Raw genomic sequence first — 57,671 nt, forward strand, 5'->3', positions numbered from 1 at the left:
CCCCGCATTTCAGAATGACACAGGAAAAAAACTCTGATTTTTCAGAGTACAAAGAGAGCGGGTATGCTATTCACGGGATGAATTACCACTGCCAGGATGAGAAAAAGCTGCGCCAATATAAGAGTGCATACTATGGCATGGTATCCATGATGGATAAATATATTGGAAAAATTTTGAATAAAGTCAGGGAACTCGATCTGGAAGAAGATACATTGGTTGTATTTACATCTGATCACGGACACTTTATCGGAGAACATGGCTTGTGTGCCAAAGGGCCTTTTATGTATGAAGAGCTGCTCCGTGTTCCCTTTTTGATAAAAGGAAAAGGAATTAAGAAGGGCCTTTGTGAATCCATGCAGACACTTGTAGATTTCGCTCCCTCTATTCTGGAAGCAATGGGGATAGCTGTTCCTCGTGTCATGACAGGAATAAGCCAGTATCCGGTTTGGTGCGGACAAAAGAAATTGGTGAGAAATCATATTATTTGTGAGCATCATCATGAGCCAAATAGTATCAACTTGCGTACGTATGTGGATGAGAGATATAAAATTACAATATACCAAGGAAAAGACTATGGAGAGATATATGATTTGAAGAATGATCCGTTAGAGGAACATAATCTCTGGGAAAATGACAGCTTACGCGCAGAGTTGCTGCTGAAATATGCATCTGCTGAACTGGAAAAGGAAGTCAGGTGGATGCCTAGAATAGCACATGCATAATTGTATATCTAGTGGATAAGCAGCGGAAGGGAAACATAAATGATAACGCAAAAAGAAAAAGAGAGACTGAGGCAATTGGCTCATAAACAGTTGGAGTATGCTAATACGGAACAAAATAACCGATTAAAAAAAGAATGGTATCGTCATAGACGTTTTGAAAAAGGAAAACCAATGGTTTTATTGGAGATCGGCGGTTTTCGGGATGAGGTATACCTTCCGAGAATGCAGTGTGAATCCCTTCAGGCCCGTCAAATTGAAAATCGTTTGTTATCCCTTTTTCTCAGACAGGAAATTTATCAGGATGATTCCGTGGTACCAGATTATTTTCCGGTGTACTATGATACCTGGTTTCACTTGTTTGGACATGAAATTAAGAAGGTGAATGCAGAAGACAGTATAGGACATCGTTTTGAGCATGTTATCCGGGATCTGGAAGAAGATTACGGCAAACTTGGAGCATCAACTTATGGTATAGACAGGGAGGGCAGTCAGAAGTTAAAGGATATGGCTGAGGATATTTTAGGGGACATACTGCCGGTCAAATGGACTATGAACTGCCTGCAGGCAGTTCCAACCCAGAAAATTATTCATTTGATGGGACTGGAAAATTTTATATATGCCATGTGTGATTATCCCGATCTGGTAAAAAAAATGATGATGAGGGCCGCTGATGATTATATCTCTTATTTTAATTGGATGAAGGAAGAAAAAATTCTGCTTCCTACTACAGGGGATGAATTATTGAATCAGGGAACTTATTGCTATACGCAGGAGCTTCCTGACAGAATGGAGCGGATTGGTCTGAGTGATGTGTGGGGGTACTTGGATTCCCAGGAATCTTCGTCCATTTCACCTGATATGTACGGAGAGTTTATATTTCCGTCGTATAAGAAAATAGCGGAGGTATTTGGCCTGCTGTCTTATGGTTGTTGTGAACCGGTGCATCCTATTTGGGAAAAGTATGTATCCCGTCTTGATAATCTCAGAAATATATCGATAAGCGCCTGGTGTGATGTAGAGTATATGGGAGAACATCTGCGTGGAAAGAAGATTATCTTCCAGAGAAAGCCCACTGCTAATTTTTTGGCTGTAGATGTGGAACTTCAGGAAGAGGAAGTGCGGAAATATATGAGTCAGACAATTCGGGCTGCCAGAGGCTGCCAACTGGAAATCACACAGAGAGATGTGCTTACAATTCATAAGAATGAGAAAAAGGCGGCCAGGTATATAGAGATTATAAGAGAAGAAATCGAGAAAAACTGGAAAGGATAACTTCTCATTGTATGGAGTCTTTCTGCAGATTTTGACGGCGGAACTCCTGGAGGCTTGTGAAACAACCCTGTGCGGTGGCTATTTCTACATTGAAAGACCAGTATGTCTGTGCTACAATTCAAGTAAGGCAATGAATTCAACACTTCTGAGTATTTTTATCTTTAATGCCGTGCCCTTTCAATGGCCGGTATCTGATGCATAGTATCTTTCTGTGGATACGGGAACATATCTTGGATAGGTATGTGGATGCATGAACTCCTTGCTGACAAAAAATAAGCGGGGAGTAGAAAAGGCGATATCTTTTCCCGTGACCTGGCAATGTACACTTTTACGGAACAATGTGAAGAAATCGCAGGGCTGCATCTGGAATTAGATACTGCCTATGTAAGAAAAGTGGTTGCCCTTATGGACGAGGATTCATCAAGAACTGATCTGCAGGTTGCCAGGATTCTGGTAAGACAGGAATAAGTGCCTTGTTTACACATAAAAAGTAAACGTCAGTACAGCGGCTGCCGGTACGGTTCAGGAGAGCCTTCCATGCGGCGGAACGTGTTATCCTGTAAAAAAATCCTGCCGGGTTTCCGGCAGGATTTTTGTTATATAGTTCCGGCTGATGGGGATTTCCCCATTTCCCCAGGCCGGCTTTTCATACCGCCCGGAGTGCAGTTACAGAAGATGGATACCGTGGCTCTCCGCCTCTGCGGCTATGGCATCCGGCCAGATAGAACACTGTACTTCACCGATATGCGCTTTGCGCAGGAAGAACATACAGATACGGGACTGGCCGATTCCTCCGCCGATGGTGAAAGGAAGTTTCTCTTCTATAATAGCTTTTTGGAAAGGAAGTCCGGCCCTGCCGGAACATCCCGCTTTTTCCAGCTGGGAGAGAAGGGCGTCTTTGTCCACGCGGATCCCCATGGAGGAAAGCTCCAGGGCGATATCCAGAACCGGATAATATACAACGATATCCGCATTCAGCGACCAGTCATCATAGTCCGGCGCGCGGCCGTCATGACGTTCGCCGGATTCCAGGATATCCCCGATCTGCATAATACAGACGGCACCCTTGGCTTTCGCAATATAGTATTCCCTTTCCTTGGGCGTATTGTCCGGGAACATATCCTCCAGCTCCTGGGTAGTTACGAAGAAAATGTCATGAGGAAGGATTTCCTCTATGTAATCGTACTCGATGGACATAAATTTTTCTGTTTTCCGGAGTACCTTGTATACGATGCGTACCACATCCTTCAGCGTATCCAGGGTTCGTTCTTCTTTTGTTATAATTTTTTCCCAATCCCACTGATCCACATAAATGGAATGGATGTTATCCGTAACCTCATCCCTGCGGATAGCGCTCATATCGGTATACAGGCCTTCGCCGGGAACGAAGCCGTATTTCTTCAGTGCATAGCGTTTCCACTTCGCAAGGGACTGCACGATTTCCGCTTCATAATCATTTTGCTCCTTGATGCCGAAAGCAACAGGGCGCTCAATGCCGTTTAAGTTATCATTCAGGCCGGAGGCCGGATCCACAAAAAGAGGTGCGGATACACGCAGCAGATTAAGCCGTTCCGCCAGAAGCTTCTGAAAGAAATCCTTCACTGTCTTGATTCCGATCTGGGTATCGTGAAGGGATAAGGCAGATTGGTAGTTTTTGGGAATAGTTAAGTTTTCCATGTTTTATTCTCCGGTTATACAGACCGGATATACCTCCCGATTTTTATGGCACTAGAATCCTTTCCTATCATAATCCAGCCGGATAGGGATGTCAATTATATCTGTAATGAAAATCTTACGTTTCGTAACCGTTCAGACGGCCCTTTGTGCCCTGCGGCATCCCGTCCAATGCATATCCCGGTTTTCCCCGGGACGGCGGCGCTGCATGGTTCCTTCCAGGAATCAGTCTGTTCGAAGGCCGCAGGTTTCCTGCCGTCCGTCTGTTATTTCCTGCCGTCCGTAAACAGACTGTAGGATGAGATAGCCGGACAAACAATAGCATTTGATGTCAGGAAAATTAAATTATATGAAGCTATAATGATAGTGATTGGTTTGCCTTCGCGGTGAGAGTGGTAGAAATACCCCGATTCCGTGAAGTCTCATCCAGAGCACAAGTACTTGGTGAAATTTTGATGGAGAAGGCTGCTTTCTGTCATGGGTAAAAGATAATTACTAATTATATGCTCTTTAAAGGAGGATAAGTAAAATGGTCTATACGAGCTTAGAACAACGCGCTGCACAGGGGTATCTGGATTTATTCCCACCATTTATTCCGGACGGGCAGGCGCCGGTGAGTGTTTCGGAACAGAAAGAATTTTATGATCGGATGGAAAAATTATACCGGTTGGCATATGGTGAACCGCAGCTTTTCGTACCAACGCTCCATGAGGATGATACGCCCCCGCCGCTTTACAGCGGGGTGTCAGACCCGAAGCGGGAAATACAAAACCACATGAAGAAATTCTGTAAATCGGTGGATTCCATGGTGATGCAAATGTACCTTATGGGAGCAAATAAGGAGTTTAAGTTAGACCGCAGGCAAAAGGTAATTCTCTCAAGGCTGGAGATTGCGGACTTTACGAAGCTTCCCCCCGCGTGGGTGTGGATGGCGGAAAAGGAACACTTAGAACGTTTCCAAACCCCATCACGCTTTGCACATTGCTGCTTTCGGGACGACTATATTTACACGGCTGCTATTTACGAAAAAGCCTTTGGGAACGAAGCTTTTCATAGGCTGATAAGCTGGATGAACGACCGTGGCTACAAGTCATTTGATATTTATGACGCTACCGCCAGCGACTGTAAGTTTTCCCTGACTTATGCAAACCCGGTGTGGAGCAATGAATTTCCCAAAGGCGGATGTGAATACAAAATTAAGCATACAGGCATATCGATGCGATATGAACCATACAGCAGTGAGTCCTGGATTCTCGGCGTATGTATACCGGGCGGCATGAAAGTGTATTTGGAGCATTTTGATGAAATGCCTGCCGGGCTTCAAGGCTTTGTGATATCACGTGTTAAACGCTGTGACGGCTGCCGCTACTGCGTACAGACCGACAAAACCGGGAACCGTCCGTTGGCTAAAATCTCAGTGCAATATGAGGGGAACGCGTACAGTCTGTGCCCCTATTACCCCGGCTACCGTTTTTGGTGGACAAGCATGGACGATACTCTTGCAGATCATATCATCGGACTGCTCGGCTTTATGGACAGGTTTGCGGATAACAAAAAGTAACGTGAAGAGTTAACAATCGGAGGGGTGTATATGCAAGCAATTCGTATTATTGAAATTCCTGATGGCAGAATGGGCAGCATCATTACGCCGCCCGAAGCGGCAAGATCATGGGGTACCATCAAATGGACTATTATATGCCGATAAAAGTGCGTTGCACAAAATAAGGGGTAAGTTAATTGTCAAGCGCTGAAAAATACGATAAACCATACGGTACCTGCCCGCGCCTTGGGGGTGGGATCGTCGGTATCATGAATGCATACGCCGGTATTCATTCCATCTGTTACAAAGCTGCCGTCTATAAAATCAGACGGCAGCTTCTTTCATTGTGGTTCTTATATGTTTAAAACGCAAACTTCTCAGGAGCAAAATGGCCTTCCGCCCTCCGGCAGAGCGGTATCCGTAATAAACGGATAACATAATCCAGCCGGACAGGGCTGTCAATGATATCCATAATGAAAAGCTTGTACTTTTCCCATACTGCCTTATATAATAATGATGTAATTATCGGGTAACATAGCAGTTACATAATAATATTATTTATACTGCGGGCAACGAGCCGGATATATGCGTTTGCAGCGGGATATTTGACTGCGCGGAAAGGGATTGAGATAATAGTCAGGAAAGAGAGGATATTACGGATGGGACAAGGCAGAATATTATTGGTGGAAGATGACGGGAGCCTGATAGACGGTTTGGAGTATTCTCTGAAAAAAGAGGGATTTATGGTGGATATTGCCCGGAGTGTGCAGGATTTCATGCAGATATATGAAAAGGGGGTATATACGCTGCTTATACTGGATGTGACGCTTCCGGATGGAAACGGGTTTGAGATATGCGAAAAGGTGCGGGCGGAATCGGAGGTACCGATATTATTCCTTACCGCTGCGGATGAGGAATTCAATGTGGTGAGGGGGCTGGATATAGGAGGGGATGATTATGTGTCCAAGCCCTTCCGGCTGAATGAGCTTCTTTCCCGGATTCATTCTCTTTTGCGCAGGGCGGGGAAGAGAGGGGCAAAAGAAGAGAAGGAGGAGGGAAAGCTTATATCCGGGAAGGTATCGGTGGATCTGCATGCGAACAGAGCCTGGCTGGAAGAACAGCCTCTTGAGCTTACGGCACAGGAGTACAGGCTGCTTTGTCTGTTTCTTTTGAATCAGGGCGTTATCCTCACAAGAGAACAGATTCTTGACCGGCTGTGGGACGGAAACGGGGATTTTGTGGATGATAATACACTGTCTGTGTATATCAGGAGGCTGCGCAGTAAAATAGAAGCGGATCCTTCTTCCCCTGTCCATCTGGTTACGGTGCGGGGGCTGGGATATCAATGGAAGGAAACCAGGTGAGGCCGGGGAGGGATTCAGGGATGGAAAGCCTGTATAAGGATAAGGATGTTCGTAGGTTTTTAGGCGGAAGCGGCATATTGATGCTCGGTATGATAATAGCCGGAGGGCTTCTTTATTATTTGCATATGGAGGATGTTAAAAAACTGTATCTGCAGCAGCAGGCGGAGGCCGCAGGGGCATTGCTTCAGGCCGGGATGGAGCCTGTACAGGTCGCACGGGTGCTGGGCGGCGATATCCGGGCGGAAATGGCGGAGGAAGGAAGGCAGCTGATGCGCAGTGCCGGTTATGAAGAACCTATATCCATACGGCTGGTGCCTCCTTTGAAGCGGCTGGGGTTATGGTGGGGAATCTGGTTTTTCCTTTTTGCAGCCGTTATAAGTCTGGGGGCGGCGGGGATTGCCGGACGGTTTCTGGCAGAAGCGCACAGGAAGCTGCACCGGATGGAACAAAGCGTAAGGCGTTTCATGGAAGGGGATTTTGAGCAGCGTATCCCTGCGGAGGAGGAAGGTGATTTTGCCCTCCTTTCGGCGGCCGTGAATGAGATGGCCTCTTCCCTGAATTCCCATAAGGAAGCGCAGAAAAAGGCAAAAGAATTTATGAAGGACACCATAACCAATATATCCCACCAGCTGAAAACACCGCTTGCCGCGCTGTTTATGTATCAGGAAATTATACAGCAGGAAACAGGAGAAGAGGAGACGGTGAAGAAATTTGCCGCAAAATCCGTGACGGCCCTGGAACGGATGCAGACCCTGGTGCTCAATCTGTTAAAAATAGCCCGTCTGGATGCGGATATGATCGTTTTCCGCAGACAGGAAGTGAAGGTGGGGGAGCTGGTGGAGGATATCCGCGCCGAGCTGGAAACGAGAGCGGAGAAGGAAAGAAAGGAAATCATACTGACAGGCGATGCGGACAGTCATATGGTATGTGACCGGGACTGGATGCAGGAGGCCGTATCCAATCTGGTGAAGAATGCATTGGATCATACGAAGGAGGGACAACGGGTGGAAATCGCCTGGGAGAATACCGCCGTTGGCGTGCGGATACAGGTAACGGACAATGGGAGCGGCATCCATCCCGAGGATCTGTATTCCATATTCCGGCGTTTTTACCGAAGCCGTTTTTCCAATGACCGGGAGGGCGCCGGGCTGGGGCTGCCGCTGACAAAGGCAATTGTGGAAGGACATGGCGGTACCATCGGCGTGGACAGTATTTTGGGGCAGGGAGCTGCTTTCACGATTTTTCTGCCATAGGCTCCGGCGTCGTATGGGATGTAAGGAACCGGCCCGGTAGCTTACAGAACTGTAAGGTGGCAGACATGTGAGAGTAAGCTTTTTCCGATATACTTACTTTCGTAGAAGAAACGCAGGCCTGTGTTTCCCGGCCTCAGAAATTTAATGGGATAAAGGGGAGGGAAACGGGCGGCCAAAGCAAGGGGAAAGAAAGGAAGTATACCATGGAAATATTAAAGGTGGATAATCTGAGCAAGACATATGGAGCCGGAGATGCCAGGGTGGAGGCGCTTAAGACGGTTTCCTTCGCAATGGAAAAAGGAGAATTTGCGGCAGTGGTGGGGGAATCCGGTTCGGGAAAAAGTACCCTGCTGAATCTGGTGGGGGGCCTGGATACACCGGGGGCGGGCAGAGTGCTGCTGGATGGTAAAGATCTGTTTGCAATGAAGGAGAAGGAACGGACGGTATTCCGGAGGAGAAATATAGGGTTTATTTTCCAGGGATTCCACCTGATTCCGGAACTGACGGTGGAGCAGAATCTGGTTTTTCCTGTTTTGCTGGATTATAAGAAACCGGATATGGCATATGTGGAGGAGCTGCTGGGAAGCCTGGGGCTGAAGGAGCGCAGAACACATCTGCCCAGCCAGCTGTCCGGCGGGCAGCAGCAGAGAGTGGCTATCGGCCGGGCGCTGATGAATCATCCGGCCCTGATACTGGCGGATGAGCCTACGGGAAACCTGGATTCCAAAACGAGCAGTGAGGTCATTTCCCTGCTTCACGGGATGTCCCGGAAATACCGGCAAAGTGTATTGATGATTACCCATAATATGAATATTGCGGCGGATGCGGATCGGGTATTCCGGGTGACGGACGGCTGCCTGACGGAAGTGAATTCCGGAAGGGAGGGCAGTGATGAATAGTTATCTGGATTTGGTAAAGGCGTATGCCAAAAGGCATAAGAGCAAAAACCGGATGAGCCTGGTAGTAATTCTTCTGGCAGTGGCCCTGGTTGCCACTATTTTCGGTATGGCGGATATGGAACTGCAGACCCAGCAGATCAGTATGAAAAAGCAATACGGCAACTGGCATATATCCATCCGGGATATTACCGGGGAACAGGCGGAGCTGCTGGCTCTGCGCCCCCAGGCCGCGGTGAGCGGTTATGTGGGCAGCACCGGCGGATCCACGGGCTATCTTTTGGATGGAAAAGCCGCCAATATTATGGGGGCGCAGGAAGACATTGCCGGGGCGCTTGGGATCCGGCTGACGGAAGGAAGCTACCCGCAGGGAGACGGGGAAGCGCTGCTTACCGCCACGATGGCCCGTACATTGGGAATTGGGGTGGGTGACGGCATAGAAGTATCAGGGCCGGACGGACGGGTGATCCCTTTGACAATTACAGCCATAGCGGAGGATACCGCCGCCGTACTGAAATCGGATCAGGCAGGCATTGTTATGACAACCCATGGATTTTACAATACCTTTCCGCCGGAGGATTATGCGGATCGTTTTTATATGCAGTTTAAACCTTTTACCGATATTCAGGGGGAAAAAGAGAAAATAGAGGAAAATCTTGGGATTTCCCCGGAGCAAATCCAGGATAACAGCTATCTGCTGGCAGCCATGGGGCAAAGCGGGGATCCATACTTTATGGCAATGTATGGAACGGCCGCCATACTTTTTCTGTTCGTGCTTATTGCCGCGATTCTTATGATCAGCAGCAGCTTCCAGACCGGTGTGTCGGAAAGGATCCGCTTTTTTGGGATGCTTCGATGCCTGGGAGCTTCCCGTAAGCAAATAAGACGGTTTGTCATCCGGGAAGGGCTGACCTATTGCAGAAAAGCAATACCCGCCGGCCTCGCCGCCGGTATCCTGGTCATATGGGGACTTTGCGGTCTGCTGCGCAGCCTGAATCCGGAATATTTTGCAGATATGCCCGTATTTGGAATAAGCATTCCCGGCATTGCGGCCGGTGCGGCAGTAGGGCTTGTATCCTGCCTTCTGGCTTCTTTGTCACCAGCCAAAAAGGCGGCGGCTGTTTCCCCGCTCACGGCGGTAAGCGGCAACGCGGAAAATAATGGAAAAATCAAAAACACCCATATGCTGGGCAGAGGAAAAATTGACGGGACACTGGGAATTTACCATGCGCTTGAAAACCGGAAGAACCTGATTCTGATGGTGGCGTCCTTTGCCTTCAGTATTCTTATGTTTATGAGCTTTTCCGGTCTTATTGATTTTATGAAACATGCCATACGGCCTCTGCAGCCATGGTCCCCGGATATTTCGCTGGTAAGCCCGGATGACAGCGGTTCCATTGACAGCGGGACATATGAAAAATGCAAGCAGCTGCAGGGAGCGGATAAAGTATACGGACGTATGTTTGACTATGCATTTCCCTTCAGCAGGAGCGGCGGGGAAGAACAGGAAACCGCTTACCTGATATCCTATGAACAGTACCAGTTCGGGTGGGCGGAGGATACCCTTCTGGATGGCAGCATAGAAGAGGCGGCGGAGGAGACGGGGAAGGTATTGGCCGTTACCCGGGATGACAGCCCCTGGAAGGTGGGGGAAACGCTTTCCCTGTATCCGGATGGAAAGGGCGGGCAAGCAGAAATTGCCGGCATTTTGGGCAGCAGTCCTTTTGACAGCGCTAATGGGGAACAGATTCTGATTTGTTCGGAAGAAACCTTTCGTGCGATAACCGGGAAGAACGGCTATACCATTGTGGATGTCCAGCTGAAAAGGCGGGGGGGAGAGGATGCGGCATTACAGATGCGGGATTTGGCCCTGGAGCAGGGGCTTACCTTTTCCGATGCCAGAAAGGATAAAGAAGAAACCAGGGCAATACTTTTTTCATTTTCCGTGTTTGTCTATGGTTTCCTGGCAGTGATTCTGCTGATATCGGTTCTGCATATTATCAATAACATTCATATGAGCATAACAAAGAGGATGAACCAGTGCGGTGTGATGCGGGCTATCGGAATGGAGGGAAAGCAGCTTCTTCATATGGTGAGGGCGGAAGCTTTTGTTTATGCCATTCTGGGAGCGGCTTTGGGAATCCTTATGGGACTGCCTGCCCACCGCTTTGTATACGGGCAGCTGATTACCTCCCGCTGGGGGACGTCCTGGCGGTTTCCCATGGGGCAGCTCGTGGTTATAGTGGGAGTCACCTTTGCAGCCACCTTGCTTGCGGTAAGGAGGCCCGCACGGAAAATAAGGGATATGGATATCGTGGATACCATTCATGCATTATAAAGAGATAGGATCCTGAAGGGTGCCTGTGAAGTTTCAGCAAAAAAGTAAAGAAAATGATATAAATCAATGTATTTTTTCATTGTACCTTTTGCCGGATTCTTTTATGATGAAGGAAAGACGGAAAAGCTATGGGGAGGAAAGACTATGCTGAAAGACAAAATGCTGTGGATGAAAGACAGTGCCAATATCCGGGATGAAATCCGGCAATGTACGGAGGAGGGGAAGGATATTTCCCGTCTCCTTCCCCGGGCGGAGGAAATCCGGAACATGGAAGAGGGGCCGGAAAAGGAAAGGTGTGCCAGGCAGCTTCTGGAAGATATGGAAAACAGCCCGGCAGCGGCGGATTTTCCTTTTGATGAACCGGAAGAGTGGGAGAAAATCGTGCAGGCCTGTGAGGGGAAGGGAATACAGACACGGATCCCGGAAACGGAGCTGGAGGATCGGATCCGGGGGGCATGGACAGGACGTGCCTCCGGCTGTCTGCTGGGCGTTCCCGTGGAAGGCTGGAGCCGGGGCAAAATCCGGGGATATCTGGAGGAAAGCGGGCAGTATCCGCTGTCGGGCTATATCCGTTCCGATGTGGATCCCGCTGTCAGGGAGAAATATGGTGTGAAAGATGTGGATGAAGGCACCGCTTATGATCGGCAGAATATCTGCTGGATCAATAATATGGATACCTATCCTGTAGATGATGATATGAACTATACGGTTTTGTCTCTTCGCGTTCTGGAGCGCAGCGGGGGAGCCTTTACTTCGGAGGATGTGGCACAGTCCTGGCTGTTCGGCCTTCCCGCTTTCCATACCTGTACGGCGGAACGGGTTGCCTACAGGAACCTGATGCATGGGATCCTCCCCCCGGAATCCGGCCGTCTTGCCAACCCCTTCCGGGAGTGGATCGGGGCGCAGATCCGGGTGGATTTCTACGGATATATAGCCGCAGGAGATCCTGCGCTTGCCGCGCAGATGGCATGGCGGGACGCAGTTGTGGCCCAGTCCAAAAACGGGGTATATGCCGCCATGTATATTGCGGCGCTCATCGCGGCAGCAGCCGTATTGCCGGAGCCTTCCGGCTGGGTGGAAGAGGCCATGAAGCAGATCCCTTGCAGCAGCAGGCTGTATAACGCGCTGAAGGAGCTTCTGGATTCCCGGAAGAAAGGCGGTTCCTGGGAGGAACTGCTGGAAGCGATCCATGGGAAATATGAGGAAGCCGATTCCTTTGACTGGTGTCTGGCAATTCCCAATGCCTTGATCGTTACGGCCTGTGTCCTGTGCTTTGGTACGGATTACAGCCAGGCGGTTATCCATGCGGTCCTGGCAGGGTTTGATACGGACTGCAACGGGGCAACGGTGGGTTCCGTTGTGGGAATTGCGCGCGGATACAAAGCGATAGACAGCAGATGGACGGCACCCGTCAGGCAGATAATCTGTTCCAGCGTTAACAGCTATACCAGGATTTCCGTGGAGGAGATTACGGAAAGAACGATAGCGGTGATGAAAAAGAGGTAAGACGGACAGCAGCAGGCGGCGTCTTTGGTCAGGATATCCATCCGGATCGAAGGCGCCGCCCGTTTTATGGATCCGTCGTGGCCTTTCCTATCCTTCCTGTGCCCTTACGGCAACAATAGAAAGTGTGTTGACAAATCCGGTGATTGAATATAAACTAGTTATATAAAAAGATTATATAACTAGTTTATATAATTGGGAAAATAAGACAGGAGGGAGTTTTGTGCCAAAGCAAAGAATTACAAAAGAAATGGTGGTGGAGGCCGCTTTTGAAATTGCCCGGAAAGAAGGGGCGGAGAAAGTCATCGTAAAGACTATCGCGGAAAGGCTGGGCTGCTCGGTACAGCCTATTTACAGCTACTGTTCCAATATGGAGGGGCTGCGGGAGGAGCTGGTGGAGCGTACCAGGCTTTTTATGAAGGAATATATTGCGGCCCGCCTGGATAAGTCCGATTATTTCCGGAGCATGGGGCAGGCCCAGATCCATTTTGCCAAAGAGGAGCCTGACTTGTTCAAGCTGTATTTCCTGCGCCGCCGCCAGGACATCGGTTCCCTCCGGGAACTGTATTCCAAAGAAGGCAGTGCGGACATGGGGGATTATCTTGCACAAACCCTGCAGATCCGCCCGGAAAAAGCCAGAGAGCTGCATCTTAACATGATTATTTACACGATGGGGATCGCTTCCATTCTTGCCACAACCGGTTCCGACATACCGGAGGAAGAAATCAGCGATCAGTTGGAAAAGGCATATCATGCCTTTTGCGTACAAAGCAGAGAGGAAAGCAATGAGTAAAATAGGAGTAATCTATAAATCGAAAACAGGGTTTACCCAAAAATATGCGCAGTGGATTGCGGAAGAAACAGGCTGTGACCTGATTCCGTATGAGCAGCGTGAACAGGCGGATTACAGCCATTATGATACGATCCTGTATGGCGGCGGTGTATATGCAGGCACCATCGGAGGTATCAAATGGTTCCGGAAGAAGCTGCCGGAGCTGTCAGGTAAGAAAATCGGCGTATTTGCCACCGGATCCAGGCCGGAACACACACCGGGGCTGGAAAAGGAATGGAAACAGAATTTTACGCCGGAAGAATGGGGGCGTATAAAGGTTTTCTATATGCAGGGCGGGCTGGCCTATGAGAAAATGGGCGCTGCAGATAAGCTGCTGATGTCTATGTTCCGGGAGATGATGAAGAAAAAGGAAGGGGAGGACAGTGAAATGTACCAGGCTATCAGCCGATCGTATGATAATACTTCCCGGGAATCTCTGAAGGGGCTGCTGGAATGGCTGAAGTGAGCAGAGGAAAAATCCTCTGGATAATAAGTACCGCCCGGCGGATTTCCGTCCGGCGGTACTGGTAAAACCCTGTAAATGGGTGCTGGTATAAATGTGTTTTATCGTTTTCCCATAAAAGCTTCAATATCTTCAATACTTCTGGGTGTTACAGCGGATAGGTTTTCACAGCCGTCAGGTGTGATAAGGCAGTTATCTTCCAGACGGAAGCCGATTCCCCATTCTTCATGATAAATTCCCACATCTACGCAGAAAACCATACCTGGTTCCAAAGACCTGCGCCCTTCGTTAATATCGACTTCGTCATGAACATCATATCCGACATGATGAGCTCCGCCATGCCAGATATAAGTTCCTACATCCTCAAAATTATCACATACGCCGATTTCCTTCAGCTGTTCGAAATTATAACGTCTTATTTCCTGATCCACAAAGGACATGGGAAGACCGGGACGCAGAATACGAAACATGTAATTGGAAGTGTTGTAGGCACAGGTATACAGAAGCCGCTGCTTTTCGCTGAATTTACCATTTACGGGCCAGCCTCTGGATACATCATTGATTTCATTATCCCAGCAGGCGCCTACATCATTGAGGATCATGTCCCCGTCATGGGCCTGCCCCCTGCAGGAATAATAATGAATACAGAAATTGTTTTTCCCGGCAGAAACAATGGAAGGAAAACCAGGGGAAAGTACACCGCGCTGTGCCAGGGCATAATCAAATTCTGCTTTATACTGGTACTCAAACATGCCGTCATGCGATGCATGCATCATGGCCTGGATGCCTTCACAGGTGATGGTTTCCGCATAACGCATTGCATCGATTTCGCAAGGTTTTTTGATGGTACGCTGCGCCTTGATTTGATTATGGATATTGGACAATGTCACATAAGGATAATCATCACGCAGTTTATCTGCCAGTCTGAATGCCTGGCGTACAGGCTGCTCATCCGTCTTTTTTCTGTCAAAATCAAGACAGACGGTTGAGATACCGCCGGATACAAGCTGTCTGTCCAAAAAAGCGGTAAAATCCGTCAGATAACGGAATTCTTCTATACCGGATCTTTCCTGTGCTTCCTGCGGACTGAGACGTTTCCCATTCCAACGCTCTGCATGAACATCCGGAGGCAGCATAAACAGTATTTCCTGTATGCTTTCTCTGTCGATTAGAATTGCCAGAACGCTGTCCTGCTGTTCAATTCCGGTGTAGTAGACAAAGCTTCGATCCGCAAAGTACGGATAATCCTCATCTCCGGTTTTGCGGGGAGCGTGTCCGCTGAAAAGAAGCAGCAGGCTTCCGGGGGCAAGTGACTGACAGAGAGAAGATCTGTTTTCCTGGTGGAATTCTTTTTTCATTCATCCTCCTTCCGGCAAAAGCGAAACGGTTACTACTATTGCCGTATAGTAATTGGCTGCGGGTGTGTGTAGATAAAAAAGCTTGGCATCACCCCCTGCTTCCCTGTGCGGCCTGCTGCCCCGCAAGGTTCCTTCCAGGGGACGCTTCCGCTCGGATAATCACGCAGCGGTACTAAGGCTGCAAAGGACGCAGCCTAAGGACCGGCGCGCTTATAACGCCCCTTACAGGAATCCTTGCAGGGCAGCAGGCCGCACAGGGAAGCAGGGCAGGGTGATGCCAAACTTTTTTATCTGCACCCGCTGGGGGGTTAATTATATTGACTTTTTGTATAAATTTCATTATAATGAATAATAAAAAGATAGTCAATATAATATTCATTTTTATGAAAAAATGTAAAATAATATTTATTTCATGAAAATATGCACAAAAAAGGGTGGGAAGGTGTATGACAGACAGAGAAGTTGTAAGAAAGGATATGGAAGAGCTGTATCTGGGGAACCTGGGAACTGTGGAGTTTGATTTGGAACTGCCGGAAGCAGGGAAGCATGGTTCGCAGATAAGCTGGCATTCTGATAATCTGAATTTTATGGATCATGCAGGCCGGGTATCCAGACCTGCCTATGGAAGAGGTAATCGGGAAGTTACCATGACAGCATGCTTCCGATATGGAGAATATGAAGAAGAGAAGCCATATCTGGTGACCATACTAGAGGAAAATAACCGGATTGAGGCGGCGGAAATTTATCCAATCAGAAAATATACCGTAATGGGCGAAGAGGTATGCCTGCCCTTCGCTTCTGCGGTAAAAACAAAGGATAACCGAGTAATTGCCCATTTTGTGGAATGGGAAGGTGGCCCGGTCCGGTGTTGGGAGCAGCCGGGAAATTATGAAGTGTACGGCAGACTGAAGGATACGCAGATACCAGTGAGCGGAATTGTGGAGGTAGGGGAAGACAAGTTGGTTCCTTCCTCTGCGGTAAAAGAGGTTAAAAGCTGTGCAGATTATACAAAGCTTTTTCAAGGCAGTGATTTTTATGACGCACAGGAAAGGATGCACAGCTACCTGCTTCATACGAACGAAGATCAGTGGCTGTATAATTTCAGACGTGCCGCAGGACTTCCGGTGCGAGGTGCTTCTTCCATGACGGGTTGGGATTCTCCTGAAGGGCTGCTGCGCGGGCACAGTACGGGCCATTATTTATCCGCATTGGCCTTGTGCTATCATGCCACCGGAGATGAGGAGATTTTAGAAAAAGCGGTTTATATGACGGACGCGCTTGGAGAATGTCAGGATGCCTTCGGACAGAAGGAAGGGTATCATAAAGGCTTTTTGTCGGCCTATTCGGAAGAACAGTTCGATTTGCTTGAAAAATATACGTCCTATCCGAAGATATGGGCGCCTTACTATACCCTGCATAAAATACTGGCAGGACTGATTGATTTATACAAGCTGGCCGGGATTCCGAAAGCGGGAAAAATTGCAGAGGGAATTGGGGATTGGGTATATGGCAGACTCAGCGTACTGTCACATGAACAGAGAGTGAAGATGTGGAGTATTTATATCGCAGGTGAATACGGCGGCATGAATGAATCCATGGCGGAGCTTTACCGGCTTACCGGGAAAAAAGAATTTTTGGAAGCCGCACGCTGCTTTGACAATGATCGGCTGTTTTACCCATTGGAACAGGGGGTGGATGCATTGGACGGGATGCATGCCAACCAGCATATTCCTCAGATTATAGGCGCTTTGAAGATGTATGAGATGACTGGGGAAAATCGGTACTATTTATTATCGTCCCTGTTTTGGAAGATAGTTACGCAGTTCCATATGTATGCTATCGGAGGAACCGGAGAAAGTGAGATGTTCCATGAGGCAGGAAATATTTCGGGCCTGTTGACAAAGAGTACCGCTGAAAGCTGCGCCACCTACAATATGCTCAAGCTGACCGGGGAACTGTATCAGTACCACCCGGAGGCAGCATATATGGATTATTATGAAAGAGCTGTTTATAATCACATCCTTTCTTCCTGTGATCATCAGCCCACAGGCGGAAGTACTTATTTTCTGTCCATGCGGCCGAAGGCGGTGAAAGGTTTTGACCTTTCAGAGAACAGCTGCTGTCATGGAACCGGCCTGGAAAGCCATTTTAAGTATGCAGAGCATATTTTTGCAGTGGATAAGGAAACCGTCTTTGTTAATCTTTTTATCCCATCGGTACTCAGCCTTCCGGACAGCGGTCTGGAAGTGGCCCTTAAAACAGAAGAAGAGAATCCCGGCAGGATTTTTTTGCAGATAAAAGCGGCAGGTCATCGTGTGTTTAAAATCCGCAGGCCGTATTGGGCGGAAGGATTACCTGAGATTCTTGTAAATGGAGAAGCTTATGAACCAAAGATGCAGGAAGGATATCTTGTTTTTCACAGATTGTGGGAGAAGGATGACGAGGTAGAAATCAGATGGCCGTGTACCCTCAGATATGAAGTGGCTCCTGACAGAGCTAATTATTTTACTGTATTCTTCGGCCCTTATATTCTTGCAGCCCTTACAGAGCAGGAGGAGCGGATGATGCTTCATGCGGGAAATGCCGATGAGGATTTTGAACGGGAAGCATCCAGGCCTCTGGCTTTCCGGTGCAGAGAAAACGGCTGTCTGTTTATTCCATTGGAAAAGGTTTGGAAGGAAGAGTATCAGGTATATATGAAAAAGGGATAGAGGCAGAGATATGTATAAGGTACTGTTGGTAGATGATGAACGGCTGGAACTGAATACACTGAAGAATTATGTTGATTGGAAGAAGCTGGGAATCGGGGCTGTTTATACGGCAAATAACGGGCTTCAGGCACTGGAAACAGCAGATTTTAAGAAGCCGGATATTGTGTTTACAGATATCAGGATGCCGGTTATGGATGGAATTGAATTTGCAAAACAGCTGAGGGAAAAGGATAAAAGAGTAAAAATAATTTTTCTAACCGGCTATGATGAAATGGATTTTATCAGGCAGGCCTTCAGACTTTCGGCAACAGACTATATTTTAAAGCCTTTTCTTGTCGAAGATATTGAACGGGTGGTAAAAGGTATCCTGGTATCGTTGGAACAGGAACAAACGGTAAGTCATTCCCGGGTTCATGCAGAACGGAAAATAATAGATAATATATTTAAAGATGACATGCAACCGGCGGAGACTTTGATCGGCCAGTTTTTTGCAATGGAAAATAGGGAAGAAGATACGTTCCGATACAGCGTGATCGGACTATATGGAAAAAGCGGAAATCCTCCGGAAAAAGATTTCTTTCGGGAATTTCCGGAGGTGTTTTATTATGTGGAGCTGCAGGAGCTGAATCTGCTTTTGCTTAAGACAAGTGTGGAGTGCCATGATGTGGCAGAAAGTATGGCGGCATACCTGTATAAAAATCAGGAAAATCTCGGTGTAGTTTATATGGAAGGAGAACACAGGCTTGCTGAGGCAAGAATTATCAGGGGCCGGTTTGAAAAGGCTGCGGATGCCGCTTTTTATCTGGACAGCCTGACACCGGCTTCTTTATCCGAATTGTTAAGGGGGGAGAAGAAAGCAGAACTGGCGGAGGAGGAACGCAAAAAACTGCATATACTGCGTAAGGATATTACGTCACAGCTGTCTCATGGCGACAGTCAGCTATGCTTTGAGCGGTTGGAGGATTATCTGAATATCTGCAGAGAAGCGTGTCCGAGTATTTATAAAAACAATATTATTCGTCTATATAATCATATCAATGATGAGCTTGTAATAGAAAATGAGGAGCTGGCAAGACAATACCCTGCCATGCGTTTTCAGGGTAAAACGATTGTGCAGCTGGCAGAGGAAGCCAATAATGACAGCCAGATAAAAGAAGGCCTGATTCAATATCTGAATGTGATTTTAACATGGTACTGTTCTCTTCAGGAAAATGCTAATTACAGAGTGGTAGTATATGTGGAGGATTATATCGAGAATCATTATATGGAGCCGATATCGGTTGAAATGATCGCCTCTGAAATCGGGCTGTCACCCAATTATGTCAGGAGTATTTTCAAAAGCGGCAGCGGGATGACTATAAAGAATTATTTGTCGGAATACAGGTTGGATAAGGCGTGTAAACTGCTGAAAAACACCTCTGCCAAGGTAAGCCGTGTAGCTTCGATGGTAGGCTATGATAATGTGTCTTATTTTTGTGCCATTTTTCAGAAGCGTTTTGGAAAGACACCTAATGAGTGGAGAAGAGGCCTGTAGCTATGGATAAAAGTAAAAAATACTGCAGTGTGGGAGTCAAGCTGGTAGGCTTCTATGTTATTTTAGGCCTGATTCCCCTGATCATAGCCTATTTATATACATTTTATGTCCTCCGTTTTGCTCTGGAAGAGGATGGCTACAGGTACATCCGTCAGGAATCCGAACAGGCAGGAAACCTGATGGATGCATGGACGGACAGATATGCCGCAATTATAGACAGTATTTATATGGATTTCTATACCAACGCCTATATCATGGCAGATTACAGCGATACGGGATATGAAAGTATGTATCCCTATATAGATAAGGTGATGCTGAAACTTGCCCTGCTTTGTCCGGAAACCACAAAAATTGAGTTTTACAGCTTTAATGAGACACTTCCGGAGGACGGGAATTATTTCAGGAAGGTAAGCCAGATGAAAGAGGGCTGGTTTCAGAAGGCCGTGGATGCGAATGGATTTACGGTTGTGGCAGGAGTGGACAGCCGGAAGGAGTATGGCTATGAAAGACCGTATATCGGGATGGTCAAACTGCTGAATTATTTTAATAACGGGTCGTTGCAGAATGTCCTTCAGATACAGGTAGACGCAGTGAGCGTTTGTGATTTGATATATGATGAAAAGGAAACCTGCCGTAAATTTGTATTAAGTGAAGACGGCACGGTGCTGGCTTCTTCGGAACGAGGGGATTTGGGGAAACACGCGGAGGAAGTATTGGAAGATTCCATAAGATGGGAGGATATTGACTGGGAGCAGCCAGGAAGCCTTTTGGAACAGGGAATGTATTATATGGTGACGAAGGATTGTCAGATGAATATGAAAGTTCTCGTAATCGCGGATAAAGCTTCTGTTCTTGAAAAAGCGGATCTCATGGCGGAAAAAATCCTTTTTCTTCTGGCGCTTACCGCAATTATGGCTTTGGCCGCCATTCTATTGTATGGCAGAAATTTCACACAGAGAATCAACCGGATTGTCTATGCAACCGGGAGGTTGAGAAGGGGAGATTTCAGTTATCTGGTGAGAGAAAAAACAAATGATGAAATCGGTAAGGTGGCAGATGCAATGGATGATCTGACACGTCAGATGGAGGTTCTGATCCATGAGAATTATCAGAAGCAATTAAGGCTCAGGGATAGTGAAATTAACCTTCTTTACGAACAAATCGATCCGCATTTTCTTTATAATGCTCTTTCAACGATTTCCTCTTTATCCATTATGGAAGGTGACGGGCAGACTAACAAATGCGTAAAAGCGCTGGGAGAATTTTACAGGGTATCCTTGAATAAGGGGAAAAGAATAGTATCGGTCCAGGAGGAAGTGGAACTTCTGAAGAGCTATATGGTTATTCAGAAATTCCGTTTTGATGACAGTATTGATATTACATATGATATTTCCAGAGGAACATTACAGTACCGATGTCTGAAGCTGCTTCTGCAGCCTGTAGTGGAAAATTCCATAAAATATGGAATCAGGGATAATAACGGAAGAGTTCTTCATATAAAGGTGATGGTTTATGAAGAAAAAGAGACCGTTTATTTTGTAATTGAGGATGACGGCAGCGGAATGGAGCGGGAGAGACTGGAAGAGGTACAGGCTGCAGTAAATAAAGGAAACGGGGGATATGGACTCAAAAATATTGATATCAGAATTAAGCTGCAGTACGGTTCCCGGTATGGGCTTCATCTGGAAAGTGAAAAAGGAATTGGAACCAGGGTTATCATTGGAATCCCACGTGTATGGAAGGAAATTGCACAAGCAGGAAACATGCCGGACTAATGTCCGGCATGTTTTTGTATGGACAGGCGGAGTCAATAATGAAGTTTAACAAAGATATAAATTGTCATAAGTATATGAAATTATACGTATAAAAATGAAAAAACTATATATTTTGTAAGTTAATGATAAAAATAAAATCACATGTATGAAAAATTGTAGTTTTTTGATAAGTATTATTAAAATTTATTGTAGAATATGAAAAACGCTGTTGATACAATAAAAACAAGAAATCAGAAGGGGGTTGGGGCAAATGGGGAAGAGGAATATTGGATGTAATTGCTGCTTCGATTCTGAAAGTTCAGGAGGTAGAAATGAAACATAATAAATGCGCAGAAAATGTTCCTGCAGAATACGTTCCATTCAGCGGAAAAAAGAAGCTGGCACTGAAAGCGTGGCGGCAGAGATATTTGTTTTTAATGATGCTTCCCGCACTGATCTGTGTAATTCTTTTCAGTTATATCCCGATGACAGGCCTGTATATTTCTTTTGTTAACTATGTGCCCAGAGGAGAAGGCTTTTATCAGGATATGATGGCTGCTGACTTTGTAGGGCTGGACTGGTTTGCCTATTTTTTCTCTACTGATTTTGCAGTCATTATGAGGAATACACTTTGCCAGAGCACGCTGACACTTCTTTTTTCATTTCCGGCCCCGATACTCTTTGCCATTTGTTTGAATGAAATTAAAAACAATAAAGTAAAAAAGGCAGCTCAGACAGCCTCCTATCTGCCTTATTTTATTTCCTGGGTTATAGCGGCAAATATGTTTATTACCTTCCTGTCAGGAGACGGAATCATCAATGACATTCTGCAGGCACTGCATATTACAAATAAAGATATCCTGTTCATGCAGGAAGGCAGATATTTCTGGTGGATTCTGGCGCTGGCCAATACCTGGAAGAATATAGGATATGACGCCATAATTTATCTGGCTGCTATTTCGGGGATAGACCAGGAAATGTATGAAGCGGCAGAAGTGGACGGAGCAACAAGAACGCAGAAAATCTGGTATATCACGCTTCCGTCACTGCTTCCTACAATCATGGTGATGCTTCTGCTGGCGGTAGGAGGAATTCTGAATGTGGGATATGAACAGCAGCTGCTGCTGGGAAATGATGCGGTGATCCAATACTCGGATGTTTTCGATACCTATACATACCGCTATGGTATTATCAATGGCATGTACTCCTACGGAACAGCAGTTGGACTGTTTAAATCAGCAGTTTCCTTTACCTTTGTAGCAATTACCAACAGACTGTCCAGAAAACATGCGGACGTATCATTGTATTAGGAGGCGGAGCCATGAAAAAGAAAAGCGTTAAAGGAAAGAAAACGGGCGGCGAGCTGGTATTGGATGTCTTTAAAGTCTTTTTTGTACTGCTGGTATCCGTAGTATGCGTTTATCCTTTCTGGAATATCTTCATTATTTCTGTCAATGATGGACAGGATGCTCTGCGCGGCGGGCTGTATTTCTGGCCCCGGGTTTTTACACTGGAAAATTACCAGGAAATTCTCAGAAGAAGCGAATTTATCCGCGCTATTGGAGTCACGGTTTTAAGGACATTAATAGGGACACCATTGGTAGTTCTGGTTACCTCCATGCTGGCCTATGTGTTGTCCAGGAGTGAACTGCTGGGGAAAAAGTTCTGGACGCTGATGTTTATTTTTACCATGTATTTCAGCGGAGGAATGGTTCCCTATTATCTGCAGCTGAAGAATCTGGGAATGCTGGATCATTTTATTGTATACGTCATTCCGGGAATGCTGAATGTTTACTACATGATCTTGATAAGAAGCTATATTTACGGGATTCCTGAGAGCCTGGTAGAATCGGCCAAGCTGGATGGTGCCAATGACCTGTGGGTTTATGGGAGGATTATTCTTCCTCTTTCAAAACCGGTAGTTATGACTATCGTACTTTTTGCATCGATAGGACACTGGAATGCATGGTTTGATTCCAGACTGTATACCAATTCCATGAATTTAAAAACGCTCCAGCTTGTCCTGGTGGAGATTCTCAACCAGTTCCAGACTTCAGGAACAAACGGTGCAACTTTGGCGCAGAGAGCGCAGATGATGTCCGGAGTAACCCAGAAAAGCGTACAGATGGCGGCGGTTATGGTGGCTACAATACCGATTATCTGTGTATATCCTTTTGTGCAGAAATATTTTGTAAAGGGAATCATGATCGGAGCCGTAAAAGCCTGAGAATAAGAAAAAGAAAATAAGAGATATCCGGCGTAAAGTTTACACAGGCCGGACAGGCAGAAGAAGATTCAAGCGGTTTAATTAAATCCAAAAGGAGGAAAAGGTATGAAAAGAAAGGGATTCAAACAGGGAGTGGCGGTGCTGCTTACGGCAGCCTGCGTGATTTCCGGATGCGCAAGCACTGGCGGGGGTACGCAGACAGCAGGGACGCAATCCGGCGAAACCACAGCAGGGACGCAGGAGCAGCAGGCAGCGGCGTCTGCAGACGGAGAGGTTAAGACGATTACTATTTTTAACAGCGGAGGAACGGTTCCGGAGTTTAAGGATCCTGTGGCTTCGCAGATACAGGAAAAGACAGGCTTTAAAATGGAGTATGTTGATGGTGCCGGAGCAGTGGAAGAAAAGCTGAACCTGATGCTTTCCGGTCAGACTTATCCCGATATTGTTTATCTGGACAGTGCAAGTCCTGTAAGAAAAGCCTATGAAGAAGCAGGGGCATTGATTGGCCTTAAGGATCTGATAGAGCAATACGGACCTGACATTAAGGAAATGTATGGGGATCTGCTGATTCGTTTTGAATCGGAAGACGGTGAAATTTACGGACTGGGTGACTGGTATGATTTGGATCCGGATCCGAATGTCATGGTTATGATTAAGTATGATCTTTTGAAAGAAATTGTAGGACAGGAACGGGCAGACAATCATGAGCAGCCTTTTACGCAGGATGAATTTATACAGCTGCTTCATGATTTTAAAGAAAAGTTTCCTGCAATTGATGGCGTGGAAAGCATCCCTATCAGTATAGAAGGAAAAGGCTGGGATGTAAGCATGTTCCTGGGCATGTTTGGTATTGTGGAATATTACACCGGGAATGATAAAATTGAACATAAGGTAAGAGATCCTCAGTTTAAGGAAATGGTACAGATGCTTAATCAGCTTTACAGGGAAGGCCTGCTGGATAAGGACTGGGTGACTCTGGACTGGAATCAGCTGGAAGAAAAAATTACCAAAGGCTATACCTTCTGTACTGTAGATTCTAATTGGATTGCAACAAGACCGAACCAGTCTCTGCGTGTACAGGGCGGTGAAGATGCGGATTTTCGTTCCTACAAGGTAGTGGGAAACGGAGTAACCGCAGAAGAAACAACCTACAACAGCAGAAATACATTGGGCTGGGGTGACTGGTGTATCACCAAAAATTGTAAGGATCCTGTGGCAGCTATGCAGTTCTGTAACTTTATGGCAAGTGAGGAAGGCCAGTACCTTACGCTTTGGGGTGTGGAAGGTGAGCATTGGGACTACGTGGACGGAAAGCATCAGCCCAGGCAGGAAGTGCTTGATTCTTATCGTGCGGACGAAGTTGCATGTTCCCGTGAAACAGGTATCAGAAGATACAGAATGTTTGTAAAGAACGGTACCGGCAAAGATGGAACCCCTTATGATCTGGTAACAAAATGGGAGCCTACATCAGACTGGCAATATGCTTACCAGGCCAGTGCGGATACGGATTTGTATGATAACTCCTATTATGCAGGGCTGGAACCGGCAGGCAGTACGCCGGAAGGCCTGATTGCGCAGAAGATTGCGGACATTTATGACGAATATGTGCCTAAGATGGTAAATGCTGCATCATTGGAAGATTGTGTGGCACAGTATGACACTATGATATCCAGCATGGAAACCGCAGGGCTTGTAAAACTGGAAGAAGTAATGACAAAGAATTATCTTGCTAAAATGGAACGCTGGGGTGTGGAACCATACTCCCACAGATAAGGAAAGAAGGGGGTGCCCGCCGGGACACCCCTTTTTTGGAAAGGTATGGCTTATATGAAAATCAGGAGTACATTTCATACGATAGATACGCATACGGGAGGAGAACCGACCCGCAATGTGGTGGGAGGAATACCGGTCATACCCGGCAGCACCATGGAAGAAAAAATGATGTATATGAGGGAGAACTGCGACTGGATAAGAGAACTGCTTACCTATGAGCCAAGAGGAAACGACGTGATGAGCGGAACCATTATTACAGCGCCCTGCCGGGAGGATGCGGATGTGGGGGTACTGTATTTTGAGGTGGGAGACTGGATGCCCATGTGCGGACATGACACAATCGGCGTGGGCACAGCCCTGGTGGAATCTGGTATGGTTAAGGTGACAGAGCCTTATACCTATATAAATCTGGATACGCCCGCCGGACTTGTCCGGCTGAAAATCCAGGTGAAGGACTGCCAAGCACAGAATGTCACCTTCATAAATGCACCGGCATTTGTGCTGAAAAAAGATGCTAAGGTAAAAAGCAGCCGTTATGGAGAGCTGGTTATGGATATTGCCTATGGCGGAAATATTTATGCGATTCTGCCCGCCTCCTTTGTGGGTCTGCCTATTTCGCCAAAGACCGCTTCCGCACTGATTGAGGCGGGAAATCTGATTAAAGAAGAAGTGAACAGCCAGGTGGAAATCTGCCATCCTCTCATCCCTTTTGAAAATAAGGTTACTCATATAGAATTTTATGAACCAGCAGAAGCCCCCGGGGAACCGGTCAGAAATGCGGTGGTGATTCCGCCCGGAGCTATTGACCGTTCCCCCTGCGGAACCGGAACATCGGCAAAGCTGTCCGTTCTTGCGCTGAAGGGAAAAATAAAAAAGGGGGAAGTTTTTGTACATGAGAGCATTATTGGAAGCCGTTTTACCTGCCGGTATCTGGAGGATGCCAGAGTGGGCGATTATCCGGCGGTGGTGCCGGAGGTGACGGGAAGGGCGTGGGTAACAGGAATCCACACCTTTATGCTGGATGATGACGATCCGTTTGTCAGAGGATTTCAGCTGAGATAAGGTATACGGTATTTGGGATAAAAGGGAGGATATATCAATGGAACGCAGAGTTTTGGATCATCCGATTCTGGGGCCGCTGGAGGACGGAGATACGGTACAGATTACGGTAGACGGGAAAAAGTATACGGCCAGAAAAGGAGAAGTGATAGCGGCGGTGCTTATGGCAAATGGTATTATGGTGCACAGATATACGGCAAAGCTGCATGAACCGAGAGGGATTTACTGCGGAATCGGGCAGTGTACGGATTGTGTAATGACCGTAAACGGCAGGCCCAATGTACGTACCTGTATTACGCCGGTGGAAGAAGGCATGGTGATTGAAACACAGGAGGGAATCGGAAAGGGGGCGGCCTGCAATGACAATTAAAAAGGAAGCCGTCATTATAGGGGGCGGCCCGGCCGGGCTGGCAGCCGCGATTGAGGCGGCAAAATACGGTGCAAAGGTTTTGCTGATAGATGAAAATAAGCGGCCCGGAGGGCAGCTGTTTAAGCAGATACATAAATTCTTTGGTTCCAGGGCGCATAATGCAGGTGTCCGCGGTGTGGATATCGGAAAGCAGCTGCTTAAGCAGACAGAGGAAACAGGCGTGGAAATTTGGCTGGACAGTTCGGCTGTCGGCATATTTTCGGATAAAAGGGTTGCCATCCTGCATGAAGGGACTACTGTTGTGGTACAGGCGGAGAGAATCTTGATCAGTACAGGGGCGGCTGAAAACGCGCTGCGTTTTAAAGGCTGGACTCTGCCGGGAGTGATGGGCGCAGGGGCGGCGCAGACTATGGTCAATGTAAACCGTGTGCTTCCGGGAAAAAGGATTCTGATGGTAGGTTCCGGAAATGTAGGCGTTATCGTGGCTTATCAGCTGATGCAGGCAGGGGCTAATGTAGTGGGGATTGTGGAAGGTATGGATCACATCGGCGCGTATGGCGTACATGCGGCAAAAATAAGAAGAGCGGGAGTGCCGTTTTATCTGAATCATACCATAAAAGAAGCCCGGGGCAGGGAACAGGTGGAACAGGCCGTAATCGCCCGGATGCAGAGCGGACGGATTATTGCCGGTACGGAAGAAATTATCGATGTGGACGCGGTATGTGTGGCTGTAGGGCTGCGGCCCCTGACCGAACTTGCTTATATGGCGGGCGTGAATCATGATTTTATCCCGGAGCTGGGAGGGTTTATGCCTCTGCATGACGAAAATATGGAGAGTTCCTTGCCGGGAATCTATGTTGCCGGGGATACGGCCGGAGTGGAAGAAGCCAACACGGCCATGGATGAGGGCAGGCTGGCAGGCATTGCCATGGCGCAGTCCCTTGGGTATCTCGCAGAGGAAGACGGAGAGGCAGCCAAGGAAATTGTGAGGGAACGGCTGACCGCGCTTCGTCAGGGGCCATTTGGGGAAAGAAGGCTTCAGGCGAAAGAAAGAATTCTAGCAAAGGGGGAAAAACGAACCGTCCTTCCCCAGGAAACCGGCGGTTCGTCGGATATGTCAATCTTAACAGACGGCTATCCGTCCATAGAAGAAATTAATAAAGCAACAGGCTGGCCGGATGAGGAACGGTTTGCCAGAGGACCTGTGGCGGTTATCGAATGTGTGCAGAAAATTCCCTGCAATCCGTGTGAAGCGGCCTGTCCTGCCCATGCGATAACGGTAGGCAGTCCCATTACGAATACACCGGTTCTTGACCGGGAGAAATGTATTGGCTGCGGCTTATGCGTATCCGCATGCTCAGGACTTGCTATTTTTATTGTGGATAAAACTTATAGTGAAACACAGGGAACCGTGAGTTTCCCCTTCGAATATCTGCCGCTGCCTGAAAAGGGGGATGAGGTGAATGCCCTGAACCGCGCCGGGGAATTTGTCTGCCGGGGAACGGTAATCCGTGTGATGAATCCGCCGGGGAATGACCATACGCCGGTGGTGACAATTGCGATACCCAAAGAATATACAGATACGGTTAGGACGATGGGCCGTCTGAATCTGGAGGATACGGATCGCGCCTTCCGGAAAGCGGAGGGAGACGAAAGTATTGATGAGGAAATGCTGGTATGCCGCTGTGAGGAAATAACGGCGGGAGAAATCCGTAAGGCGGTCCGTGAGTATGAAGGAACCTCCGTTACGGAAATTAAAAGAAGGGTCAGAGCCGGCATGGGGCTTTGCCAGGGAAGAACCTGCGGAAAGCTGGTAACCAGAATCATTCAGGAAGAACTGGGGAAAAGAGCGGATGAGGTGGAGCCGGCAACAAACAGGCCTCCGGTGAGGCCGATCACCTTTGGAGAACTGGCCGGAGAGGAAGGAGGGCGGACGGATGAGCAGGGTGTATGATACGGCGGTAATCGGTGCGGGAGTAATCGGCGCCGCAGTGAGTTATTATACCGCTTTGGACGGGGCGGATGTGATTGTGATCGATAAGGGCGATATTGCGGAGGGCACCAGCAGCAAGTCGGACGGCAACGTACTTGTATGCGATAAAATGCCGGGTTTTGACAGTATGCTGGCAAAAATGAGCCAGGATATGTACCCGCAGCTTGAGAAAGAACTGGATTATCCCATTGAATGGCGAAGAAAAGGCAGTCTGTATTTATGCGAAACGCAGGAAGAACTGGAAATCGCAAGGGATTACTGTTCCCGCATGGCCGCGCAGGGGATTCCCATGCGTATGATGGATCAGAAGGATATTCAGGCGGACGAACCCTACCTGGCAAAGGATCTCCCGGGAGGGATTGAAACGGCCTGTGACGGTTCCCTCTATCCTATCGGCTTAAGCTACGGCTATGCCCTGACCGCCAGAAAACACGGCGCGAAGCTGAGCCTGCATAATCCGGTTACTGCTATTACAAAAAAAGAGAATTTTTTTATTATTCAGACAGAACAAGGTGAAATACGTGCTAAAAATGTAGTGAATTGCGCCGGTGTATGGTCACCTGTCATAGGGGCGATGCTGGGGCTTTCCGTTCCGGTATCCGCAAGGCAGGGACAGATCCTGGTATCGGAGCAGACCTTCCGCGTAGCGCGCAGAAAGGTGCATGAGTTCGGCTATATGCTTGCTAAATTTGGTACGAAAAATTATAAAAGACCTGTTTCGGAAAGAGTGGAGTCAAACGGCGTGGCCTTTGTATTTGAGCCTACGGCGGCAGATAACTTCCTGATAGGCTCCTCCAGGCGGTTCGCGGGAGAGGATATCCGGACGGATATTGATGTGATGCAGGCGCTGGCGGAACGGGCCATCCGTTTCTTCCCCATAATCAGGGAGATTAAGGTGATCAGGGCCTACAGCGGCCTGCGGCCTTTTACGCCGGATCATCTTCCCATCGTATCCGATACACCGGTTCCCGGATTCTTTATCGCAGCGGGACATGAGGGGGACGGGATCGGCTTATCCGCTATAACAGGTAAGCTGATGTCCAACCTGATCGCAGGAAGAGAGCAACCGGTTGATATCTCGCCACTGGCCTTCAGACGGTTTTACCAGAAAGAAAATAGGAATGAATGACAGAAAGGATTAAGACAATGAACAAAGAGTTTCAAGGCGTTTATGCGGTAGCCGTAACACCTTTTCATAAAGACGGAAGCTTTGATTTGGAGGCTGCCAAAAGGCATCTGGATTATCTGATAGAAAACGGCGTCCACGGAATCTGTATCCTGGGGGCTACCGGGGAATACCAGAGTGTAACATTGGAGGAACATAAAGAATATGTAAGGGAAATCGTTCCTTATATCTGCGGCAGGACAAGTGTGATTGTGGGAGTGACCAGAGAACGGGCGGATGATGTGATAGAGCTGATTCTCCAGGTAAAGGAGAGCGGCGGCCATGCGGCTATGGTGCTGGCGCCGCCGTACTGCCATCCCACACAGGAGGAGCTGGTGGAGAATTACCGCTATATTATGGAGAACACGGAATTTCCGATTATGGTTTACAACAATCCGGGCAGCTGCGGCATTTCCATTGAAAGGGATACCTTCCGGGAGCTGTTTGGGCTTCCGTATACGGCGGTGGTAAAGGAGTCCAGCGGGGACATCCATAAAGTTACCGAGGTAGTGGACGACGCGCCGGAAAATGTTTCCGTATTCTGCGGGGCGGATAATATTGCATTGGAAAGCTTTGCGGCAGGCGTCTGCGGCTGGATATCCATGCTGGCCAATGTGGCGCCGAAGGACTGCACGGCATTATTCCGGGCGGTATATGAAGAAAAAAATCTGGAAAAGGGCAAGGAAATTTACCGGAGGATTCTGCCTGCGCTGGATGTGTTGGAAACCTTCCCCAGAGTTCCCCAGACTTTAAAATATCTGCTGGCCAGAAAAGGGCTGGACTGCGGATATTGCAGAAGGCCGCGTGTGGAACTGACAGAGGAACAGAAAGTATATGTTGTGGAAGCGATGCATGCGGACGAAATCGAATAGGAGGAAAAAGCCATGTTTACAATTGATGCTTATATCCCTGCCCGGGTGATTTTTGGGGCGGGACGCCTGAAGGAGCTTGGCAGCGTAAGCCTTCCGGGGAAAAAAGCACTTATTTGTGTTACGCAGGACGGCCTGATGGAAAAGCTGGGAATACAGAAACGGGTGACGGATCTGCTGAAAGAAAACGGAACAGAATATGTTGTTTTTGACAGGGTGCAGCCGAATCCCACGCAGTCAGGCGTTATGGATGCGGCTGCGCTGGCTGAAAAAGAAAACTGTGATTTTGTCATCGGCCTGGGAGGAGGAAGCAGTGTGGATACGGCCAAGGCCACTGCCATTATGATGAAAAACCCGGGGATTTTATGGGATTATGCCCAAACCGGAACCGGAAAAAATCTGCCGGTATCCTGTGCGGCTCCCATAGTGACGATATCCACAACCTGCGGGACAGGGACAGAGACGGATCCCTATTGTGTAATTACCAATGAAGAGACAAAGGAAAAGCTGGATTTTGCCATGGATCAGATTTTCCCTGCCCTGTCGGTTATCGATCCTGAGCTGATGTGTTCTCTTCCTCATAAGCTGACCTTATACCAGGGTTTTGATGCGCTTTTCCATCTGGCTGAATGTTATATTACCAACGAGCACCAGAATCATCTGGTGGATTTGTATGCGGTGGACGGGATTAAGATGGTTGCCCATAATCTGCCTCTGGCGGCAAAGGACGGAAATAATCTGGAAGCGCGCACCTGCATGTGTTATGCGGCGGATATTCTGGCGGGTTATACCCAGGCAATGTGCAGCACCACCTCACACCATATCATTGCCCAGACCATAGGGGGACAGTTCCCTGCCATAGTGCACGGGGAAAGCCTTCTTATGATTGCAGAGAGCTATTATAAAAAGGTGAAGCACCTGCGTCCGGCCCTTCTTGATGAATTGGGAGAGGTCTGCGGCGTGCGCAGGGACAGCAAGGATCCCGGACAGGGGTTTGTCACCGCGTTAAAGCAGCTGATGGATGTAACCGGCGTCAGGGAACTGTATTCTATGACGGACGAAGGAATTACGGAAGCGGATTTCCAAACCATTGCCGACGTGACCGTAGACAATACGGGGATTGCTTTTGAAAAATATGAGATAACAAAAGCGGATATTATTCAAATACTGGAGGAAAGTTATCGCTGATTGATAACTGTGAGATGAGGAGGCATAAAGGCAGGCATTTAATCCGGCGGATAAGAGCAAATCAGGAAATCATAAAAAACCATAAGAAAAGGGAAGCATGACAAAAGAGTGGTAAATGTTGACAGCATTTTTTATTTTCTATAAAATAAAAATTATCAGCGGATAGTGTAAAGGAAAATGGGGCAGGAACGAATGGAGAATAAGAATGAGTACGAGTACAGCAATTGGGGCAAAAGTCAAGTTATTACGTGTTGGAAAAGAAATGACAATCAAACAGCTGGGTGAGGCGTGCGGGTTGTCGGTGGGTTTTTTGTCCCAATTTGAGAGGGGAATCTCCTCCATAGCTATTGATTCCCTGGAAACGATAGCAAATGTCCTGGGGGTTCCGCTGTCAGAGCTGTTTATAGAGACGGAAAGTGAAAACAGGACGGAAGAGCCGGAGGATCCTATTATGCATGGTATGGAGCTGATTCCAAGTCAGGCAAGTGCTCAGATGTATCAGTATATCTTAAAGCAGCCTCATACGGATTATGGGCTATTACCTCGTCTGTATACGCTTCTGCCTCCGGCGGAAGAGGAAGAGATCCCGGAGATGTATTCGCATAAGGGGGAAGAATTCCTTTTTGTTCTGGAAGGAACGGTTACCCTGTACCTGGAAGACAGAAAATATGTCATGTATCCCGGCGACAGTATCCATTTTAATTCATCCAAAAAGCACAACTGGACGAACAAGACATCCAAAATCGCACGAATTCTTACGGTAAATTCACCTAATCCCCTCAAGAAAAAGGAAGAATGTAGTGATTGCGGATGTTCAGATGCCTGATTAGGAAGTGCTTGCGTATGGCCAGACAGGAGATGGAATAAGGACAGCCTGGCATGTATGCACGAAAGTACGTTTAAAAAAGCGATATCATAACAAAGCAACAGCCCCCGGCTGGGAGATATCCCAACAGCCGGGGGCTGTTTCAGGTTCAAACGAAAAAGAAACTGCGGCAGTCATACATACATCAGGCGTTTTCTATAGACGGAAGCAGCCCCTGTTTCCAAAAGTATCAATTTTACTATCCAAATCAATTTATTTGTATGTTTTTTGCCACCCCATAAAGCTACAATATAATGGATAAAAGAAAAACGGACAGCGTAAACCTATGCTGTGTTCCGGATAGAAACGAAGCAAATAACGGTAAAGCCTCCGGGAAACCGGTACTCCAATTGTCTTTCACCGGAAATACTGATAAACTAAAGGATATACAAACCAGTTATTATCCTTATTACATGGATTATTATCCGGCTGAAAAAGACGGGCAGTGAGGAGAAGGCCGGAAGAGGAAGAAGCGGTGGGGAAAATGGAGAGGAAGAGGGAAAGTGATTTTGTCAGATATCTGTTTAAGTGGCTTCTTCTTATTTTTGCGGCATTTGCGGCAATAAGCATCTGCTTTAATCTGGTTACCTATATGAGGGAAAAGCAATATTATTCCGAAATCATTGAGCAGGAGCAGCAGGAGCGGATCAATTATCTGTCCAGGAATATCAATGAAGAACTGACAACCCTGAAGATTACGGCAAGCGTTGCCGTCAAAGAAGATATCGTGCAGGAATTGTACTGCCGGTATGATTATGTGAACAGCTACGAACGCAGCAAGCTGATGGAGGATATCCGGAAACGGTGCATGGAAATCGATAACCTGAATTCCTTTGTTTCCGCCAGCTGCCTGTATCTTCCGGAGAAAAATCTGAAAATCAGCCGGGACGGATATGATTTTGTGGAAGAAGAGGCCTATGCCTTCGTGCTGGAAAATAAAGAAAATGGAATGCTGTCCATAAAAGACGGCAAAGCCTATATCATTGAAATCCTGAATAAAAACTATTTGGACGACAAATGGATCAAAGAGAATGTGCTGGGTATCTTTGTGATCGAATTAAATACCGGTGTGATTTTACAGGAAATGCAGTTTGCCAAAATGATGGATCAGGACGCGTTGTTTATGGCAAGCCCGGATAACAGCGCCGTTTATTTTTCCACAAGGGATATTGATTACGGGAATCTGAAGAAGGGGGACGATCCGGATAAGCTGCTGCTTGACGGCGAAGAATATCTGTTCATGAGTTCTCATGACGACGGGGATTTCTTCCGGCTGTATTATCTGCAGGATCAGAGCTTCCTTCATTTAATCCAGGATAAAATGATAACCAGTATCCTTTTATTCGCGGGAATTATTGTCCTGACCATACTTCTGGCCTTCGCACTTTTTTACCGCAGGGTTTTCCGTCCCCTGGAGGTACTTCTGGTGGATGCTTTTGACCAGATCAAGAAGTCAAACCTTTCTTACCGGATCCCGGAAACGGAAAAAAACAGGGTATTTGCCAATCTGTACCGGAACTTTAATTACATGGCGGAACGTATTGATACTCTGGTTTCCAGGGAACTGAAGCAGGAGATATTGGTGAACCAGGCCAATTTCAAACATCTGCAGGCGCAGATCAATCCCCATTTCATGTATAACAGTTATTTCCTGCTGTACCGGATGATTAAGAGCGGGGACAAGGAGGGGAGCCTGCTCGTCTGTGAAAACCTGGGCTGTTTTTTTAAATATATCAACAGGGATTCCGGGGAAAACAAAAGCCTGGAGGATGAAATCAGCCATGCCCGTTCTTATGCCATAATCCAGGGATACCGTTATAAAGGGATCATCCATGTGGATTTCCCGGAGCTGCCGGTGCGTTATAATTACATTGAAGTCCCCAGGCTGATTATCCAGCCGTTAATCGAGAATGTTTTTAAATATGTGGTAAGCCAGATGGAGGAGGAGGAAGCGATCCGGCTTAAGGTCAGTTATGAGGAGGCGGGAGTAGAGCTTCTGATCCATGTGGAAAATTCCGGACAAATAGAGGAAGAGCAGCTGGAGTATATCCGCAGGAAGCTGCATGATGCCGAAGCGAATGAAGATATAACGGCACTGATGAATATCAATGCCAGGCTACAGGTCTTTTTTAAAAAAGAGAATCCGCTGGAGGTGAACCGTTCCTGCCTGGGAGGGCTGCGGGTAACCCTGCATGTACAGCTGTAAACGGAAGGTATTGCCGGGCAAGGGGGAACCGGGATGAGTGAGAAGAAAAAATACACACTGCTTGTGGTGGATGATGAGCCGATTATATCCGACGGCCTGAAGGATTTGTTTGAGGAAGAGTTTCCGGAGGTATTTCAGATCTATAATTGCTATCATCCGAAAAAAGCGCTGGAGCTTTTCCGGTTCCGGCTGCCCGATGTGGTGGTAAGCGATGTGAAAATGCCGAAGATGACAGGAATTGAGATGGCAGAGGAAATGCGGAAAATCAAACCGGATGTCCATGTCCTTTTTCTTTCCGGCTATGATGAATTTGATTACGTTTATTCTGCCATCAGGCAGGATGCGGATGACTATATCCTGAAAACAGAAGGAGATGCCACAATCGTTGGGGCTATGAGAAAAATGGTGGATCTGCTTGACTCCGAAACGGTGTTTATGGAGGAATTTAAAAGCGCCCAGAACAAGATATCCTATATGGCGCCCGCCTTCAAGCAGCAGGCGCTCATCCATATCCTGGACGGATCGGTTTCCAAAGAGGCGGAATTTGAAGATCTTATGGCGGATCTGGAATATCCCCTTCCGGCCCATGGGAAGATGCTGCTGCTCATCGGCACGCTGAACGAGAAGGTGTCCCGGATGACCCGGGAGAAAATACTGGAAACCGTGGTTTCCCTGCTCCGGAAAGCCTATGGGGACAAGATAGCCCACATACATAAGGTAATCTACCGAAAAAGCTTTGTGTGGCTGCTGGAATCGGAGGAAGAGGAGCTGCCTGCCCTGTTGTTTATGACCGCGCTGGATATCCAGAATATGATACAGCTGCGCCTCGGGCTGCTCATGTACTTCGGCATCGCCCGGGAAAGCGTTCCCTGGAACGGGCTGAGTGCCGGCTACGGGAATCTATGGACGGAAATGCAGCGTCAGGCCATCAATGAAGAAAACAGTATTATCCTGGAAAGCAGAGAGCTTTCCATCAGTGATTCCTTCAACGCAGAGGAATCGGATTTTGAGCAGATGCTGGCCCCTGTTACCGAAAAGCTGCGAGTGATGCAGGAATTCCTTCTGGGGGAGAACTTTCCGGCTTTTACGGAGGACGCCGAGGATATTCTGAAAATACTGGAGAAATCCAAACGACATTCCATGTACGCTTTGGAAATCTATTATTCCCTGGGGAATATCCTGATCACCTACATTAACCAAAAGAATATCCGTCCGCTGCTCGCATCCCGCATCCAGCTCATGGAGCTTTTTGATCCGGGATCCTTTGTCACATGGGAGCAGGCGGCGCAGTATATCAGACGGCTTACCCAGGCTATCCGGGAAATCTGCGCACAGACCCAGCAGAGTACCATGATGAGCATTACCGAACGGACCAAATCCTACTGCCTCTCCCATCTGGGGGAGGATCTGTCCCTTACGGTCATCGGCCAGGCAATCGGCTTTAACCCGGTTTACCTTTCCCGGATTTTCAAGCAGTTTGAAGGGACGAGCATCCGGGAATATATAGAAACCTGCCGCATGGATATGGCAAAGCGCCTGATCCGGAATTCACGGATGAAGATTTATGAAGTTGCAGAAAAATGCGGCTATCAGAATACCGCGTATTTTATTAAAATATTTAAAGCCCACTTCGGAATGACGCCTCAGGAATGCCGGGACATGGGCTGAAGGAGAAACCAAATAAGCTGAAAGCGCCGTACAGAATGCCGCTGTTTCTGTACGGCGTTATGTTTTTCTTCCCTTTTGTGCGGCGGCCCGGAGGGGATCGGTGGGCTTTTTAAAAACCCTATTTTTTTTGTTATAACAACTCTGATTATCTCAAAAAAGCCCAGAAATACGGGCAAATTACGGGATAGGGACACTGAATTTACTACCGATTTACTACATTCGGATAGAGCTTTGACACGCTGCTCTTTCCCGTGAAGTCCTCCCACACAGATATGACACATCGAAAATCGAATACGACACCGCAGACGGCGTTCTCTTTTCCCTTTGGGGAGATCAGGACGCCGTTTTTTGCACCCAAAACCAGAAAGGAGGCAACCGCCTATGTATTTTACTTCCGGCAGTGACCGGGCCTTTGAACAGCTCATGCAGACGAGGCCGGGCGCAGACCACTTTGACAACGGCGAGGCCGGAGCGCCGGAGGATTGCGGCACTTGCCGATTTTACCGCCCGCACTGGAAGTATCAGTTTTGCGTCTACGCAGAATGTCCTTACCAGCCGGGCAAGCTCACCGCCCTTGACGGCGCGGTGAAATTTCAAGTGAAAGGAGTGGACGATGAGATGGCAGTTTTTCGAGTGGAGAAAAACCGGGGCTACACGGTGATGTCCAATCACCATCTGCGAAATAAGGACTTATCCCTGAAAGCCAAGGGCCTGCTGTCACAAATGCTGTCCTTGCCGGAGGATTGGGATTTTACCCTAAAGGGCCTCTCCCTTATCAACCGGGAACAGATCGACGCGATCCGGGCAGCAGTTAAGGAGCTGGAACAGGCCGGGTATATCGTCCGTTCCCGTGAGAGAGACGGCCAGGGGCGGCTTCGCGGGGCGGATTACATCATTTACGAGCAGCCCCAGCCAGCGCCGGATTCACCTACGTTGGAAAATCCAACATTGGAAAAACCAACACAGGAAAAGCCTACGCAGGGAAATCCAACGCAATTAAATAAAGATAGACAAATAAAAGACCCATTCACTACGGATGGATTAAATACCGATTCCATTCCTATCCTTTCCCCTCCCTCTCCTTTGGGGGAAACAGCGGCTGCGCCGCCGGAACGGAAAGGAACGGGAGCGAAGTCGCAGAGCGACGTAGCGGTTTATCGGGAAATCATCAAGGATAACATCGAGTATGGACACCTTTGCCAGCACACCAAGGGGATTGACCGGGAACTGCTGGACGAAATCGTGGATTTGCTGGTGGAAACCGTATGCAGCGCCCGAACGACCATCCGCATTGCCGGAGATGATTATCCGGCGGATCTGGTGAAGTCCAAACTGATGAAGCTAAACAGCTCTCACATGGAGTTTGTCTTTGACTGTATCAGCAAAAACACCACGGAAATCCGAAATATCAAGAAATATCTGCTGGCGGTTCTGTTCAACGCCCCCAGCACCATCAACGGCTATTACACGGCACTGGTGGCCCACGATATGAACACCGGCAAAATCTGAAAAAGGAGGACAGCCCTATGAAACAGGGGACTTTGATTTTTGACGAGCAGGCAGACCACTATGACATCCGTTTTGACCTGGCGGACTACTACGGCGGCCTGCACTGCGGAGAAACCTTTGATGTACTGGTAGGCGGCAGATGGAGGCCCACCCGCATGGAAATGGCTGAGAACTGGTATCTGGTAGGTATTCGCACCAACGACCTTTCCGGCCTGCGGGTGCGTATCTAAGCCGTGCCGCCTGCCTGCTTTGACTTCCAAGGAGGGATAGCAGTTGCAGGAAGAAATCGAACAGAACACCATCGCATTAGCGGTTAAGACCGGCAAGCTCACGGGCCAAGTGCTGCAAGCGGCCATGAAGAAATTTCTGGCTGCCCGACAAACGGCCAAAATAAAGCCCCACCAAGGCAGACAGAGCTTGCGGCATCTCAAAAAGGACGGCTCCGCCCTGTCCAACATTGAAATCACCGATGCCAACATTGGCCTGTTTCGGCCCTGCGCCAAGAAATACGGCATTGATTTTACCCTGCGGAAAGACCGCACCACTCATCCGCCCCGGTATATCGTGATTTTCAAATCCAAGCAGGCGGACAATCTGGAACAGGCATTCAAGGAATTTACGGCCAAGAAGCTCAAACAGCAGGAACGCCCCTCCATCCGAAAGGCCCTCTCGGCTATGAAGCAAAAGACGGCGGCCAGAAACCGCCAGCAGGCCAAGGAGAAAATCAAGGAAAGGGGGCTGTCTCTATGAGGCTGGAAGTGAAAAAGCGGATAATCGCCAACCTGCCCTATCTACTGTTCGTTTACCTGTTCGGCAAGCTGGGGCAGACCTACCGGCTGGCGGCTGGGGCGGACTTGTCGGAAAAGTTCTTGCACCTTGCGGACGGCTTTTCCTTTGCCTTTGAAAGCGTCTCCCCCAGCTTCCGCCTGTTCGATCTGGCGGTGGGTGTGGCCGGTGCGGTGGCATTGCGTCTGATGGTGTACGTGAAAAGCAAGAACGCCAAGAAATACCGCAAAGGGGTGGAATACGGCAGCGCCCGATGGGGCGGCCCCAGAGATATCGCCCCATATATCGACCCCGTGTTTGATAACAACATCCTCCTGACCCAGACGGAACGTCTCACCATGAACAACCGGCCCAAAGACCCCAAGACAGCCCGGAACAAAAACGTGCTGGTCATCGGCGGCTCCGGCAGCGGCAAGACGAGATGTTTTGTGAAGCCCAACCTTATGCAGTGCGTGTCCAAGGACTACCCGACCTCATTCGTGATTACTGATCCCAAGGGCAGCCTGATCGGTGAGGTGGGCCAGCTTCTTGTGCGGTGCGGATATCGGGTAAAGGTGCTGAATACCATCAACTTTTCCAAGAGCATGCGCTATAACCCGTTTTGCTACATCCACAGCGAAAAGGACATCTTAAAGCTGGTAAACACGCTGATCAGCAACACCAAGGGAGAGGGCGAAAAAAGCGCCGAGGATTTTTGGGTGAAGTCGGAACGCCTGCTGTATTCGGCCCTCATTGGCTATATCTGGTACGAAGCGCCAGATGATGAAATGAATTTCACCACGCTTCTTGAAATGATAAACGCCAGCGAGGCCCGCGAGGATGACCCGGAATTTCAATCCCCGGTAGACCAGATGTTTGAACGGCTGGAAGAAAAAGACCCGGAACACTTTGCGGTACGCCAGTACAAGAAGTTTCTTCTATCCGCTGGTAAGACCCGCAGCTCCATTTTGATTAGCTGCGGAGCCAGATTAGCGCCCTTTGACATCCGGGAGGTGCGGGAGCTGATGGAGGACGACGAGCTGGAGCTTGACACCATCGGGGACGAAAAAACGGCCCTGTTCCTCATTATGAGTGATACGGACACGACCTTTAACTTCATCCTAGCTATGGTGCAGAGCCAGTTAATCAACCTCTTATGCGACCGGGCGGATGACAAATACGGCGGGCGGCTGCCCGTCCATGTGCGGATGATTCTGGACGAGTTTGCCAACATCGGTCAGATTCCCAACTTTGACAAGTTGATCGCCACCATCCGAAGCCGGGAAATCTCGGCTTCGATCATTTTACAGAGCCAGTCGCAGTTGAAAGCCCTGTATCGGGATTCGGCGGAAATCATTTCCGACAACTGCGATTGTACGCTTTTTTTGAGTGGCAGAGGTAAAAACGCCAAGGAAATCGCGGACGTGCTGGGCAAGGAAACCATTGACAGCTATAACCAAAGCGAGAACCGGGGCGCACAGACCTCCCACGGACTGAACTACCAAAAACTCGGAAAGGAGCTGATGAGCCAGGACGAAATTGCAACGATGGACGGAGGCAAGTGTATTTTGCAGGTGCGCGGCGTGAGGTCGTTTTTCAGTGAGAAATACGACATCACTCGCCACCCACGCTATAAATACCTCTCGGATGCCGACAAACAGAACACCTTTGATGTGGACAGGTACCTGTCGTCCCTGCGCCGGAAAAAACGGCGCGTGGTATCGGAGGATGAACCCTTTGACCTTTACGACATTGACCTGTCGGACGAAGATTTGGCCGCACAGTGAAGCGGCTTTTTTCTGTAAGCAATCAAATTTGTTCGCCGGAAACCGGCAGAAAGTGAGGCATGTATGGAATTTTTCAATAGTGCAGTAGATACGTTACAGACCATCGTTGTGGGCCTGGGCGGCGCTCTGTGTGTATGGGGCGGCGTCAATCTGTTGGAGGGGTACGGGGCCGATAATCCCGCCAGCAAGAGCCAGGGAATCAAGCAGCTTGTTGCGGGCGGAGGCGTGGCCCTCATTGGCATGACCCTTGTACCTCTCCTGTCCGGGCTGCTGGGATAAGCAATCCGTCCATCTGCAAGCAATATGCCGCGCCCTCCCGGTAGCAGGAGGGCGCGGACAAGGAGGTGAACGCATATGATTGATGATTTAATTGCGGAATGGATCAAAGGAATCCTGATTGACGGGATTAAAGGAAACCTGTCGGGGCTTTTTGGCACTGTGAATACCAAGGTTGGGGAAATCGCATCGGATGTGGGCAGCACCCCGCAGGACTGGAACGGCGGCATTTTTTCCATGCTGCAAAGCCTGTCCGAAACGGTCATTGTCCCCATTGCGGCGGCCATTCTCGCCCTGGTGATGTGCTATGAGCTGATTGAAATGATCGTGGAAAAGAACAACATGCACGATTTTGACAGCTCTATGTTTTTCCGCTGGATGTTTAAGAGTGCCTTTGCCATTCTCATTGTGACGAACACATGGAATATCGTCATGGGTGTCTTTGATGCCACCCAGGCCGTCGTGAATCAAAGCGCCGGTGTCATCATCGGGGAAACCAGCATTGACTTTGACACCCTGATTCCAGACCTGGAAGCACAACTGGAGGCCATGGACATTGGGCCGCTTCTGGGCCTGTGGTTCCAGACCTTGGTTGTAGGCCTGACGATGCACGCGTTATCCATCTGCATTTTCCTTGTTACCTACGGGAGAATGATTGAAATATACGCCGTGACAGCGCTTGGGCCGATCCCTCTTGCCACCCTGGGCAATGCGGAGTGGCGCGGCATGGGCCAGAACTACTTAAAATCCCTGCTGGCGCTGGGCTTCCAAGCCTTTTTAATCATGGTGGTTGTGGGGATTTACGCGGTTCTGATTCAGGATATTGGCACAGCGGACGACATTTCCGGCGCAATCTGGGGCTGTATGGGCTATACGGTGCTGCTGTGCTATGGCTTGTTCAAAACCGGCAGCTTGTCTAAGGCTGTGTTCACAGCCCATTGATCTTACACTTTTTACACAGGAGGAAACAGGCTTATCGAGAAATCACAGAAGGAAACCTATCACATTCTTTACGCTGACCCACCGTGGAGATATGACCAGAAAACGGTACAGGGTGCAGCGGAAAACCACTATCCCACCATGGGGATTGACGAGCTGTGCGCCCTGCCGGTGGAAACACTGGCAGCCAAGGATTGCCTGCTGTTTTTGTGGGCCACGTTCCCCATGCTGCCGGAAGCCCTGCGGCTGATTCAGGCATGGGGCTTCACCTTCAAGACCGTGGCCTTTGTCTGGCTGAAACGGAATAAGAAAAGCCCTACCTGGTTTTATGGGTTGGGCCACTGGACAAGAGGCAATGCGGAAATCTGTCTGCTTGGCAAGCGAGGACATCCCAAACGCTATTCCCGAAGCGTCCATCAGTTTATCATTTCTCCCATTGAGGAACACAGCAAGAAACCCGATATCACCCGCGAGAAAATCATCGAGCTTGCGGGCGACCTGCCCCGCGCAGAGCTGTTTGCCAGAGAGAAAACCCCCGGCTGGGATGTGTGGGGCAATGAAGTGGACAGCGATTTTTCCCTGTCCGCGCCAGAAGAAACGAGGTGATTTGATTTGGCTTATGTAACTGTTCCAAAGGATTTTACCAAGGTGAAATCCAAGGTGGTATTCGGGCTGACGAAACGCCAGCTCCTTTGTTTTGGCGGTGCGCTGCTTGTAGGCATCCCGCTTTTTTTATTGATTCGGGGACGCGTCCCCACCAGCGCGGCGGCGCTTCTCATGGTGTTTGCCATGCTGCCGGGCTTTCTCATGGCGCTGTATGAGCGCCACGGCCAGCCCCTGGAAGTGGTGGTATGGCAGATCGTCCAGTGTTGCTTTCTCATGCCGAAAGAGCGGCCTTACCAGACCAACAATGCTTATACCGCCCTTGTGCGGCAGCGACAAATGGAAAAGGAGGTAAATGCCATTGTTCAAAAAGCAAAGAAACGAAGCGCAGGAAAGAACGCCGGTAAAGCTGACCCGCGCAGAAAAGAAAGAAATTCAGGCCGTCATCCGCAAGTATAAGGGCGACGGCAAGCCCCACTCCGCCCAGGAGAGTATTCCCTATGAGGCCATGTATCAGGACGGGATTTGCCGCCTGACGCCCCGCAGGTTTTCCAAGTGCATTGAGTTTGCGGATATCAGCTATCAGCTTGCACAGGCCGATACCAAGACAGCCATCTTTGAAAACCTGTGCGACCTTTACAACTACCTGGATGCCTCGATTCACATCCAGTTTTCCTTTCTCAACCACAAGATTGACCCCAGGCAGTACGCCAAAAGCCTTGAAATCCGGGCGCAGGGGGATGATTTTGACGACATCCGCACAGAGTATTCCGCTATCTTGAAAAACCAACTGGTAAGCGGGAACAATGGACTGATGAAGCGGAAATTCCTGACCTATACCATCGAGGCCGACAACCTGAAACTGGCTCGTGCCAGACTGCACCGCATTGAAACCGACCTCTTAGGCTATTTCAAGAGCATGGGGGCCGTGGCATGGGGACTGGACGCAACGGCCCGGCTGGAAGTCATGCACCGCATGTTCCACCCGGACGGGGAACCGTTTTCCTTCGATTGGAAGTGGCTGGCTTCCTCCGGCCTCTCCACCAAGGATTTTATTGCCCCGTCGTCGTTCCGCTTCGGCCATGCCCGTTTGTTCGGGCTGGGCGGCAAGTACGGGGCTGTGAGCTTTTTAAATATTCTGTCCCCGGAACTGTCGGACGAAATGCTGGCCGACTTTCTCAATACGGAAAATGGCATTGTGGTGAACCTCCATGTGCAGGCCATCGACCAGAGCGAGGCTATCAAGACGGTGAAGCGGAAAATCACCGACCTGGATGCCATGAAGATTCAGGAACAGAAACGAGCCGTCCGCAGCGGCTACGATATGGACATACTTCCCAGCGACCTTGCCACCTACGGGCAGGACGCCAAGGAGCTGTTAAAGACCTTGCAGAGCCGGAACGAGCGAATGTTTCAGCTCACCTTTCTTGTCCTCAATACCGCCGACACCCGGCAGGCATTGGAAAACGATGTGTTCTGGGCCGCAGGCGTGGCGCAGAAATACAACTGTTCCCTTGTGCGGCTGGACTACCAGCAGGAGCAGGGCCTTATGAGCAGTCTCCCATTGGGGGCCAGCCACATCCAGATCGAGCGTTCCTTGACGACTTCCAGCGTGGCCGTGTTCGTGCCTTTCGTGACGCAGGAGCTTTTTCAGGGCGGAGACGCCATGTATTACGGCGTCAATGCCAAGACCGGCAACATGATTATGCTGGATCGGAAGCGGGCACGCTGCCCCAACGGTTTGAAGCTGGGGACGCCGGGAAGCGGGAAATCCATGAGCTGTAAAGCCGAGATTTTGAGTGTGTTCCTCTGCACCCCGGACGACGTCTATGTATGTGACCCGGAGGCCGAGTATTACCCCCTTGTCAAGCGGCTGCATGGACAGGTGGTGAAGCTGTCGCCCACCAGCAAAAGCTATGTGAACCCGCTGGATATCAACTTAAATTACAGCGAGGATGAAAGCCCGCTGGCCTTAAAATCCGACTTTGTGTTGTCGTTCTGTGAGCTGGTGATGGGCGGCAAGAACGGGCTGGAAGCCATCGAAAAGACGGTGATTGACCGGGCCGTGCAGGTGATTTACCGGCCCTATCTGGCAGACCCCCGCCCGGAAAATATGCCGATTCTTTCCGACCTCCACCAAGCCCTGTTAGACCAGCATATCCCGGAGGCCGACCGGGTGGCGCAGGCTCTTGACCTGTATGTGTCCGGCTCCCTAAACGTCTTTAACCACCGCACCAACGTGGACATTGAAAGCCGGATTGTGGCCTTTGACATCAAGGAGCTTGGCAAACAGCTAAAGAAAATCGGTATGCTGATTGTCCAAGACCAGATTTGGGGCCGGGTGACGCAGAACCGCAGCCAGGGCAAGGCGACGTGGTTCTTTTGTGACGAGTTCCACCTGCTTTTGCGGGAGGAACAGACAGCGGCCTTTTCCTGTGAGATTTGGAAGCGTTTCAGAAAATGGGGCGGCATTCCCACAGGTGCCACACAGAACGTCAAGGATCTGCTCTTGTCGCCGGAGATTGAAAACATTTTGGAAAACAGTGACTTTATCTGCCTGTTAAACCAGGCCAGCGGCGATCGGAAAATCCTTGCGGAGCGGTTAAATATCTCCCCGCAGCAATTACGGTATGTGGAAAACTCCGAACCCGGCGAGGGGCTTTTGATTTACGAAAACGTGATCCTGCCCTTTAAGAACCCCATCCCGAAGCACACCCAGCTTTACCGGATCATGACCACCCGCTTAGGCGAGGGGGTCACGGTATGAGGCGCGAGGGCGCAAAAGGAGGTGGCGCACCATGAAGCCCTTAAAACCCCGTGATAAGGTGACGCAGCGCATGACCCGCGCCGGGCTTACGCTGGACAACCAGACCACCGGCGAGAGCGCGGGCATTTCCAGCCGGGAAACTGAGCCGGAATATACCGCCAAGCCGGACGGTACAGTGGAAAAGGCGCTGGAACGGGCCGTAGACATCCGTGACCGGCATAAGGCAAAGCGGACGGCCCGGAATGGGGAACGTATGGCAAGGCAGGCGGGCGCCCCGGCCTCCCGTCTGCAATTTACCGCCGGGGAACGGGCCTCTCCAGAGCTGGCCCGCTATATCAAAAAGGCGGAAAAACGGGCGGACAAGCTGGAAGCGGCCAAAGAAGCCCTGCCGAAAAAGCGCGTGCTTACCAAGGAAACCGTATACAACGAGGCCAAGGGAAAGGCCAAAAGCAAACTTCACTTTGAAAAAGTGGAGAAAGCCCCGCCAAAGCTCAAACCCAATCCGGCCAGTCGCCCGGTGCAGGAGGCGAGGCTATACCTCCATGGGAAAATCCATGAGGTGGAGCAGGAAAACGTGGGCGTGGAGGCCGGTCATAAGGCGGAAGAACTGGCCGAGCGCCAGGCGGGCAAGGTGCTGAAAAGTGCCATACGTCGGCATAAGCTGAAACCCTACCGGGCCGCAGCCAAGGCGGAACGCAAGTCCATGGCTGCCAACGCCGAGTTTGTATATCGAAAATCTCTACGGGACAACCCAGAATTGGCACAGGCGGTAAAGAACCCGGTTTCCCGCCTCTGTCAGAAACAGCATATCAAACGGGAATACGCCAAGGCCGCACGGGCGGCGGGCCGGAGCGCATCAGGCAGTGCCAAGACCACCGCATCAGCCGCCAGGAAAGCCGCAGAGAAAGGCAAACAGGTCGCATCCCTTGTGGCACGGCACTGGAAAGGGGCGCTGCTGATCGGCGGCGTGGGCCTGCTTCTCATGCTGGTTATGGGCGGCCTGCAATCCTGCACCGCCATGTTTGGAAGCGCCGGGACGGGGCTTGCGGCCACCTCCTATCTGTCCGAGGACAGCGATATGCTGGGGGCCGAGGCCACCTACGCCGGGATGGAAGCCGACTTGCAGCACGAGCTTGACAACTACGAAAGCCTGCACCCCGGCTACGACGAGTACCGTTTTGATTTGGACGACATCAGCCATGACCCCTATGTGCTGACCTCTATCCTCTCCGCGCTCCACGGCGGGGCGTTTACGCTGGATGAGGTACAGGGCAATCTTGCCATGCTCTTTGAACAGCAATACACCTTAACCGAGCGTGTGGAGATGGAAATCCGCTATCGAACGGTCACTCATACGGATGACGATGGAAATGAGTATGAGGAAGAAGAACCTTACCAGTATTTCATCTGTTATGTGACACTGGAAAATGCCGATCTATCCCACCTGCCCGTCTATCTCATGGACGAGAATCAGCTCAGTTTGTACGCGGCCTATATGCAGACGTTGGGCAACCGGCCAGACCTCTTTCCAAGCGGCAGCTATCCCCATGCCTCCACCGTCAAGGAGCCGACCTACTATGAAATCCCGCCGGAGGCTTTAGAGGATGAAACCTTTGCGGCCATGATTGCGGAGGCGGACAAATATGTGGGCTATCCCTATGTGTGGGGCGGCAGCTCTCCAAGCACCAGCTTTGATTGTTCCGGCTTCATTAGCTGGGTAGTCAATCATTCCGGCTGGAATGTGGGGCGGCAGACGGCGCAGGGGCTTTACAACCTCTGTACCCCTGTTTCCCCGGAGCAGGCAAAGCCCGGCGATCTGGTGTTTTTCGTCGGCACCTACGACACTTCCGGGATGTCCCATGTGGGGCTGTATGTGGGAAATTCGGTCATGTTGCACTGTGGAAATCCCATCAGTTACACAAACCTAAATTCAAGCTACTGGCAGGAGCATTTCTATTGTTACGGGCGTCTACCCTGACGCCAGAAAGGAGTTTTTGACTATGGCAATGAACAAATTGGAACGCATTGAAAAGGACATTGAGAAAACCAAAGGCAAGATCGCGGCGCTGCAAAATCAGCTTCGGGAGCTGGAGGCGGCCAAGACTGAACAGGAAAACTTGCAGATCGTCCAGCTTGTGCGCGGCCTGAACATGACCCCGCAGGAGTTCGCCGCCTTTGTGCGCGGCGGCGCTCTGCAAGCGCCCCCGGCCCCGCAGCCGGAGTTTGAACAGGAGGGAAAGGCCGATGAAGAATAAGCTCATTCGCAGATTTGCCGTGACACTGGCCGCTGTGCTTTGCATGGCGGCTTTTTCCGTTACCGCCTACGCCGGGGGCGTTGACCCTGACCCGGAGCCGCTGCCGGAAACCACCGAAGCCCCTTTGCCGGAGGAAACAGAGGAACCCACCACCGGCGGCATAGAGATGGAGCCGGAGGGCGTACCCGTCACCCCTAAGGGCAACGCGGCACTGGTGGATGATTTTTTCGGAGATAAGCAGTTGATCACCGTCACCACCAAGGCCGGGAATTACTTCTATATCCTGATTGACCGGGCCAATGAGAACAAGGAAACCTCCGTGCATTTCCTAAACCAAGTGGACGACGCCGACCTGCAAGCGTTGTTGGAGGACGGCGAACAGGAGCCGCAAGCCTGCACCTGCACGGCCAAGTGTGAGGCTGGGGCCGTCAACACGGCCTGCCCGGTTTGTAAAAATAACCTGACCGCCTGCGCCGGGCCGGAGCCGGAACCCGTAGGCGAGGAAGAACCGGCAGCGCCGGAGAAAGAAAGCGGAGGCATGGGCGGCCTTGTGGTGTTCCTTGTGGTAGCGCTGGCGGGCGGCGGCGTAGCCCTTTACTTCTTTAAGCTCCGCAAGCCGAAAGCAGATGTCAAGGGCGGCGACGATCTGGACGAATACGACTTTGGCGAGGCCGAGGGCGACGAGGAAGAAGCCCCGGAGCCGGACGACGCCACCGATGGGTACGCTCAAGAGCCGGGGGAAGATTTGTTGATGGAGGAAGAAACAGACGAGGAGGACGAGGAATGACAACTTCACATACTCTTGTAATTGCAGAGAAGCCGAGCGTGGCCCGCAGCATTGCGGGTGTGATCGGCGCGGATCAGAAACAGGACGGCTACTTAGAGGGAAACGGCTATCTGGTGAGCTGGTGTATCGGCCATCTGGTTTCCCTTGCCGACGCCGGGGCCTATGACCCCCGCTTTAAGAAATGGCGCTATGAGGATTTGCCGATTCTGCCGCAAGAATGGCAGTACATCATCCCGGACGACAAGAAAAAGCAGTTTGAAGTCTTACGTTCCCTGATGGAGCGCCCCGACGTGACCGGCCTTGTGTGCGCCACCGACGCCGGACGCGAGGGGGAGCTGATTTTCCGTTTCGTCTATCAGATGGCGGGCTGTCAAAAGCCGTTTCAGCGCCTTTGGATTTCCAGCATGGAGGACGGGGCCATCCGTGATGGGTTTGCCAACCTGAAACCCGGCGCGGACTACGATGCTCTCTATCAATCGGCCCTTTGCCGGGCGCAGGCCGATTGGCTGGTGGGGATCAACGCCACAAGACTTTTCTCCATCCTATACCACAAGACCCTGACCGTGGGCCGTGTCCAGACGCCGACCCTGAAAATGCTGGTTGACCGAGAGACGAAAATCAGCGGTTTTAAGAAAGAGAAATATCACGTTGTCCATATCGCAGCGGGCGGCATGGAGGCGGCCAGCAGCCGCCTTTCCAGCCCCGAAGAAGCGGCCCGCCTGAAAGCGGCTTGCGCTGGGGAGCAGGCCCTTTGTGTTTCCGTGGCGAGGGAGAAAAAGACAGAGCAGCCGCCACGTCTTTACGACCTCACAACCTTGCAGCGGGAGGCCAACCGCCTGTTTGGATTTACCGCCAAGCAGACCCTTGATTACGCCCAAAAGCTCTATGAAAAGAAGCGGCTGACCTACCCCCGCACGGACAGCCAGTATTTGACCGATGATATGCAGCCCAGGTTGGAACGCATCGTGTCCGGCCTGTTGCCGCTGCTTTCCTTTGCGGCGGGATTGGACAAAGCCCCGGAGTTTCACCGGGTGCTGAACAGCAAAAAGGTGTCGGATCACCACGCCATTATCCCCACGATGGAGTTTGTGCAGACAGGCTTTGACGGGCTGGCCGAGGGCGAAAAGAAACTGCTGTCCCTTGTGTGCTGCAAGCTGCTGTGTGCGGTAGCCGCGCCCCATGTGTATGAGGCCATCACCGCCACATTCACTTGCGCCGGGAATGAATTTACCGCCAAGGGAAAGACCGTCCTTACCTCCGGCTGGAAAGAGATTGACCGCCGTTTTAAGGCTTCTTTCAAGATTGACGCCGACGAGGACGCGCCGGAGCTTGCGCGGGAGCTGCCGGACGGAGGCCGTCTGCCGGAGAACATCGAGGGCCAGACCTTTGACCCGGTGGAGGCCAGTGTTACCGAGCATTTCACTACGCCGCCCAAGCCCTACACCGAAGATACGCTGCTGTCGGCTATGGAACGTGCCGGAGCCGAGGATATGCCGGAGGACGCCGAGAGGCAGGGCTTAGGCACACCGGCCACCCGCGCTTCCATCTTAGAAAAGCTGGTGCAGATGGGCTTTGTGGAACGCAAAGGCAAGCAGCTACTTCCCACCAGGGACGGCCACAACCTTGCCTGTGTTCTGCCGGATATACTGACCTCTCCCCAGCTTACGTCTGAATGGGAAACGAAGCTGACGGCCATTGCCAAAGGGGAGGCCGACCCGGAGGGCTTCATGCATGACATTGCGGAAATGACAAGGAGCCTGATTGTTGGTTATTCGCAGATCAGCGAGGACGCACAGCGGTTGTTTCAGGCCGAGCGTGTGGTTATCGGCAAATGCCCGCGCTGCGGGGAAAGCGTCTATGAGGGCAAAAAGAACTACTACTGCGGAAACCGAGGCTGCCAGTTTGTCATGTGGAAGAATGACCGATTTTTTGAGGAACGGGGCAAGGCGTTTACCCCGAAGATCGCCGCCGCGCTGCTGGGAGACGGAAAAGCAAAGGTAAAGGGCCTGCTCTCCATGAAAACCGGCAAGACCTATGACGGGACGGTGCTTTTGGCCGATACAGGTGGGAAGTACGTCAACTACCGCATAGAACGGAGAGCGAAGAACTAAAAAACAGCAAGCATAGGGAGTGTAGCCACACTCCCGCAAAATCCCTGACCCGGCGCACCCGCCGGGCCGGGGATTTTCTCTTTGGGGAAGCCCCAAGCCCCTTGTATGATGGATGTTTCGGTTGTGCAGAATGGATTTAAATTTGCTTTTCATAATCGGATATCCCTGCTATACTATGCATAAGAATCTATGTCATACAGAGGGAGGAACCGATGAAACAACCAGATAAAAAACAATGTTTTCATGGTATGGCTACGATTGGGATGGGGCTTGGTCTGCTGTTCGGGATTTTGTTGGAGAACATCCCGCTGGGGCTTTTGATGGGAACCTCATTGGCTGGCTTTGGAAATATGACAACGAAAAGGTAGGTGGACGGTTATGAAAAAATGGATAATTATTTCTATCGCAATCGCATTGCTATTGCTTTCGCTATCCTTTATTTTATTCAGGCAGGAAAATAATCTGGCAGCACTGTCCAGACAATGCGGGATTGACTTAACGATAGGGAAAGTTGTTTCCCACAAGGATACGCATGGTGGATTTCATGGAGATGGAGTTTCCTACACAGTGTTACAATATCCCGATGATTCCATCGGTGAACAAATGGAAGAAAGTGAAATCTGGCAAAAACTTCCTCTTCCCGAAAACTTAGACACGTTCCTATACCAGCCATACGATGATGAAGTATCTATACCGGAAATACAGGACGGGTACTATTATTTCTATGACCGCCATTCGGAAAGTACAAATCCATATGATGATTCCGAGCTGTTCCAGCGTTTTTCCTTTAATTTTACCTTTGCCATTTATGACCAAAGCTCCAATCAAATATATCTCATTGAATACGACACATAAAGGAAGTCGATCTGTTTGATTTTAAGAACGGCTTAGACCAGGAGGGACAATGTATACGGACAGCAGAGAAAACGAAGTGCGATTGCTGAAACGGTTGTGGGCAGGGCTTCCAACCATATGTCCCAAATGCCGCCAAGCGGAATTAGTGCATCTTCATAAGAAAGCAAAAAAGAGTAATATGGACTGGAAGTGCCCGGCCTGCGGAGAAATTTACCGCACCATAAACATACTGAGTGAGCTGCCGGATTCTTAAATTTCTGTATGGCCTGGCTCTTGCAACCTACGGTTGCATTTTAGTTGGTGGCACGCAACCGGGGTGTTGATGTATGATGAAACCGGAAAGGAGGGCGTGAACATGGCACTGAGCGAAAACATTAAAGCCAGGCGTACACAACTAAAAATGTCCCAAGAGTATGTTGCCGATCAGTTGGGCATCAGCCGTCAAGCTGTTGCAAAATGGGAAGCAGGAACCAGTGAACCGACATCTAAAAACTTATCGGAATTGGCTTTCCTCTTTGAAATCAGCATTTCTGAATTGGTTGATCCTCAAACCTATGCCGAGGAACAAGCGGCACAGGAACAAAAATTTAGGGATAAGCAGCAAAATGCCAAGATGCTTTTTGGAAGGTGGGGTGGTGTCATACTGCTAAACGCTGGCTGGGACGGCTATTCTTCCGGCCTGTATGGTACAGACTTCCCGTACCCGTACCATTGGTTAGCCATTTTGACGGTTGGTCTTGTATTGCTGTTTATCACATCAAAGGATATGGGGAAAAAGCATAGGCTTGAAGCATTGCAGAGCATCATTGGTCTTGCTATGATTTTCTCTATTTTCTTTTTGCCCCGCATCATTCCTTTGGAGCAGGTTGGAGTGAGGTATCTTCTGGCAGACGTAGTTACTGCGATTTGCGGCATTTTATTAAGTTTAAAATATTGGCGTTATATCTGGAAGGTCAAATAAAACAGAAGCGATTGTAAGGCCCCTATCAACAACTGAATACCAGCCGCCCACAGGCGGCACCACCCAGCAGGAAATCTTTGAAACGGTTTCCTGCTTTTCTTATGCCATTTTTCAGGAGGATGTGAAACCAAATGTCTTATAGCTCTTACGACCACGATAACTTAGAACCGGCTAACATCATGCGGATTGAGCGCCGGATGTACTTTGAAAGCGGCAAGGCCGATCTCTCCGAAGTGGTAAAGCTGCCTCTTGCAGAGATTCTTTCCCTGCGGGCGGAAAGCGCCGCCGCAGAACAGGAAATCTTTGACCGCTTAAAGACACAGGCCGCCGCATGGGAGGAACAAGCCGGAAGAACCCTGTTTCTTGACAAAGCCCTGGAATATGCCCGGACGCTTCCCGTCACCCACACTTCCAACCAGTGGGAGGCGCAGGGGGATTTCCTCCGTGTCCGAAGCAACGCGGTCTATAAAATGACCTATTCCATTTCCGAGAATACCCGGTATGACAGCACGGCGAAGAAATCTGTCCCTTACTCCTGGACACTGCGCTGGAGCATTTATACCAATGCGCCTGGAAGCTACCGGCAGGCCCGGATTGCCGGACAGGATCGGAAAGTATTTGCCAGTCGGGAAGAACTGGACAAATATCTGAATGGGCGAATCAAAGCCCACCAGCATTTGTTTACGGAAATCTCCCCGGTCATCCCCAAGAAGTACGCCGACTATTTCAAGGTAAACGGCCTCCTGCTCCCCGGCTACACCATCGAGGGGGAAGCGCCCCAACAGGCCGCCGAGCTGCCCCAGCAGACCACCGGGGCCGGGAAAGAACAGCCGGAGCCGTCCGCCGCTATCCAACCGCCTGAAAGGAGGAAACTCGTGAACGAAGTATTTTCTATTTTTCTTGATAACCGCGCCGAAGCGCAGACCGACAGGCCGCATGGCTACTGGCTTTCCTTGCCGACCACCGCCGAACAGGTACAGGAAGCTCTAAAGGAAATCCACATCACCGCCGACAACCAGCAGGACTTGTTTATTGACGGCTTTTCTACCCAGGAGGGGCAACCGCTGGAACTGTCGGAGGACTTGATACAATCCGCCAGTGTGGACGAACTGAATTTTCTTGCGGTGCAGCTTCAAAAGCTGGACGATGTGGAACGTTTGCAGTTAAACGCCGTCATGCACTCCCCGGAGAAATTTCAGACCATCGGCCAGATCATCGACTATACCGAAAACACGGATTGCTTTGTTTTAATCGAGGCCAAGGACAACCGCACCTTGGGGGAACACTACCTGAATCATTCCGGCCTGATGGTCGTTCCTGATGAATGGAAACCGGCCATTGACACGGAACGGCTGGGCCGGTTTATTGCCAAGGAGGAAAAAGGGACATTCACTGAGTTTGGCTATCTCCTGCGAACCGGCGAGGAATGGCAGCGCATTCATGAGGGTCAGCCCGTGCCGGAGGAATACCGGGTGATGGCCTACCCCGCGCCGGAAGCGCTGCACGAGGAACCGAGCGCCCAGCCAGAGTCGGAGGTACAGGCCCCGCAGCCCGTCACCCCCATTCTCCTGAACAGCCAGAACAGCGCCGACCGCATGAAAGAAATCACCGACCGGCTGGAAACCGGCATACAGGAGCTTTTTGAAAGTGAACGGTACAAAGCCTATCTCACCTCTATGGCGAAGTTCCACAGTTACAGCTTCAACAACACGCTCCTAATCGCCATGCAGGGCGGCCAGCTTGTGGCGGGCTACAACAAGTGGCGGGATGATTTTCACCGCAACGTCAAGAAAGGTGAAAAAGCCATCAAGATTCTGGCTCCGGCCCCGTTCAAAGCAAAGAAGGAAGTGCCGAGGCTGGACGCCCAGGGAAAGCCAGTGACGGGAAAGGACGGAAAGCCTGTTACCGAAGTACAGGAAATCCAAGTTCCGGCATTTAAAATCGTTTCCGTCTTTGATGTGAGCCAGACCGAGGGAGAACCGCTGCCCTCTATCGGCACGGAAGAACTGACCGGCAGCGTGGAGCAATACGAGGACTTTTTCAAGGTGCTGGAACAGGCCTCCCCCGTCCCGATGGCCTTCGAGGACATTCCCGGTGGCTCTCACGGCTACTATCACCTCATGGAAAAGCGGATCGCCATTCAGGAGGGCATGAGTGAATTACAAACCCTAAAGACAGCCATCCATGAGATCGCCCATGCCAAGCTCCACGCCATTGACCCGGAAGCCCCGGCCATGGAGCAGACTGACCGCCCCGACAGCCGCACCCGCGAGGTGCAGGCCGAAAGCGTGGCCTATGCCGTCTGCCAGCATTACGGGCTGGACACCTCCGATTATTCCTTTGGCTATGTGGCTGGTTGGAGTTCCGGCAAGGAATTGAAAGAGCTGAAAGCCTCCCTTGAAACCATCCGGGCCACCGCCCATGAGCTGATTACCACCATTGACAGCCGCCTTGCCGAGCTTCAGAAAGAACGGCAGGCCCAGCAGGAACAGCCGCAGGCCGCCGAGCAGACAAACCCGGACGGCGTGTTTTCCAAGCTGCCCCCCAAGCAACAGCAGGCCATGACCGAGGAAGTGCGGGCTACACTGCAAATGCTGATTGACACGGATTTGAAATCCACCGGCGAAGTGTCGCAGGGAAGCAAGGAGGCGGCGCAGGCGCAGGGCTTTACCATTGCCGGAGATGGAACGCTGGAACAGGCAGAAGCCCCGCAGGAGGCCGCCTACCGTCTGGAAAGCGGCGATTACCTGTATATCCAGACATCGGAAACCGGCTATGACTACACACTGTATGGCCCCGAATATAAGGAGCTGGACGGAGGCCAGCTTGACAATCCCGACCTGTCCCTTGAGGAAGCCGGAAAAGAAATCCTTGCCATCCATGAGCTTCCGGCTGGGACAATGGAACTCCTGACCGGCGACAGGATGGATGATTTTCTGGAAGCCGCTGAACAGGCCAACGCCATTCCCCAGCCGCAGGCATGGAACGGAATCGACGGTCTTTTGAATGGGAAACCATTCATGCCGAAGGCGTCCCCCAAGGAACGGGCCAACGCTTTGATTGACTTAGCGGAAAAAGACGGACAGCGGTTGGGCAACGGGGAGCGCCGGTTGATTGTGGACTATGCCGAGGCCGTGGACGATACGCAAAAGGTGATGGCCCTTGTCAATGAGCTTTGCGAACAGGGCTATGAAATGCAGCATGGCGAGGTGGACAGCTTTGTAAAAAGCCGGATAGACAGTGAAATCGCTGTGGCAAACGCCGAGCGCCAGATCACCCTTGACCCGGCAGCGGAGCCGGTTGTTACGATTCTTTGGAGTGAAAGCCCTCACCTGAAAGACGGCCAGCAAATGCCGCTGCATGAGGCCGAGGCCGTTTTTAAGTCACTGGACGAGGCCCAGCGCCATGACCGGGAACAGCCGGGCTATACGGGCCATTGGTACGATAAAACCAAGTTCCGCATTGATTTTACCATGCAGGGCCAGCCGGACAGCTACGAGGGGCGGCAGGATTTTGGCGATGGGGACGGTTCCCTGATTGAACATATCCAAGGGTATCACGAATACTATGCGCAGGATGAAGGCTGGAAAAACCATGTGCTGCACCATGAGGGGCCGGAAGCATGGGAGGCGGACAAGGCCCAGCGGGATATGCTGCTGCATACCTTTGTCCCATATCTCAAACAGCACTGCAATCTTTCCCGTATGGAGCAGGAGGCACAGCGCCTTTTACACTCCGGCGATCCCCTGTTGCCAGAGCAGACCGCCTATTTGACTGCCCTGATGAACTATGTAACAAAGTGCCGTCCGCTTCTCAATCAGGGAGAAGCTTTACCGGAGCCGCCGCAGCTTTCCGACTTTGATAAGAGCTTACAGGATTACAGGGAGCAGGTACAGGCCGAGGTCGCGCAGGAGGCCAAGGCGGCCGGTTTGACAGTGGAGGAATATATTGCTTCTGGCTCCGATGCCCCGGCGCAGCCAAACTTTTCCATCTACCAAGTGCCGCGCGGCCCGGAAGGGCGCAACTTCCGCTACCGTTCCTATGAGGGCTTGCAGGCAGACGGGCTTTCCGTGGACAGGAAGAATTACCGGCTTGTCTACACAGCTCCGTTGGATAAGAACCCCTCTCTGGACGAGATTTACCATCGGTTCAACATGGAACATCCCGCCGATTACAAGGGACGTTCCCTCTCTCTGGGGGATATTGTGGTGTTCCGGCAAGACGGAAAACAGACTGCCTACTATGTGGATCGTATCGGTTATCGGGAGGTGCCGGAATTTTTCGAGGAGCAGGGACAGCAGCTTACCCCCGACAAACTGGAAACGGGCGAACCCGTTAAAACGCCGAGGGGGACGTTCTATGTAACCGCCATGAGCCGGGAACAGATGGAGGCCGCCGGGTATGGATTCCACCACCAGTCGGAGGACGGCAGGTATCTTATCATGGCAAACGGCACAAGGGCCTTTGCCATCTCTGCCCGGCAGGAAAGCCATATCAAGACGGCGGAAATGTCCACCGAGCAAAACGAAACCATGATTGACGGCATTTTGAACAATGCTCCATCCATGGGAGAACTGGAAGCAAGGGCCAAAGCCGGGGAGCCGGTTTCCCTTTTGGATGTGGCCGAGGCAGCCAAGGCGGAGGCGAAAAAGCCCAAGCAGCCGCGCAGGACGGCGCAGAAACAGAAAAAGCCGTCCATCCGGGCGCAGCTTGCCGCCGCTAAGGAGGAACAGAAAAAGAAGCCCCCAAAGAGGGAGCAATCAAAGGAATTGGAGGTATGAGAAATGTATTTCACCGTAGAAGAAGAAAACCTGATCTGTCTGTATCACAAGAGCGACCGCCGCAGGACGGCGGAAAATCTCCGGGCAGCCCTGCTGGATATGGAGGCAGCCATCCGGGTGCTGGCCTGCCAGACCGTCGATAAGCTGGACGCCATGAGCGACGCCGATTTCGAGGCCCAGCAGTTCCATTTCACAGACGAATAACCCAAGCAGGCAAAAGCGCCGGGCGTGGGGGCTATATGGCCCTTGCGTCCGGCGCTTTTTCATTTTCTGTTTGTCGGAATATGTATCAATCTGAATGGAGCGAAGTTCTGTTTTTACTCCTCCAATCCACGCTCTATTTTACTCTCTTTTCCTATGGCAAGCAATCGGTAAATGGTCAAAGGAATATACCATAGAGCAACCACCAGACGCCAAGTCAGGATGACCCCGCCGATCAGGCCGCCTATTATAAAATTCACAGCAATAATACCAACCGAACCGCCTAAGTCATATCCATGGGGAACCAGCCAGACAAACATTCTCCGAATCCCAAAGGGAATCCCGCAACAGAGCCAGACATAAAAATATTCCGTTTCGCCGTTTTTGGTAAAGACAGACTTGAAGATCAAAAACAGAAACAGTGCGATTACCAAGGTCAAAACTGTATGTTTCAAAAAATCTTTCCAAATCTCTCCG

General features: G+C 50.0%; 47 protein-coding genes (2 of these 47 cut by a window edge). 44 read left to right on the top strand and 3 right to left on the bottom strand.

The genetic code is table 11. The features are described 5' to 3' along the window. From DXA36_RS16060 to DXA36_RS32970, 3 genes are all read left to right on the top strand, one after another. A protein-coding gene (locus DXA36_RS16060; protein ID WP_118680540.1) for a sulfatase family protein crosses the window boundary here: on the top strand, window positions 1–722 show its 3' portion. The gene continues 763 nt to the left of window position 1, outside the view; the window shows 722 of its 1,485 coding nt (coding positions 764–1,485); the start codon falls outside the window, past its left edge; it ends in the stop codon at window positions 720–722. A 171-nt stretch (window positions 723–893) separates the two neighbouring features. Then, complete coding sequence (locus tag DXA36_RS16065; protein WP_243114673.1) at window positions 894–1,994, top strand: hypothetical protein; 1,101 nt, start codon at window positions 894–896, stop codon at window positions 1,992–1,994. 318 nt (window positions 1,995–2,312) lie between these two features. Continuing rightward, window positions 2,313–2,462, top strand: coding sequence for a hypothetical protein (locus DXA36_RS32970; RefSeq protein ID WP_182479104.1), 150 nt, complete (start codon window positions 2,313–2,315; stop codon window positions 2,460–2,462). A gap of 198 nt (window positions 2,463–2,660) precedes the next feature. On the opposite strand, the gene asnA is transcribed toward DXA36_RS32970, so the two are convergent. Further along, window positions 2,661–3,671, bottom strand: a complete 1,011-nt coding sequence (asnA, locus tag DXA36_RS16075) for an aspartate--ammonia ligase (RefSeq protein WP_118680543.1) — start codon at window positions 3,669–3,671, stop codon at window positions 2,661–2,663. A 526-nt stretch (window positions 3,672–4,197) separates the two neighbouring features. Between asnA and DXA36_RS16085 the strand changes: the two genes are divergently transcribed. The 8 genes from DXA36_RS16085 to DXA36_RS16120 all read left to right on the top strand — a co-directional run bounded on the left by DXA36_RS16085 (window position 4,198) and on the right by DXA36_RS16120 (window position 13,860). Further along, the gene (locus tag DXA36_RS16085; RefSeq protein WP_118680545.1) at window positions 4,198–5,229 is read left to right on the top strand and encodes a hypothetical protein; all 1,032 of its coding nucleotides are present in this window, start codon (window positions 4,198–4,200) and stop codon (window positions 5,227–5,229) included. 638 nt (window positions 5,230–5,867) lie between these two features. Then, the gene (locus tag DXA36_RS16090; protein WP_118680546.1) at window positions 5,868–6,572 is read left to right on the top strand and encodes a response regulator transcription factor; all 705 of its coding nucleotides are present in this window, start codon (window positions 5,868–5,870) and stop codon (window positions 6,570–6,572) included. A 20-nt stretch (window positions 6,573–6,592) separates the two neighbouring features. Continuing rightward, a complete protein-coding gene (locus DXA36_RS16095) occupies window positions 6,593–7,825 on the top strand; it encodes a HAMP domain-containing sensor histidine kinase (protein WP_147366608.1) in 1,233 nt (410 codons plus the stop codon). A gap of 203 nt (window positions 7,826–8,028) precedes the next feature. Next, window positions 8,029–8,724, top strand: a complete 696-nt coding sequence (locus tag DXA36_RS16100) for an ABC transporter ATP-binding protein (RefSeq protein WP_118680548.1) — start codon at window positions 8,029–8,031, stop codon at window positions 8,722–8,724. Then, the gene (locus tag DXA36_RS16105) at window positions 8,717–11,059 is read left to right on the top strand and encodes an ABC transporter permease (RefSeq protein ID WP_118680549.1); all 2,343 of its coding nucleotides are present in this window, start codon (window positions 8,717–8,719) and stop codon (window positions 11,057–11,059) included. The genes DXA36_RS16100 and DXA36_RS16105 overlap by 8 nt, the downstream gene beginning before the upstream one ends. A 144-nt stretch (window positions 11,060–11,203) precedes the next feature. Beyond that, window positions 11,204–12,565 carry an ADP-ribosylglycohydrolase family protein gene (locus DXA36_RS16110; RefSeq protein WP_182479105.1) on the top strand — a complete coding sequence of 454 codons (1,362 nt, stop codon included), beginning with the start codon at window positions 11,204–11,206 and terminating at the stop codon, window positions 12,563–12,565. 220 nt (window positions 12,566–12,785) lie between these two features. Further along, a complete protein-coding gene (locus DXA36_RS16115; RefSeq protein ID WP_118680551.1) occupies window positions 12,786–13,355 on the top strand; it encodes a TetR/AcrR family transcriptional regulator in 570 nt (189 codons plus the stop codon). Beyond that, on the top strand, window positions 13,348–13,860 hold the full coding sequence (locus tag DXA36_RS16120; protein ID WP_182479106.1) for a flavodoxin domain-containing protein: 513 nt from the start codon (window positions 13,348–13,350) through the stop codon (window positions 13,858–13,860). Before DXA36_RS16115 ends, DXA36_RS16120 begins: the two co-directional genes overlap by 8 nt. Window positions 13,861–13,958: 98 nt before the next feature. Here the strand turns inward: DXA36_RS16120 and DXA36_RS16125 are convergent, their stop codons facing one another. Next, window positions 13,959–15,215 (bottom strand): aminopeptidase P N-terminal domain-containing protein, encoded by a 1,257-nt coding sequence (locus DXA36_RS16125; protein WP_118680553.1) that lies wholly within the window; start codon window positions 15,213–15,215, stop codon window positions 13,959–13,961. Between the two features lie 446 nt (window positions 15,216–15,661). Between DXA36_RS16125 and DXA36_RS16135 the strand changes: the two genes are divergently transcribed. The 33 genes from DXA36_RS16135 (at window position 15,662) to DXA36_RS16305 (ending at window position 57,197) form a co-directional block, all read left to right on the top strand. Beyond that, window positions 15,662–17,926 (top strand): beta-L-arabinofuranosidase domain-containing protein, encoded by a 2,265-nt coding sequence (locus DXA36_RS16135; protein ID WP_118680555.1) that lies wholly within the window; start codon window positions 15,662–15,664, stop codon window positions 17,924–17,926. Between the two features lie 10 nt (window positions 17,927–17,936). Beyond that, window positions 17,937–19,460, top strand: coding sequence for a response regulator transcription factor (locus DXA36_RS16140; protein ID WP_118680556.1), 1,524 nt, complete (start codon window positions 17,937–17,939; stop codon window positions 19,458–19,460). A 2-nt stretch (window positions 19,461–19,462) separates the two neighbouring features. Beyond that, entirely contained in the window at window positions 19,463–21,235 is a 1,773-nt protein-coding gene (locus DXA36_RS16145; RefSeq protein WP_118680557.1) for a sensor histidine kinase, read from the top strand. 311 nt (window positions 21,236–21,546) lie between these two features. Further along, window positions 21,547–22,524 (top strand): ABC transporter permease, encoded by a 978-nt coding sequence (locus tag DXA36_RS16150; protein WP_118680596.1) that lies wholly within the window; start codon window positions 21,547–21,549, stop codon window positions 22,522–22,524. Window positions 22,525–22,535: 11 nt separating this feature from the next. Further along, complete coding sequence (locus DXA36_RS16155) at window positions 22,536–23,441, top strand: carbohydrate ABC transporter permease (RefSeq protein WP_118680558.1); 906 nt, start codon at window positions 22,536–22,538, stop codon at window positions 23,439–23,441. Window positions 23,442–23,546: 105 nt separating this feature from the next. Then, on the top strand, window positions 23,547–25,214 hold the full coding sequence (locus DXA36_RS16160) for an extracellular solute-binding protein (protein ID WP_118680559.1): 1,668 nt from the start codon (window positions 23,547–23,549) through the stop codon (window positions 25,212–25,214). Window positions 25,215–25,268: 54 nt separating this feature from the next. After that, on the top strand, window positions 25,269–26,276 hold the full coding sequence (locus DXA36_RS16165; protein WP_118680597.1) for a proline racemase family protein: 1,008 nt from the start codon (window positions 25,269–25,271) through the stop codon (window positions 26,274–26,276). Window positions 26,277–26,313: 37 nt separating this feature from the next. Next, window positions 26,314–26,643, top strand: a complete 330-nt coding sequence (locus DXA36_RS16170; protein WP_118680560.1) for a (2Fe-2S)-binding protein — start codon at window positions 26,314–26,316, stop codon at window positions 26,641–26,643. Then, the gene (locus tag DXA36_RS33595; RefSeq protein WP_243114674.1) at window positions 26,633–28,597 is read left to right on the top strand and encodes an FAD-dependent oxidoreductase; all 1,965 of its coding nucleotides are present in this window, start codon (window positions 26,633–26,635) and stop codon (window positions 28,595–28,597) included. Before DXA36_RS16170 ends, DXA36_RS33595 begins: the two co-directional genes overlap by 11 nt. Beyond that, window positions 28,581–29,765, top strand: a complete 1,185-nt coding sequence (locus tag DXA36_RS16180; protein ID WP_118680561.1) for an NAD(P)/FAD-dependent oxidoreductase — start codon at window positions 28,581–28,583, stop codon at window positions 29,763–29,765. Before DXA36_RS33595 ends, DXA36_RS16180 begins: the two co-directional genes overlap by 17 nt. Before the next feature lie 17 nt (window positions 29,766–29,782). Beyond that, entirely contained in the window at window positions 29,783–30,673 is an 891-nt protein-coding gene (locus DXA36_RS16185; protein WP_182479107.1) for a dihydrodipicolinate synthase family protein, read from the top strand. Between the two features lie 12 nt (window positions 30,674–30,685). After that, a complete protein-coding gene (locus DXA36_RS16190) occupies window positions 30,686–31,858 on the top strand; it encodes an iron-containing alcohol dehydrogenase (RefSeq protein WP_118680563.1) in 1,173 nt (390 codons plus the stop codon). A 205-nt stretch (window positions 31,859–32,063) separates the two neighbouring features. Next, window positions 32,064–32,684 (top strand): helix-turn-helix domain-containing protein, encoded by a 621-nt coding sequence (locus DXA36_RS16195; protein ID WP_118680564.1) that lies wholly within the window; start codon window positions 32,064–32,066, stop codon window positions 32,682–32,684. A 484-nt stretch (window positions 32,685–33,168) separates the two neighbouring features. Further along, window positions 33,169–34,929, top strand: coding sequence for a sensor histidine kinase (locus DXA36_RS16205; RefSeq protein WP_118680566.1), 1,761 nt, complete (start codon window positions 33,169–33,171; stop codon window positions 34,927–34,929). A 33-nt stretch (window positions 34,930–34,962) separates the two neighbouring features. Continuing rightward, entirely contained in the window at window positions 34,963–36,597 is a 1,635-nt protein-coding gene (locus DXA36_RS16210; RefSeq protein WP_118680567.1) for a response regulator transcription factor, read from the top strand. A gap of 618 nt (window positions 36,598–37,215) precedes the next feature. Further along, entirely contained in the window at window positions 37,216–38,106 is an 891-nt protein-coding gene (locus tag DXA36_RS16215) for a DUF6017 domain-containing protein (protein WP_217780952.1), read from the top strand. Between the two features lie 17 nt (window positions 38,107–38,123). Next, complete coding sequence (locus DXA36_RS16220; RefSeq protein ID WP_009004440.1) at window positions 38,124–38,336, top strand: DUF5348 domain-containing protein; 213 nt, start codon at window positions 38,124–38,126, stop codon at window positions 38,334–38,336. Window positions 38,337–38,379: 43 nt separating this feature from the next. Beyond that, on the top strand, window positions 38,380–38,856 hold the full coding sequence (locus tag DXA36_RS16225) for a PcfB family protein (RefSeq protein ID WP_009004439.1): 477 nt from the start codon (window positions 38,380–38,382) through the stop codon (window positions 38,854–38,856). Further along, window positions 38,853–40,658 carry a VirD4-like conjugal transfer protein, CD1115 family gene (locus tag DXA36_RS16230; protein WP_009251551.1) on the top strand — a complete coding sequence of 602 codons (1,806 nt, stop codon included), beginning with the start codon at window positions 38,853–38,855 and terminating at the stop codon, window positions 40,656–40,658. The genes DXA36_RS16225 and DXA36_RS16230 overlap by 4 nt, the downstream gene beginning before the upstream one ends. Window positions 40,659–40,721: 63 nt before the next feature. Further along, on the top strand, window positions 40,722–40,937 hold the full coding sequence (locus DXA36_RS16235; RefSeq protein ID WP_002566673.1) for a Maff2 family mobile element protein: 216 nt from the start codon (window positions 40,722–40,724) through the stop codon (window positions 40,935–40,937). A gap of 75 nt (window positions 40,938–41,012) precedes the next feature. Next, on the top strand, window positions 41,013–41,876 hold the full coding sequence (locus DXA36_RS16240) for a VirB6/TrbL-like conjugal transfer protein, CD1112 family (RefSeq protein ID WP_009004436.1): 864 nt from the start codon (window positions 41,013–41,015) through the stop codon (window positions 41,874–41,876). Window positions 41,877–41,909: 33 nt separating this feature from the next. Then, the gene (locus DXA36_RS16245) at window positions 41,910–42,479 is read left to right on the top strand and encodes an MT-A70 family methyltransferase (protein ID WP_075053150.1); all 570 of its coding nucleotides are present in this window, start codon (window positions 41,910–41,912) and stop codon (window positions 42,477–42,479) included. A gap of 6 nt (window positions 42,480–42,485) precedes the next feature. Next, window positions 42,486–42,935 carry a PrgI family protein gene (locus DXA36_RS16250; RefSeq protein ID WP_009004434.1) on the top strand — a complete coding sequence of 150 codons (450 nt, stop codon included), beginning with the start codon at window positions 42,486–42,488 and terminating at the stop codon, window positions 42,933–42,935. Then, window positions 42,832–45,243, top strand: a complete 2,412-nt coding sequence (locus DXA36_RS16255) for a VirB4-like conjugal transfer ATPase, CD1110 family (protein ID WP_009251539.1) — start codon at window positions 42,832–42,834, stop codon at window positions 45,241–45,243. The genes DXA36_RS16250 and DXA36_RS16255 overlap by 104 nt, the downstream gene beginning before the upstream one ends. Window positions 45,244–45,274: 31 nt before the next feature. Then, complete coding sequence (locus DXA36_RS16260; RefSeq protein WP_009004432.1) at window positions 45,275–47,221, top strand: C40 family peptidase; 1,947 nt, start codon at window positions 45,275–45,277, stop codon at window positions 47,219–47,221. Between the two features lie 22 nt (window positions 47,222–47,243). Then, on the top strand, window positions 47,244–47,498 hold the full coding sequence (locus DXA36_RS16265; protein ID WP_009004431.1) for a DUF4315 family protein: 255 nt from the start codon (window positions 47,244–47,246) through the stop codon (window positions 47,496–47,498). After that, window positions 47,488–48,285 carry a DUF4366 domain-containing protein gene (locus DXA36_RS16270; protein WP_009004430.1) on the top strand — a complete coding sequence of 266 codons (798 nt, stop codon included), beginning with the start codon at window positions 47,488–47,490 and terminating at the stop codon, window positions 48,283–48,285. The genes DXA36_RS16265 and DXA36_RS16270 overlap by 11 nt, the downstream gene beginning before the upstream one ends. Further along, window positions 48,282–50,396, top strand: a complete 2,115-nt coding sequence (locus DXA36_RS16275) for a DNA topoisomerase 3 (RefSeq protein ID WP_009004429.1) — start codon at window positions 48,282–48,284, stop codon at window positions 50,394–50,396. The genes DXA36_RS16270 and DXA36_RS16275 overlap by 4 nt, the downstream gene beginning before the upstream one ends. Window positions 50,397–50,608: 212 nt before the next feature. Further along, window positions 50,609–50,764 carry a hypothetical protein gene (locus tag DXA36_RS32975; RefSeq protein WP_009004428.1) on the top strand — a complete coding sequence of 52 codons (156 nt, stop codon included), beginning with the start codon at window positions 50,609–50,611 and terminating at the stop codon, window positions 50,762–50,764. A gap of 10 nt (window positions 50,765–50,774) precedes the next feature. Continuing rightward, window positions 50,775–51,251: a hypothetical protein gene (locus DXA36_RS16280; protein WP_009004427.1), complete on the top strand. Its 477-nt coding sequence runs from the start codon at window positions 50,775–50,777 to the stop codon at window positions 51,249–51,251. Window positions 51,252–51,606: 355 nt separating this feature from the next. Beyond that, window positions 51,607–52,212, top strand: coding sequence for a helix-turn-helix domain-containing protein (locus DXA36_RS16290; RefSeq protein WP_009004425.1), 606 nt, complete (start codon window positions 51,607–51,609; stop codon window positions 52,210–52,212). A 131-nt stretch (window positions 52,213–52,343) separates the two neighbouring features. Beyond that, window positions 52,344–56,993: an LPD25 domain-containing protein gene (locus DXA36_RS16300; protein WP_016360007.1), complete on the top strand. Its 4,650-nt coding sequence runs from the start codon at window positions 52,344–52,346 to the stop codon at window positions 56,991–56,993. Window positions 56,994–56,996: 3 nt separating this feature from the next. Continuing rightward, window positions 56,997–57,197: a transposon-transfer assisting family protein gene (locus tag DXA36_RS16305; protein ID WP_009004423.1), complete on the top strand. Its 201-nt coding sequence runs from the start codon at window positions 56,997–56,999 to the stop codon at window positions 57,195–57,197. 113 nt (window positions 57,198–57,310) lie between these two features. Here DXA36_RS16305 and DXA36_RS16310 read toward each other — a convergent pair whose 3' ends face one another. Beyond that, on the bottom strand, window positions 57,311–57,671 hold the 3' portion of the coding sequence (locus DXA36_RS16310; protein ID WP_009004422.1) for a DUF6050 family protein. It continues 8 nt past the right edge of the window; 361 of the gene's 369 nt are visible here — the last part of the coding sequence; the start codon falls outside the window, past its right edge — the gene reads right to left on this strand; it ends in the stop codon at window positions 57,311–57,313.

The organism is Eisenbergiella sp. OF01-20, assembly GCF_003478085.1.
GTDB lineage: Bacteria > Bacillota > Clostridia > Lachnospirales > Lachnospiraceae > Eisenbergiella.

Coding starts and splice junctions, on each gene's coding strand:
- DXA36_RS16185 (WP_182479107.1), top strand. CDS start 29,783: ATGAACAAAGAGTTTCAAGGCGTTTATGCGGTAGCCGTAACACCTTTT.
- DXA36_RS16160 (WP_118680559.1), top strand. CDS start 23,547: ATGAAAAGAAAGGGATTCAAACAGGGAGTGGCGGTGCTGCTTACGGCA.
- DXA36_RS16125 (WP_118680553.1), bottom strand. CDS start 15,215: ATGAAAAAAGAATTCCACCAGGAAAACAGATCTTCTCTCTGTCAGTCA.
- DXA36_RS16290 (WP_009004425.1), top strand. CDS start 51,607: ATGGCACTGAGCGAAAACATTAAAGCCAGGCGTACACAACTAAAAATG.
- DXA36_RS16095 (WP_147366608.1), top strand. CDS start 6,593: ATGGAAAGCCTGTATAAGGATAAGGATGTTCGTAGGTTTTTAGGCGGA.
- DXA36_RS16110 (WP_182479105.1), top strand. CDS start 11,204: ATGCTGAAAGACAAAATGCTGTGGATGAAAGACAGTGCCAATATCCGG.
- DXA36_RS16240 (WP_009004436.1), top strand. CDS start 41,013: ATGATTGATGATTTAATTGCGGAATGGATCAAAGGAATCCTGATTGAC.
- DXA36_RS16230 (WP_009251551.1), top strand. CDS start 38,853: ATGAGGCTGGAAGTGAAAAAGCGGATAATCGCCAACCTGCCCTATCTA.
- DXA36_RS16260 (WP_009004432.1), top strand. CDS start 45,275: ATGAAGCCCTTAAAACCCCGTGATAAGGTGACGCAGCGCATGACCCGC.
- DXA36_RS16085 (WP_118680545.1), top strand. CDS start 4,198: ATGGTCTATACGAGCTTAGAACAACGCGCTGCACAGGGGTATCTGGAT.
- DXA36_RS32970 (WP_182479104.1), top strand. CDS start 2,313: ATGTACACTTTTACGGAACAATGTGAAGAAATCGCAGGGCTGCATCTG.
- DXA36_RS32975 (WP_009004428.1), top strand. CDS start 50,609: ATGAAACAACCAGATAAAAAACAATGTTTTCATGGTATGGCTACGATT.
- DXA36_RS16170 (WP_118680560.1), top strand. CDS start 26,314: ATGGAACGCAGAGTTTTGGATCATCCGATTCTGGGGCCGCTGGAGGAC.
- DXA36_RS16210 (WP_118680567.1), top strand. CDS start 34,963: ATGAGTGAGAAGAAAAAATACACACTGCTTGTGGTGGATGATGAGCCG.
- DXA36_RS16215 (WP_217780952.1), top strand. CDS start 37,216: ATGGCAGTTTTTCGAGTGGAGAAAAACCGGGGCTACACGGTGATGTCC.
- DXA36_RS16090 (WP_118680546.1), top strand. CDS start 5,868: ATGGGACAAGGCAGAATATTATTGGTGGAAGATGACGGGAGCCTGATA.
- DXA36_RS16195 (WP_118680564.1), top strand. CDS start 32,064: ATGAGTACGAGTACAGCAATTGGGGCAAAAGTCAAGTTATTACGTGTT.
- DXA36_RS16120 (WP_182479106.1), top strand. CDS start 13,348: ATGAGTAAAATAGGAGTAATCTATAAATCGAAAACAGGGTTTACCCAA.
- DXA36_RS16275 (WP_009004429.1), top strand. CDS start 48,282: ATGACAACTTCACATACTCTTGTAATTGCAGAGAAGCCGAGCGTGGCC.
- DXA36_RS16140 (WP_118680556.1), top strand. CDS start 17,937: ATGTATAAGGTACTGTTGGTAGATGATGAACGGCTGGAACTGAATACA.
- DXA36_RS16190 (WP_118680563.1), top strand. CDS start 30,686: ATGTTTACAATTGATGCTTATATCCCTGCCCGGGTGATTTTTGGGGCG.
- DXA36_RS16220 (WP_009004440.1), top strand. CDS start 38,124: ATGAAACAGGGGACTTTGATTTTTGACGAGCAGGCAGACCACTATGAC.
- DXA36_RS16235 (WP_002566673.1), top strand. CDS start 40,722: ATGGAATTTTTCAATAGTGCAGTAGATACGTTACAGACCATCGTTGTG.
- DXA36_RS16165 (WP_118680597.1), top strand. CDS start 25,269: ATGAAAATCAGGAGTACATTTCATACGATAGATACGCATACGGGAGGA.
- DXA36_RS16155 (WP_118680558.1), top strand. CDS start 22,536: ATGAAAAAGAAAAGCGTTAAAGGAAAGAAAACGGGCGGCGAGCTGGTA.
- DXA36_RS16280 (WP_009004427.1), top strand. CDS start 50,775: ATGAAAAAATGGATAATTATTTCTATCGCAATCGCATTGCTATTGCTT.
- DXA36_RS16100 (WP_118680548.1), top strand. CDS start 8,029: ATGGAAATATTAAAGGTGGATAATCTGAGCAAGACATATGGAGCCGGA.
- DXA36_RS33595 (WP_243114674.1), top strand. CDS start 26,633: ATGACAATTAAAAAGGAAGCCGTCATTATAGGGGGCGGCCCGGCCGGG.
- DXA36_RS16180 (WP_118680561.1), top strand. CDS start 28,581: ATGAGCAGGGTGTATGATACGGCGGTAATCGGTGCGGGAGTAATCGGC.
- DXA36_RS16105 (WP_118680549.1), top strand. CDS start 8,717: ATGAATAGTTATCTGGATTTGGTAAAGGCGTATGCCAAAAGGCATAAG.
- DXA36_RS16300 (WP_016360007.1), top strand. CDS start 52,344: ATGTCTTATAGCTCTTACGACCACGATAACTTAGAACCGGCTAACATC.
- DXA36_RS16065 (WP_243114673.1), top strand. CDS start 894: ATGGTTTTATTGGAGATCGGCGGTTTTCGGGATGAGGTATACCTTCCG.
- asnA (WP_118680543.1), bottom strand. CDS start 3,671: ATGGAAAACTTAACTATTCCCAAAAACTACCAATCTGCCTTATCCCTT.
- DXA36_RS16145 (WP_118680557.1), top strand. CDS start 19,463: ATGGATAAAAGTAAAAAATACTGCAGTGTGGGAGTCAAGCTGGTAGGC.
- DXA36_RS16150 (WP_118680596.1), top strand. CDS start 21,547: ATGAAACATAATAAATGCGCAGAAAATGTTCCTGCAGAATACGTTCCA.
- DXA36_RS16255 (WP_009251539.1), top strand. CDS start 42,832: ATGCCATTGTTCAAAAAGCAAAGAAACGAAGCGCAGGAAAGAACGCCG.
- DXA36_RS16305 (WP_009004423.1), top strand. CDS start 56,997: ATGTATTTCACCGTAGAAGAAGAAAACCTGATCTGTCTGTATCACAAG.
- DXA36_RS16270 (WP_009004430.1), top strand. CDS start 47,488: ATGAAGAATAAGCTCATTCGCAGATTTGCCGTGACACTGGCCGCTGTG.
- DXA36_RS16265 (WP_009004431.1), top strand. CDS start 47,244: ATGGCAATGAACAAATTGGAACGCATTGAAAAGGACATTGAGAAAACC.
- DXA36_RS16135 (WP_118680555.1), top strand. CDS start 15,662: ATGACAGACAGAGAAGTTGTAAGAAAGGATATGGAAGAGCTGTATCTG.